General features: G+C 69.0%; 51 protein-coding genes (2 of these 51 only partly in view). 23 read left to right on the top strand and 28 right to left on the bottom strand.

Translation table 11 applies throughout. The features are described 5' to 3' along the window. Window positions 1–411: the 5' portion of a ribulose-phosphate 3-epimerase gene (gene rpe / locus DELCS14_RS28750; protein ID WP_012202654.1), read on the bottom strand. It extends 273 nt beyond the left edge of the window; the window shows 411 of its 684 coding nt (coding positions 1–411); it begins with the start codon at window positions 409–411; its stop codon lies off the left edge, out of view. Window positions 412–527: 116 nt separating this feature from the next. Here rpe and apaG point away from each other — a divergent pair, with 116 nt between their 5' ends. The 4 genes from apaG (at window position 528) to DELCS14_RS28770 (ending at window position 5,530) form a co-directional block, all read left to right on the top strand. Further along, window positions 528–935 carry a Co2+/Mg2+ efflux protein ApaG gene (apaG, locus tag DELCS14_RS28755; protein ID WP_034367895.1) on the top strand — a complete coding sequence of 136 codons (408 nt, stop codon included), beginning with the start codon at window positions 528–530 and terminating at the stop codon, window positions 933–935. Between the two features lie 52 nt (window positions 936–987). Beyond that, entirely contained in the window at window positions 988–2,955 is a 1,968-nt protein-coding gene (locus DELCS14_RS28760; protein ID WP_012202652.1) for a site-specific recombinase, read from the top strand. Window positions 2,956–3,153: 198 nt separating this feature from the next. Next, entirely contained in the window at window positions 3,154–4,416 is a 1,263-nt protein-coding gene (locus tag DELCS14_RS28765; protein ID WP_013804716.1) for a cation:proton antiporter, read from the top strand. Then, window positions 4,406–5,530, top strand: a complete 1,125-nt coding sequence (locus DELCS14_RS28770) for a YbdK family carboxylate-amine ligase (protein ID WP_013804717.1) — start codon at window positions 4,406–4,408, stop codon at window positions 5,528–5,530. The genes DELCS14_RS28765 and DELCS14_RS28770 overlap by 11 nt, the downstream gene beginning before the upstream one ends. 20 nt (window positions 5,531–5,550) lie before the next feature. On the opposite strand, the gene DELCS14_RS28775 is transcribed toward DELCS14_RS28770, so the two are convergent. The 4 genes from DELCS14_RS28775 to DELCS14_RS28790 form a co-directional block, all read right to left on the bottom strand. Then, complete coding sequence (locus DELCS14_RS28775; protein ID WP_013804718.1) at window positions 5,551–7,671, bottom strand: alpha/beta hydrolase domain-containing protein; 2,121 nt, start codon at window positions 7,669–7,671, stop codon at window positions 5,551–5,553. 108 nt (window positions 7,672–7,779) lie between these two features. Next, entirely contained in the window at window positions 7,780–8,763 is a 984-nt protein-coding gene (locus DELCS14_RS28780; RefSeq protein ID WP_013804719.1) for a tripartite tricarboxylate transporter substrate binding protein, read from the bottom strand. Window positions 8,764–8,811: 48 nt separating this feature from the next. Continuing rightward, window positions 8,812–9,183, bottom strand: a complete 372-nt coding sequence (locus DELCS14_RS28785) for a hypothetical protein (RefSeq protein WP_013804720.1) — start codon at window positions 9,181–9,183, stop codon at window positions 8,812–8,814. Further along, window positions 9,180–10,616 carry an acyclic terpene utilization AtuA family protein gene (locus DELCS14_RS28790; protein WP_013804721.1) on the bottom strand — a complete coding sequence of 479 codons (1,437 nt, stop codon included), beginning with the start codon at window positions 10,614–10,616 and terminating at the stop codon, window positions 9,180–9,182. The genes DELCS14_RS28785 and DELCS14_RS28790 overlap by 4 nt, the downstream gene beginning before the upstream one ends. 70 nt (window positions 10,617–10,686) lie before the next feature. Between DELCS14_RS28790 and DELCS14_RS28795 the strand changes: the two genes are divergently transcribed. The 5 genes from DELCS14_RS28795 (at window position 10,687) to DELCS14_RS28815 (ending at window position 15,450) form a co-directional block, all read left to right on the top strand. Beyond that, window positions 10,687–11,586 (top strand): LysR family transcriptional regulator, encoded by a 900-nt coding sequence (locus DELCS14_RS28795; RefSeq protein ID WP_013804722.1) that lies wholly within the window; start codon window positions 10,687–10,689, stop codon window positions 11,584–11,586. Window positions 11,587–11,651: 65 nt separating this feature from the next. Next, entirely contained in the window at window positions 11,652–12,617 is a 966-nt protein-coding gene (gene thiL, locus DELCS14_RS28800; RefSeq protein ID WP_013804723.1) for a thiamine-phosphate kinase, read from the top strand. Window positions 12,618–12,655: 38 nt separating this feature from the next. Further along, window positions 12,656–14,317, top strand: a complete 1,662-nt coding sequence (locus DELCS14_RS28805; RefSeq protein ID WP_013804724.1) for a DUF4139 domain-containing protein — start codon at window positions 12,656–12,658, stop codon at window positions 14,315–14,317. A gap of 130 nt (window positions 14,318–14,447) precedes the next feature. Beyond that, on the top strand, window positions 14,448–14,948 hold the full coding sequence (locus DELCS14_RS28810; RefSeq protein ID WP_172642973.1) for a phosphatidylglycerophosphatase A: 501 nt from the start codon (window positions 14,448–14,450) through the stop codon (window positions 14,946–14,948). Between the two features lie 10 nt (window positions 14,949–14,958). After that, a complete protein-coding gene (locus DELCS14_RS28815; protein ID WP_013804726.1) occupies window positions 14,959–15,450 on the top strand; it encodes a CinA family protein in 492 nt (163 codons plus the stop codon). Here the strand turns inward: DELCS14_RS28815 and DELCS14_RS28820 are convergent. The 4 genes from DELCS14_RS28820 to DELCS14_RS28835 all read right to left on the bottom strand — a co-directional run bounded on the left by DELCS14_RS28820 (window position 15,431) and on the right by DELCS14_RS28835 (window position 19,630). Next, the gene (locus tag DELCS14_RS28820) at window positions 15,431–15,745 is read right to left on the bottom strand and encodes a helix-turn-helix domain-containing protein (RefSeq protein ID WP_012202639.1); all 315 of its coding nucleotides are present in this window, start codon (window positions 15,743–15,745) and stop codon (window positions 15,431–15,433) included. The genes DELCS14_RS28815 and DELCS14_RS28820 overlap by 20 nt on opposite strands. Before the next feature lie 33 nt (window positions 15,746–15,778). Further along, complete coding sequence (locus DELCS14_RS28825; RefSeq protein ID WP_013804727.1) at window positions 15,779–16,603, bottom strand: UPF0149 family protein; 825 nt, start codon at window positions 16,601–16,603, stop codon at window positions 15,779–15,781. 270 nt (window positions 16,604–16,873) lie between these two features. Further along, complete coding sequence (locus DELCS14_RS28830; RefSeq protein WP_013804728.1) at window positions 16,874–18,016, bottom strand: acyl-CoA dehydrogenase family protein; 1,143 nt, start codon at window positions 18,014–18,016, stop codon at window positions 16,874–16,876. 48 nt (window positions 18,017–18,064) lie between these two features. After that, window positions 18,065–19,630 (bottom strand): AMP-binding protein, encoded by a 1,566-nt coding sequence (locus tag DELCS14_RS28835; RefSeq protein ID WP_013804729.1) that lies wholly within the window; start codon window positions 19,628–19,630, stop codon window positions 18,065–18,067. A 163-nt stretch (window positions 19,631–19,793) separates the two neighbouring features. On the opposite strand from DELCS14_RS28835, the gene DELCS14_RS28840 reads away from it, so the two are divergent. Genes DELCS14_RS28840 through DELCS14_RS28855 form a run of 4 tightly spaced genes read left to right on the top strand, consistent with a single transcriptional unit; the run spans window position 19,794 to window position 23,932 of the window. After that, window positions 19,794–20,972, top strand: a complete 1,179-nt coding sequence (locus DELCS14_RS28840; RefSeq protein ID WP_013804730.1) for a thiolase family protein — start codon at window positions 19,794–19,796, stop codon at window positions 20,970–20,972. 22 nt (window positions 20,973–20,994) lie between these two features. Next, complete coding sequence (locus DELCS14_RS28845; protein ID WP_013804731.1) at window positions 20,995–21,774, top strand: SDR family NAD(P)-dependent oxidoreductase; 780 nt, start codon at window positions 20,995–20,997, stop codon at window positions 21,772–21,774. Between the two features lie 40 nt (window positions 21,775–21,814). After that, window positions 21,815–22,777, top strand: coding sequence for a tripartite tricarboxylate transporter substrate binding protein (locus DELCS14_RS28850; protein ID WP_013804732.1), 963 nt, complete (start codon window positions 21,815–21,817; stop codon window positions 22,775–22,777). Between the two features lie 21 nt (window positions 22,778–22,798). Beyond that, window positions 22,799–23,932 carry a CaiB/BaiF CoA-transferase family protein gene (locus DELCS14_RS28855; protein WP_013804733.1) on the top strand — a complete coding sequence of 378 codons (1,134 nt, stop codon included), beginning with the start codon at window positions 22,799–22,801 and terminating at the stop codon, window positions 23,930–23,932. A gap of 1 nt (window position 23,933) precedes the next feature. On the opposite strand, the gene DELCS14_RS28860 is transcribed toward DELCS14_RS28855, so the two are convergent. Continuing rightward, the gene (locus DELCS14_RS28860) at window positions 23,934–24,716 is read right to left on the bottom strand and encodes a helix-turn-helix domain-containing protein (protein WP_012202623.1); all 783 of its coding nucleotides are present in this window, start codon (window positions 24,714–24,716) and stop codon (window positions 23,934–23,936) included. A 194-nt stretch (window positions 24,717–24,910) separates the two neighbouring features. Between DELCS14_RS28860 and DELCS14_RS28865 the strand changes: the two genes are divergently transcribed. Further along, on the top strand, window positions 24,911–25,735 hold the full coding sequence (locus DELCS14_RS28865) for a hypothetical protein (protein ID WP_013804734.1): 825 nt from the start codon (window positions 24,911–24,913) through the stop codon (window positions 25,733–25,735). Window positions 25,736–25,809: 74 nt separating this feature from the next. On the opposite strand, the gene DELCS14_RS28870 is transcribed toward DELCS14_RS28865, so the two are convergent. Next, window positions 25,810–26,634, bottom strand: coding sequence for an IclR family transcriptional regulator (locus DELCS14_RS28870; RefSeq protein WP_013804735.1), 825 nt, complete (start codon window positions 26,632–26,634; stop codon window positions 25,810–25,812). Between the two features lie 160 nt (window positions 26,635–26,794). On the opposite strand from DELCS14_RS28870, the gene DELCS14_RS28875 reads away from it, so the two are divergent. The 6 genes from DELCS14_RS28875 (at window position 26,795) to DELCS14_RS28900 (ending at window position 35,308) form a co-directional block, all read left to right on the top strand. Then, window positions 26,795–27,775 (top strand): tripartite tricarboxylate transporter substrate binding protein, encoded by a 981-nt coding sequence (locus tag DELCS14_RS28875; protein ID WP_013804736.1) that lies wholly within the window; start codon window positions 26,795–26,797, stop codon window positions 27,773–27,775. A gap of 27 nt (window positions 27,776–27,802) precedes the next feature. Further along, a complete protein-coding gene (locus DELCS14_RS28880; RefSeq protein ID WP_013804737.1) occupies window positions 27,803–30,199 on the top strand; it encodes a cytochrome P450/oxidoreductase in 2,397 nt (798 codons plus the stop codon). A gap of 417 nt (window positions 30,200–30,616) precedes the next feature. Beyond that, complete coding sequence (locus DELCS14_RS28885) at window positions 30,617–31,168, top strand: GNAT family N-acetyltransferase (RefSeq protein WP_013804738.1); 552 nt, start codon at window positions 30,617–30,619, stop codon at window positions 31,166–31,168. 87 nt (window positions 31,169–31,255) lie between these two features. Then, the gene (locus tag DELCS14_RS28890; RefSeq protein WP_013804739.1) at window positions 31,256–31,777 is read left to right on the top strand and encodes a sigma-70 family RNA polymerase sigma factor; all 522 of its coding nucleotides are present in this window, start codon (window positions 31,256–31,258) and stop codon (window positions 31,775–31,777) included. Next, a complete protein-coding gene (locus tag DELCS14_RS28895) occupies window positions 31,774–32,745 on the top strand; it encodes a FecR domain-containing protein (RefSeq protein ID WP_013804740.1) in 972 nt (323 codons plus the stop codon). The genes DELCS14_RS28890 and DELCS14_RS28895 overlap by 4 nt, the downstream gene beginning before the upstream one ends. Window positions 32,746–32,851: 106 nt before the next feature. Then, on the top strand, window positions 32,852–35,308 hold the full coding sequence (locus DELCS14_RS28900; RefSeq protein WP_013804741.1) for a TonB-dependent siderophore receptor: 2,457 nt from the start codon (window positions 32,852–32,854) through the stop codon (window positions 35,306–35,308). A 61-nt stretch (window positions 35,309–35,369) separates the two neighbouring features. Here the strand turns inward: DELCS14_RS28900 and sugE are convergent, their stop codons facing one another. The 3 genes from sugE to DELCS14_RS28915 all read right to left on the bottom strand — a co-directional run bounded on the left by sugE (window position 35,370) and on the right by DELCS14_RS28915 (window position 37,643). Further along, entirely contained in the window at window positions 35,370–35,687 is a 318-nt protein-coding gene (gene sugE, locus DELCS14_RS28905) for a quaternary ammonium compound efflux SMR transporter SugE (RefSeq protein WP_013804742.1), read from the bottom strand. A 190-nt stretch (window positions 35,688–35,877) separates the two neighbouring features. Further along, on the bottom strand, window positions 35,878–36,366 hold the full coding sequence (locus tag DELCS14_RS28910) for a putative toxin-antitoxin system toxin component, PIN family (protein ID WP_012202616.1): 489 nt from the start codon (window positions 36,364–36,366) through the stop codon (window positions 35,878–35,880). Further along, window positions 36,363–37,643: a THUMP domain-containing protein gene (locus DELCS14_RS28915; protein WP_013804743.1), complete on the bottom strand. Its 1,281-nt coding sequence runs from the start codon at window positions 37,641–37,643 to the stop codon at window positions 36,363–36,365. The genes DELCS14_RS28910 and DELCS14_RS28915 overlap by 4 nt, the downstream gene beginning before the upstream one ends. A gap of 115 nt (window positions 37,644–37,758) precedes the next feature. Here DELCS14_RS28915 and DELCS14_RS28920 point away from each other — a divergent pair, with 115 nt between their 5' ends. Next, window positions 37,759–38,832: an ornithine cyclodeaminase gene (locus tag DELCS14_RS28920; RefSeq protein ID WP_013804744.1), complete on the top strand. Its 1,074-nt coding sequence runs from the start codon at window positions 37,759–37,761 to the stop codon at window positions 38,830–38,832. Window positions 38,833–38,849: 17 nt separating this feature from the next. Beyond that, window positions 38,850–39,815, top strand: coding sequence for an arginase (gene rocF / locus DELCS14_RS28925; protein WP_013804745.1), 966 nt, complete (start codon window positions 38,850–38,852; stop codon window positions 39,813–39,815). 6 nt (window positions 39,816–39,821) lie between these two features. Here the strand turns inward: rocF and rtcA are convergent, their stop codons facing one another. From rtcA to DELCS14_RS28950, 5 genes are all read right to left on the bottom strand, one after another. Beyond that, window positions 39,822–40,865: an RNA 3'-terminal phosphate cyclase gene (gene rtcA / locus DELCS14_RS28930; RefSeq protein WP_013804746.1), complete on the bottom strand. Its 1,044-nt coding sequence runs from the start codon at window positions 40,863–40,865 to the stop codon at window positions 39,822–39,824. A 9-nt stretch (window positions 40,866–40,874) separates the two neighbouring features. Next, window positions 40,875–41,690 carry a nucleotidyltransferase domain-containing protein gene (locus DELCS14_RS28935; protein ID WP_013804747.1) on the bottom strand — a complete coding sequence of 272 codons (816 nt, stop codon included), beginning with the start codon at window positions 41,688–41,690 and terminating at the stop codon, window positions 40,875–40,877. Between the two features lie 53 nt (window positions 41,691–41,743). Next, window positions 41,744–42,982 carry an RtcB family protein gene (locus tag DELCS14_RS28940; RefSeq protein ID WP_013804748.1) on the bottom strand — a complete coding sequence of 413 codons (1,239 nt, stop codon included), beginning with the start codon at window positions 42,980–42,982 and terminating at the stop codon, window positions 41,744–41,746. A gap of 32 nt (window positions 42,983–43,014) precedes the next feature. Beyond that, window positions 43,015–43,860, bottom strand: coding sequence for a hypothetical protein (locus DELCS14_RS28945; protein ID WP_013804749.1), 846 nt, complete (start codon window positions 43,858–43,860; stop codon window positions 43,015–43,017). A gap of 73 nt (window positions 43,861–43,933) precedes the next feature. Beyond that, window positions 43,934–45,073 carry a slipin family protein gene (locus DELCS14_RS28950; protein WP_013804750.1) on the bottom strand — a complete coding sequence of 380 codons (1,140 nt, stop codon included), beginning with the start codon at window positions 45,071–45,073 and terminating at the stop codon, window positions 43,934–43,936. 698 nt (window positions 45,074–45,771) lie between these two features. On the opposite strand from DELCS14_RS28950, the gene rtcR reads away from it, so the two are divergent. Continuing rightward, window positions 45,772–47,379, top strand: a complete 1,608-nt coding sequence (rtcR, locus tag DELCS14_RS28955; protein WP_013804751.1) for an RNA repair transcriptional activator RtcR — start codon at window positions 45,772–45,774, stop codon at window positions 47,377–47,379. Window positions 47,380–47,417: 38 nt separating this feature from the next. Here rtcR and DELCS14_RS28960 read toward each other — a convergent pair whose 3' ends face one another. From DELCS14_RS28960 to DELCS14_RS29000, 9 genes are all read right to left on the bottom strand, one after another. Next, on the bottom strand, window positions 47,418–49,034 hold the full coding sequence (locus DELCS14_RS28960; RefSeq protein ID WP_013804752.1) for an RNA polymerase factor sigma-54: 1,617 nt from the start codon (window positions 49,032–49,034) through the stop codon (window positions 47,418–47,420). A 54-nt stretch (window positions 49,035–49,088) separates the two neighbouring features. After that, window positions 49,089–49,877 carry an LPS export ABC transporter ATP-binding protein gene (lptB, locus tag DELCS14_RS28965; RefSeq protein ID WP_012202605.1) on the bottom strand — a complete coding sequence of 263 codons (789 nt, stop codon included), beginning with the start codon at window positions 49,875–49,877 and terminating at the stop codon, window positions 49,089–49,091. After that, window positions 49,874–50,536, bottom strand: a complete 663-nt coding sequence (gene lptA, locus DELCS14_RS28970; protein ID WP_013804753.1) for a lipopolysaccharide transport periplasmic protein LptA — start codon at window positions 50,534–50,536, stop codon at window positions 49,874–49,876. Before lptA ends, lptB begins: the two co-directional genes overlap by 4 nt. Before the next feature lie 171 nt (window positions 50,537–50,707). After that, complete coding sequence (locus DELCS14_RS28975) at window positions 50,708–51,358, bottom strand: thiol:disulfide interchange protein DsbA/DsbL (protein ID WP_013804754.1); 651 nt, start codon at window positions 51,356–51,358, stop codon at window positions 50,708–50,710. A gap of 81 nt (window positions 51,359–51,439) precedes the next feature. Continuing rightward, the gene (locus tag DELCS14_RS28980) at window positions 51,440–52,129 is read right to left on the bottom strand and encodes an SPOR domain-containing protein (RefSeq protein ID WP_013804755.1); all 690 of its coding nucleotides are present in this window, start codon (window positions 52,127–52,129) and stop codon (window positions 51,440–51,442) included. A 20-nt stretch (window positions 52,130–52,149) separates the two neighbouring features. Then, window positions 52,150–53,847: an arginine--tRNA ligase gene (gene argS, locus DELCS14_RS28985; protein ID WP_013804756.1), complete on the bottom strand. Its 1,698-nt coding sequence runs from the start codon at window positions 53,845–53,847 to the stop codon at window positions 52,150–52,152. Between the two features lie 54 nt (window positions 53,848–53,901). Further along, window positions 53,902–54,348 carry a DUF2214 family protein gene (locus tag DELCS14_RS28990; RefSeq protein WP_012202600.1) on the bottom strand — a complete coding sequence of 149 codons (447 nt, stop codon included), beginning with the start codon at window positions 54,346–54,348 and terminating at the stop codon, window positions 53,902–53,904. Between the two features lie 107 nt (window positions 54,349–54,455). Next, window positions 54,456–55,061, bottom strand: coding sequence for a DUF3016 domain-containing protein (locus DELCS14_RS28995; protein ID WP_013804757.1), 606 nt, complete (start codon window positions 55,059–55,061; stop codon window positions 54,456–54,458). Window positions 55,062–55,089: 28 nt separating this feature from the next. Then, on the bottom strand, window positions 55,090–55,799 hold the 3' portion of the coding sequence (locus tag DELCS14_RS29000; protein ID WP_013804758.1) for a LysR family transcriptional regulator. 226 nt of this gene lie beyond the right edge of the window; the window shows 710 of its 936 coding nt (coding positions 227–936); its start codon lies off the right edge, out of view — the gene reads right to left on this strand; it ends in the stop codon at window positions 55,090–55,092.

The following is a 55,799-nucleotide window of genomic DNA, read 5'->3' on the forward strand; positions in this document are numbered from 1 at the left end:
GTCGATGACCCAGTCCAGCACGTCCAGCGGGGCGGCGGGGTTGAACACCAGGCCGGGCTTGGCGCCCTGGGCGCGGATGTTCTGGATGCTGCGGTGCACGTGGGCCGTGGCATCGGGGTGGAAGCTGATGTAGTCGGCGCCGGCCTTGGCGAAGGCCGTGGCCAGTTCGTCCACGGGCGAGACCATCAGGTGCACGTCGATGGGCACGGGCTGGCCGTCGGGCGTCTTCGCATGGGGCTTCAGGGCCTCGCAGATCATGGGACCGAACGTGAGGTTGGGCACGTAGTGGTTGTCCATCACGTCGAAGTGGATCCAGTCGGCGCCGGAGGCGATCACATTCTTGACCTCGTCACCCAGACGGGCGAAGTCGGCAGACAGGATGGAGGGGGCGATGCGGTAGGTGGGGCTCATGGCCTGCGATTGTCGCAGCTAGCCCATGCCGGCACCAGCGACGGCACAAAGCCATGGGCGGCGGCGCGTGGGGACGTTCGCAAGCCGGTACATTGCGGGCAGTTACCATTGCCGCCATGCCCATGAACGAGTTCCAGGTCCAGGTCCGCCCCGCCTTTTTGCCAGAGCAATCCGCTCCAGCGGCGGGCGTATACGCCTTCTCCTACACGATCACCGTGACCAATACCGGCCAGGTGCCGGGCCAGTTGATCGCGCGCCACTGGATCATCACCAACGAACTGGGCCATGTCGAAGAGGTCAAGGGCCTGGGGGTGATCGGCCGCCAGCCGCTGCTGCAGCCCGGCGAGACCTTCGAGTACACCAGCGGCTGCCAGCTGCGCACGCCCAACGGCAGCATGCAGGGCAGCTATCTGTGCATCAGCCACGAGGGCGAAGTCTTCGAGTGCCCCATCCCGCGCTTTCATCTGCAGTCGGGCGCTGGCGGCGACAGCTTTCCAGACCCTGACAACCGCGTGCTGCACTGAGCGCGTTCCTCGGGGGAGGCGCTAGTCTTCCGCCCTGCCGCAAGACCCCTACATGAAGCGAATCACCCAAGACCTGCCCGGCCTTCTGGCCGCACTCGACCCCGAGGCCGACCTCGCGCACCGCCATATCTGGCTGATCCACCTGCTGGAGTGGGTGCGCGCGCCCAAGCCGTCGGTGGACGGCGCCGTGCAGCGTGTGCAGTTGCTGGTGGAGGCCGTGGAGGCCGACCCGGCCGTGCGCCAGCGCCTGCATGCCTGGTGGCTGCGCTTCATCGACACCGTGGACATCACGGCGCTGCTGGCCGATTTCGGCTTTGCGCCGCGCACCAACATGTTCAGCGAGCTGTCCGAGCGCGCACGCTACAAGCTGCTGCCCAGCACGCCCGAGACGGTGGATGCTTCCGAGCTGTTCATGCTGGCCATGCCCGACGAATTCGACGCGCGCTGGCTGCACGCGCTGGAGGCGCCGCTGCTCGAACGCATCGCACTGCTGCTGACCGACGGCAGCGAGGGCCAGGGCAGCAGCTTCTGGCAGAACAGCCTGCTGGGCTCCATCACCTATTGCACGGGGCAGATCCTGTCCACGGGCTTTTCGCCCGAACTGCGCCTGCGCATGGACGAGCAGGCGCGCGACGACCAGCCCTTCCACGCCCTGATCCACGACGCCGAAAGCCTGCGCGTGGAGGTGATGCACGCGCTGCGCACCAATGACCGGCGCGATGCGGCCGAGGCCCGGCTGCGCGAGCGCCTGGATGCCTGCCGCGCGGCCGTGACATCGGTCTACACACATTTCGAGTCCGAAGGGATTTCGGTGGGCCTGGTGTTCCGCCTGCGCCAGCTGCGCGCGCGCATTTTGCGCGTGCGCCGCCTGCTGGACTGCCTGGTGGCCGACAACCGCGCCACCGAGACGGCCGACCTGCTGGCCAACCTGGTGTCCGTGGGCATTGAGCGGCGCAGCCTGCGCGCGCTGCTGTCCACCAACACCTCGCTGCTGGCGGCCAAGGTGGCCGAGCGCAGCGCCGAGACGGGCGAGCACTACATCACGCGCACCGGCCGCGAATACCTGTCCATGGCAACCAAGGCCGCCGGCGGCGGCTTTGTGATGGCCTTCACCACGCTGCTGAAATTCGCGCTCTACGCGCTGGGGCTGTCGGCATTCTGGGGCGGGCTGGCGGCGGGCATCAACTACTCCATCAGCTTTGTGCTGATCCAGCTGCTGCACTTCACGGTGGCGACCAAGCAGCCGGCCATGACGGCACCGGCCATGGCCGCCAAACTCAAGGACCTGCGCGCCAGCGAGGCCATCGAGGAGTTCGTGGACGAGGTCGCCCACCTGGTGCGCTCGCAGGTGGCGGCGGTGCTGGGCAACGTGCTGGTGGTGCTGCCCATGGTGCTGCTGCTGTCGCTGGGCTATGCCCAGCTGTTCGGCCACACGCCGATTGACGGGCCGCATGCGATTGCCGTGCTCGACTCGCTGAGCCTGCTTGGCATGTCGCCGCTGTTCGCGGCCTTCACGGGCGTGCTGCTGTTCGCCAGCAGCCTGATCGCGGGCTGGGCCGAGAACTGGTTCGTGCTGCGCCGGCTGGACTCGGTGATCCGCTACAACCCCGGCATCACGCGCTGGCTGGGTGCCAAGCGCGCCGACCGCTGGGCGCATTTCTGGCGCAAGAACATTTCGGGCTTTGCAGCCAACGTCTCGCTGGGCATGATGCTGGGCTTGGTGCCCGCGTTCGCGGCCTTCTTCGGCCTGGGGCTGGAGGTGCGCCACGTCACGCTGTCGGCAGGCCAGATCGGTGCCGCCATGGCGGCCCTGGGCTGGCAGGTGCTGCACTCCGACATGTTCTGGTGGGCGGTTGCCCTACTGCCGGTCAATGGCGCGTTGAATGTCACTGTCAGCTTTTATCTGGCATTCCGCGTTGCGATGAGGGCACACAATGTCAGCGGAGTCGACCGCTCGCGCATCTATTCGGCCATCCGCCGCCGTCTGCGCACAGCGCCGCTGAGTTTCTTCCGCCCCTGAGCCTGCGGGACCTCGGGAACCACGCGGAACCCACGTGCTGGCGTGCCCGCCCGGCCTTGCAGCCCGGCAGTCACGCCAGTGGATCGCCAACGAAGTGTCCCCGTGCCAAGCGCACGGGACGCGGGATTGCCCGCGCCGCAGGGAAGGCTCTGCGGAGCTTCGCTTGCGGGCCACTGGCTCGCGCAAAGGACCTCGCTTATGAATGACATGCTGAGCTTCTGGGAACCGTGGCTGCGGCCATCGGCCGGGTTGGCCACGGTGCAATGGTCCCTGCTGCTGGCCGTGGCCACCATGGTGGGTTACGCCTGCCAGCGCCATGCGGCCCTGCCCAAGGTGGTCGGCTATTCGCTGGTCGGCGGCATTGCCGGGCTGATCGGCTTTGGCGCCAATACCGCCTGGCCGCTGCAGGGCACGGGATTGTTCCTGCTGGAGCTGGGCGTGGCCATCGTGCTGTTCGAATGCGGCGGGCGCATCACGCTGCGCTGGTTCCGCCACAACCCCATGGTGCTGGTGCAAAGCGTGGCCGAATCCGCGTTGACCTATGTGCTGGTCTCCCTGGTGCTGCGCTGGCTGGGCGTGGCCCCCGAAGTGGCCGGGCCGCTGGCACTGGTGGCCATGGCGGCCTCGCCCCTGGTGCTGACGCGCGTGGTGGCCGACATGCGTGCCGCAGGTGCCGTGACCGATCGCGGCCTGGTGCTGGCCACCCTGTCCACGCTGTATGCGCTGGCCCTGGGCAGCGCCAAGGCGGGCATGCTGACGCAGCCCAAGGCGGGCTTCGTGGCCTCGATCATGCCGGTGCTGGTGGTGCTGGGCGTCTCGGTGGCCGTGGCCCTGGTGCTGGCCGTGCTGATGCGCCTGGCGCTGCGCTTCATGAGCCCGGCCAGCGAGAACACCTCCATCCTCTTTCTCACCCTGATCTCGGCCAGCGTGCCCGTGGCCTCGTACCTGGGCGGCTCGGCGCCGCTGGCGGCGCTGCTGGGCGGTATCCTGCTCAAGCAGTTCAACCCGCGCCCCTGGGCCTGGCCGCGCCAGCTGGGCACGGCGGCCTCGCTGCTGACCATGCTGATGTTCGTGCTGGTCTCCACCGTGGCCGCGCAGGCCGACTGGAGCGCGCCGGTGGCCGGCGTGGTGGGCGCCGTGATCCTGGCACGCCTGGTCGCCAAGACCCTGGGCGTGGCCGTGGGCAATGTGGGCACGGGCGCCAACTGGCGCCAGGCCTTCTGGGTGGGCTGCGCCATGGCGCCCATGTCGTCGGTGGCGCTGCTGATTGCATCGCAGTTCGTGGCCGCCGCGCCCGAGCTGGGCGCGCAGATCGCAGGCGTGGCCCTGCCCACCATTTTGGTGATGGAGGTGCTGGGCGCCGCCCTGGCCACCGTGGCCATCTACCGCTCCGGCGAAAGCTCCCGTCCCTGGAAGCCGCTGAGCCGCACGAATACCGCAGGAGATGAACGTGAGTCTTGAAGCCTTCAACTCGTCCGAACCGCTGACCCTGGGCGTGGAGCTGGAACTGCAGCTGGTCAACACCCACGACTACGACCTGGCCCCCTACGCCGAGGACATGCTGCGCCTCATGCTCAAGAACCCGCTGCCCGGCAGCGTGGTGCCCGAGATGACGAACAGCATGATCGAGATCTCCACCAGCGTCTGCCATTCGGCCTCCGAGGTGCTGGGCCAGCTCAGCCAGATCCGCGATGCGCTGGTCAAAAGCGCCGACAAGCTCAACATCGCCGTGGTGGGTGGCGGCACCCACCCCTTCCAGCAGTGGCATGAGCGGCGCATCTACGACAAGCCGCGCTTCCAGGAGCTGTCGCAGCTGTACGGCTACCTGTCCAAGCAGTTCACCATCTTCGGCCAGCACGTGCACATCGGCTGCCCCGACGCCGACGCGGCCCTGCTGATGCTGCACCGCATGTCGCGCTACATCCCGCACTTCATTGCGCTGTCGGCCTCCAGCCCCTATGTGCAGGGCCACGACACGGCCTTCGACTCGGCGCGGCTGAACTCGGTGTTCGCCTTTCCGCTGTCGGGCCGCGCGCCCTGCGTGCTGCACTGGAGCGAGTTCGAGCAGTACTTCGACAAGATGACGCGCACGGGCGTGGTCAAGAGCATGAAGGACTTCTACTGGGACATCCGGCCCAAGCCCGAGTTCGGCACCATCGAGATCCGCGTGTTCGACACGCCGCTGACCATCGAGCGCGCAGCCGCCCTGTCCGGCTACGTGCAGGCGCTGGCTGCCTGGTTCATGGACACCCAGCCCTTCACGCCCGTGGAAGACGACTACCTGGTCTACACCTACAACCGCTTCCAGGCCTGCCGCTTCGGCCTGGAGGCCGTGTACGTGGACCCGGCCACGGGCGAGCACATGCCGCTGGCCGACCACATCCTCAAGACCATGGATGCCGTGGCCGACTACGCGGCCCGCCATGGCGCCGCGCCCGCCCTGCATCTGCTGCGCAGCGACGTGGCCGCCGGCAGCAACGATGCCCGCTGGCTGCGCGAACGCCAGCGCAGCGAGCAGCTGCTGGCCGAGGTCTCGCGCCAGGCGGCCATGCGCTTTCGCGGCCAGGCCGTCTGAGGCCTGCGTTCAGCGCAGGCTCAAGGCAGCACCGCCGCCGCACGCGCGGCGGTGATCTGCGCGTCGGCGTCGCGCTGCAGCAGCAGGCGCTGGCGCACCAGGTCCTGGGCCGCGGCCGTGACGGCGCTCACGTAGCCGGCCTGGTCGACATACAGCTCCTCCAGTGAAGGCCGCCCGTCACCGGCCGCCAGCCGCGCCGCGCGCGTCTTGTTGAAGGGGATGAAGCTGCCCGTGAGGTTGGACAGGTCCACGATGCCCGGCGTGGCCACGTAGTTGAACTCCATGCTGGTGCCCAGCGGTGCCCGCGCCTCCACGCTGCGGATGCCGGCGCGCGTGAGGCCGGTGGCCGCATCGACCTGGGGCACGAGGATGGCGTAGTCCTTGCCCGTGGCGCGCGGCGGCTGCAGCGTGGCGATGCCGCTTTCGTCCTGCGGCACGTACTGCGGGCCGAAGTCGAGCAGCGCAAAGCCGTTGTGGCGCGCCAGGTAGCGGAACTCGGGGATGGCGGTCTGCACGCCGCCCACGCTCCAGCTCAGGCCCTTCATGGCGGGAAAGACCAGCTTGTCGGGCCGCACCAGGGTGCCGTCGGCCAGCTTGGGCACCTGGCTGGCCGGCGGCTCGGTGCCGCGCACCACCCAGTCCTCCAGCGCGATGAACAGCGCGCGGAAGGTGTCGTTGAAGTGCACCACGGTGCCGGCCGGATAGACATTGCGCGTGGGCGCATAGCCGATGCTGGCCGTGCCGCCTGCGCCGCCATGCTGGGTGCTGGCGTAGTAGTAGATGCGCGCATTGGCGGGCTGGGCGATGTCGCGCAGGCCGTTGGCATCGGTCAGCACGGGCGAGCCCTGCAGCTGCCAGAACTCCGTGCCCGACAGGCCGAGGAAGAACTTGGGGCAGGTGTTGCTGGCTTCGCAGCGCTTCATCACACCGCCCTGGCGGCCGCTGACCTCGTCGCTGTAGTCCTTGTCCAGGCCGCGCGGCGCGGTCTGTCCGAAGGCCGTGTGGTCGGTGCGCAGGCCGCCCCCGCCGCCGGGCACGGCAAAGCGCGTGTTGATGTTGGTCTGGCGCGCGGCCACATGGGCATACATGCCGTCGAAGACCTTTCCGCCATCGAGCGCCTGGTTGAAGCCCAGGTGCAGGAAGGTCTTCATGGCATTGCCCGACTGCGAGGTGCCCTGGCCGATGGTGTGCGTGATGCGCCCGGCCAGCGGATTGGCCTTGCCGTCGGCATCGGCCGCCTTGGCGCGGAAGAAGCTCACCGTGTCGCGCAGCGCGGCCAGGCCCACGCCCATGACCTTGGGGTCCTTGGCCACATAGACCAGCTCGTAGAGGTACTGCGGATCGAACCCGCCCTTCAGGCAGACGTTGGTGGCCGCGGGCGTGCCGGGGAAGGGATTGGCGGCGGCATCGCAGCTGGCGAACTTCCAGTCGCCCGCAGGCACGGTCTGGCGCGCATCGGTTTCGTTGATGCGGCGCGTGAGCGAGTAGCCGGCCTGGGTGTTGTCCAGGCTGGCGGGCTCGTAGGGGATCATGGTCCCGTTGAACACGCCGCCGGGCAGGGTCATGGAGGGCACGGCGGCGGCCGGGACCAGCTCGGTGCGGTAGCTGCCCGTGATGCTGCTGCCGTCCTTGTTGCGCGCCACGGGCACGGTGACCGTCAGGCGCGCGGGCGTGGACTTGGGCACATCGCCCTGCCAGGCCGAGTACAGCAGCACATAGCCGCGCTCCAGGTAGACCGCATCGCCGGGCGTGGCCGTGGGGTTGGGCATGGTCAGGATGTTGCCGCGGTTGGGCGCGTCATAGCGCAGCACGCCGCTGGCCTTGGACATGTCCTTGGGCTTGAGCATGACGAAGTCGGTGCTGTACTCGACCATGCCGCGCGCATTGACGGGCGCCAGCGCCAGGTCCTGGATCACGGCGTTCTTCGGGTCGGCCGGGTCCAGCTCGCCGCGCAGCACGCCGGTCACTTTTTCGTAGGCGCCGACACTGCCGTAGCTGCCGGCAAAGTCCTCGGTGGCGCTGATGCTCAACTGCATGCGAGGCGCCTGCGAGCCGGTGGGCGAGTCACTGCCGCCGCAGGCGGTCAGCAGGCCGGATGCGACCAGGGCAAGGGCCAGTGGATGGGTGGATCTGATGTGCATGTTGTCTCCTTGGGGTCATGGCACAGGCAAGGCTCCGCCCTGGCCGCCGTGCATTGCGGCGGCCTAGGACGGTTCGGATAAAAAGGGAACGGGAGAGCGGGGAGCGGCCTACTCGGGCTGGATGCCGGCGGCCTTGATCACCTGGCCCCACTTCTGGGTCTCGCCTGCCTGGAAGGCGGCCAGCTCCTGGGGCGTGGCGGTCCAGCCCTCGGAGCCGGACATCTCGAAGAAGGACTTGGCGCCCGCGCTGTGCACGGCGTCGGACAGCAGGCGGTTCAGACGGGCCACCACGGCCTCGGGCGTGCCAGCGGGCGCGTAGGCCGCGAACCAGTAGCCCATGTCATAGCCCTTGACGCCGGCTTCCTCCAGCGTGGGCACCTCGGGCAGCTGCGGGCTGCGTTTGGTGGTGGAGTAGCCCAGGGCGCGCAGCTTGCCCGACTTGACCTGGGGCACGCCGGTGGAGGTGTCGGTGATCATCAGGTCGATCTGGCCGCCCAGCAGGTCGGTGATGGCCAGCGGATTGCTCTTGTAGGGCACGTGCATCAGGTCCACGCCGGCCAGCTGCTTGAGCATTTCACCGGCCACGCGGCTGGAGGAGCTGCCGCTGCCGAACGACAGCTTGCCCGGCTGCTTCTTCGCCGCCGCCAGCAGATCGCCCACGTTCCTGTACGGCGCATCGGCGCGCACCACCAGCACCTGGCCGCCCTTGCCCAGCCCGGCCACGGGCGCGAAGTCCTTGACCGCGTCATAGGGCAGCTTCTTGTACAGATGCTGGTTGGCCGCATGCGTGGTGTTGGTGGTGATCAGCACCGTGTAGCCATCGGCCGCCGAGCGCGCCACCTGCTGGGCCGCGATCATGCCGCTGGCGCCGCCCTTGTTCTCGACCACCACGGCCTGCTTGGTCGCCGTGGTCACGGCCTGGCCCAGCGCCCGTGCCAGCTGGTCGGTGGCGCTGCCGGCCGCAAACGGCACGACGAAGGTGATGGGCTTGGACGGATAGTCCTGCGCCAGGGCCGGTGCTGCAGCGGCTGCCAGCGCGCAGGCGGCCAGCACGAGCGCATGGCGGCGGGGAAGGTTCTGCGAAAGGTTCATGTCTGTCTCCTTTGTTGTGATGAATGTGTGACGGGCGGGTGCTGCCGGCTACTCCGGCGCCAGGTGGGGCAGCAGCGAAGCCGGTATGTGGACCTGCATCTGCAGCAGCCAGTACGACAGCGCCTTGCCGTGGCTGTCGAGGTTGAGCGCGTCGTTGACGCCGCCGTCCAGCACCGCGTCCAGCACCCAGTTCATGGCCTGCAGGCGCTGCAGCACGAAGCGCTGCACGCGCGCCGGGCGCCGGGCGGCGAAGTGCGCGGCCACGCGCTCTTCGGTGATCTGCTCCACCAGCACGGGCCAGCAGGCGGCATTCCAGGCGATGAGGCTGATGTTGGAGCGGTTGCCCTTGTCCCCCGTGCGCCCGTGCGCTAGGCGGTACAGCGGCACGGTGACGGGCATCGTGGTTGGCAGTGTGTTCATGCGGCGTGCTCCCCGGCTTCTTTCTCGACCCCTTTATCGATCTCTTCCCCGGCCCACTTCCATCCGGTGGCGACGCTCTGCTGCGCCAGCAGGCAGGACACCGTGCCCAGCCGCGCGCGCAGCGCCGTGCGCACGCCACCGCCGCCGGCCGGCCCGCAGGTGTACAGCGCATTGACCTCGCGTGGCAGGCGCCGCGCCTCGGCCTGCGTGGGGCGCAGCCAGGCAGCGCGCAGGCGCACGTCCTGGGGGGCGGCTGCGCCGGCCGGCTGCGCGTCGCGCCAGCGGCCGGCGTCGTCGCCCAGCACGCTGGCCACGCCGATCCAGTCCAGGCGCAGGTCGCCTGCGGCCTCGCCGCCCAGGCGCTCGCGCAGCACCTCGCCGGCCAGCCGGGCGCGCTCCAGGGCGCGCGGGCCGGCATAGGAGATCTCACCCTCGGCCAGCCAGCCCGAGGCATGGCAGACATTGACCTTGTAGTGGCCGTTGTGCGCATGGCCGCGCACGCCGCTCAGGCGCACGGCGTCAGGCCCCACCTGGTGCACCTCGGCCTCGGACAGGTCGGCCACCACGTCGGGCGTCAGGTAGGCGGCCGGGTCGTGCACCTCGTACAGCAGCTGTTCCTTGACCGTGCGTTCGCTGACCAGGCCGCCCGTGTCTTCGGGCTTGGTGATGGTGCAGTCGCCCGAGGGCTCGATGATGGCGATGGGATAGCCCAGCCGCGCCAGGCCCTGCACGTCCTTGAAGCCCGGGTCGGCGAAGTAGCCGCCCGTGACCTGGGCGCCGCATTCCAGCAGGTGGCCGGCCATGGTGGCGCGCGCCAGGCGGTCCCAGTCGTCCCAGGCCCAGCCGAAATGCGCCATGGCCGGCCCCAGGGTCAGCGAGGGGTCGGACACGCGGCCGGCCACCACGATCTCGGCGCCGGCCTGCAGGGCCTCGGCAATCGCGCGCGCGCCGATGTAGGCGTTGGCACTGACCAGCGAATCCTCGGGAAACTCCGCGCCCAGAGCGGCCCGCAGCGCCCCGCGGTACGCCGGGCCGCTGACATCGTCGCCATGCACCACGGCGATGCGCGGCACGCGCAGGCCCAGGCGCTGCGCCAGCCGCTGGATGCAGCGCGCCGCGCCTTCGGGATTCGCCGCACCGAAGTTGCTGACGATGCGTATGCCATGCGCCAGGCAATCGGCCAGCACGGGCTCCAGCAGGTCCTCCAGCAGGGGTTCATAGCCCGCGTCGGGCTGCTCGTGCCGCGCGAGCTGGGCCAGCGCCAGCGTGCGCTCGGCCAGGGTCTCGAAGATCAGGCAGGCGCTCTGGCCGCTGGCCGCCAGGGCGCGCACCACGGGCGCGGCGGCATCGGTGCGGTCGCCCGAGAAGCCGGCTGCGCAGCCCACCCACAGCGGGGGCTTGTCCGGGGCAAAGAAGGTTTCCAGATGGTCCATGCAGGCCAATGTAGGCAAGGGCTGCTAATCTGTGAAATCGATTATTCGGATCAACTCATCCAAAAACCCGATGAATATCTCCTCCCGCCAGCTCGATGCCTTCATCGCCCTGGCCCAGCTCAGCAGCTTCACGCTGGCCGCGCAGCGCTGCCATCTGTCGCAGCCGGCCTTCAGCGCCCTGATCAAGGGGCTGGAAGACGGCGTGGGCGTGCGCCTGTTCGACCGCAGCACGCGCCATGTGGCGCTGACGCAGGAGGGGGCGCAGTTCCTCGATGCCGCGCAGCGCATACGCGCCGACCTGGGCGATGCCGTGCACGGCCTGCGCGAGGCGGCGGCGCTGCAGCGCGGGCGCGTGTCCATCGCCCTGCTGCCTTCGCTGGCGGCGGCCTGGCTGCCGCCCGTGCTGGCGCTGTTCCATGCGCGCCATCCGGGCATACAGCTGCAGGTGTCGGACCTGCTGTCCGAATCGTGCATCGCCCAGGTGGCTTCGGGCCAGGCCGACCTGGCGCTGGCCGCCATCCGCGCCGACACCGAGGAGCTGCAGGCCGAATGGTTCTGCGCCGACCGGCTGCACCTGGTCTGCCGCGCCGACCATGCGCTGGCAGCGCTGCCAGCGCCAACCATGGCCGACCTGCGGGACCAACCCTTCATCCAGCTCGCCCGCCACAGCAGCGTGCGCCAGTACCTGGAATCGCAGGAGCAGGCCCCGCCCCTCAACACCTTGCTGGAGGTGGAGCACCTGGCCACCGTGATGGGCATGGTGCGCGCGGGCCTGGGCATCAGCGTGGTGCCGGCCCTGGCGCTGTTCCACTTCGTGCAGCCCGGCCTGGTGACGCGCCCGCTGGCCGATGCCGACCGCCGGCGCGACCTGTACCTGGTGCGCAGGCGCCAGCGCAGCCTGTCGCCGGCCGCCCAGGCCTTCCACGCGCTGGCGCTGGAGCATCGGCCCGGTGCGGGCGAGACCACCTGATACGGGGCAGCACGAACCTCGCAGCACAATAGCCCGATCGCCAAACGCATCCGAAAGCCGCCACCGTGGGTGAATTCGACCTGATCCGCCGCTTCTTCCAGCGCCCCGTGAGCCGCGCCGCCCTGGGCGTGGGCGATGACTGCGCCCTGCTCGCCCCGGCGCCGGGCATGCAGCTGGCCGTCTCCAGCGACATGCTGGTCGAGGGCCGGCATTTCTTCGCCGACGTGGACCCGCGCCTGCTGGGCCACAAATCCCTGGCCGTGAACCTGTCCGACCTGGCGGCCTGCGGCGCCCGCCCGCTGGCCTTCACCCTGGCCCTGTCCCTGCCGCGTGCCGATGCGGCCTGGACCGAGGCCTTCGCAGGCGGCCTGCTGGCCCTGGCCGACGCCCACGGCTGCGAACTGGTCGGCGGCGACACCACCCAGGGGCCCTTGAACATCTGCATCACCGTCTTCGGCGAGGTGCCGCCCGGCCAGGCCCTGCTGCGCAGCGGCGCGCGCGCGGGCGATGACATCTGGGTCAGCGGCAGCCTGGGCGATGCCCGCCTGGCGCTGGAAGCCCTGCTGGGCCACACCACCCTGCCACCCGGCACGCTGGCCGCCGCGCGCCAGCGCCTGGAAGCGCCCACGCCGCGCGTGGCCCTGGGCCAGGCGCTGCGCGGCATTGCCAGCAGCGCGCTGGATGTGAGCGACGGCCTGCTGGGCGACCTGGGCCACATCCTCGAGCAATCCCGCGTGGGAGCCAGCCTGGACACGCGCCTGATCACGCCGCTGCTCGATGCCGGCCGGCACACGCCCCTGGCCATCGACCTGCTGCACCAGTGCACCCTGTCCGGCGGCGACGACTACGAGCTGTGCTTCACGGCCCCGGCCGACCGGCGCGATGCCGTGCAGGCCGCAGGCCGCGCCAGCGCCACGCGCGTCACGCGCATCGGCTGCATCGAGGCCCCGCCCGGCCTGCGGCTGATCGGCACGGACGGTGCGGCCATGGCGCCCCGGTGGACCTCATTCGACCACTTCGCTGCGGCCTGACGCCGCGCCAAACCACTTTCATCCGAGAAGGACTGCCCATGGTTCAACGCTCCGCCCTGCCCGCCCTGCCCGCCCTCTCTGCCCTGGCCGCCGCCTGCTTCCTGCTGGCAGGCACCCCGGTCCAGGCCCAGGCACAAGCCCAGGAAGCCACCATCGCCCGCGCCCCCATCGCGCGCGTCACCCTGTATGCGGGCGTGGCCTCGGTGGAGCGCACGGCGCGCATCACGGCCGCCACGCGCCAGCTGGTGTTCGAGTGCCTGCCCGGCTCCATCGACCCGCAGAGCCTGCAGGTCAGCGCCGATGCCGGCGTGCGCCTGGGCGACTACAAGCTGCAGTCGCAGCCGCGCGAACTGGCCTCCAAGGCCTGCGCCAGCCCGCTGGAGCAGCAGATCCGCACGCTGGAAGACCAGCTGGCCGCGCTGGAGGCCGACGAGTCCGCTGCCAAGCTCGTGGGCGACTACCTGCAGGGCCTGGCCAAGCCCGGCGATGACGCCAAAGCCCCCGCCCTGCCCGCCGCCAGCCAGCTGGGCGCCGCCACCGAGGCGCTGCGCACCACCAGCCGTGGCAACACGCTGCGCGCCCACCAGATCCTGCGGCAAAAGCAGGCGCTGCAGGAGCAACTCAGGCCGCTGCAGCTCGAACGCGACCGCACGGGCGCAGGCAACGCCCAGGTGATGAAGGTCACCGTGCAACTGGCCAGCCCGGCCGATGCCAATGTGCAGCTCACCTACCAGGTGCGCGGCCCGAGCTGGCAGCCAACCTACCGCGCCCAGCTGGACCCGGCCAAGGGCACGGTGGCCATCGAACGCCTGGCCCTGGTGGCCCAGAACAGCGGCGAGGACTGGAGCCAGGTGCAGCTGCTGCTGTCCACCGGCCAGCCTTCGCGCAGCACGCAGGCGCGCCTACCCAATCCCTGGACGCTGGATGTGGAACGGCCCCGCCCCGTGGCCGCCATGGCCCCTCCGCCAGCGCCGGCCCCGGCGGCCCCTGCGATGATGCTGGAGCGCGCCCGCAAGCCCGGGGCGGCCAGCGAGGCCGCCGAGCTGCCGGTGCTCGATGTCGCCAGCCTCAACACCGCCTACGCCACGCAGTTCTCCGTGCCCTACCGCATCAGCGTGCCCTCCAGCAGCGAGCGCGTGACCCTGGCCCTGGGCTCGCAGAACCTGCCGGCCACCCTGCTCACGCGCACGGCGCCCGCCGTGGAAGAGGCCGCCTACCTGGTGGCCCAGCTGGCCGTGCCGGCCGGTGTCTGGCCCGCAGGCCCCGTGGCCCTGTTCCGCGATGGCGCCTTCGCCGGCCAGGGCCGGCTGGACTTCGGCAACGCCGCCGCGCTGGCCCAGGGCCTGTCCTTCGGCCGTGACGACAAGGTGGTGGTGCGCAACCTGCCCGTGGACTCGGCCACGGGCAGCGGCGGCCTGCTCAGCAGCAGCACCGAACGCCAGGTCACGCGGCGCTTCCAGGTGGACAACCGCCATGACCACGCCATCGAGCTGCAGGTGGTGGACGCCGCACCCGTCTCGCGCAACGAGCAGATCCGCGTGCAGTCCCAATACAGCCCGCAGCCGGCCACCACGCGCTGGAACGACCGCAACGGCATGATCGCCTGGCAGCAGCCGCTGGCCGCTGGCGCCAGCGCCAGCTTCGAGGCCCGCCACCAGATCCGCCATCCGCAGGATCTGGCGGTCGAAGAGCGTCAGTGAAGCACCAGGGCCGCGCTTATGATCTCGCCCCATGAGTGACGCGCCGCTGCGGCCGGAGGTTTCCGGCGATCCTGCTACCCCCACCTTTGCCTCTGCGGCGCGCCCACCGGAAGGCCCGCCGCAGGGCGGCATGGCTCGCCCCACGCTGGAATTCATGATGTCCCACCCGGCCCACTTCATCGCCATGGGGCTGGGCTCGGGGCTGGGGCGCATCGCGCCCGGCACCGTGGGTACGCTGTGGGCCTGGCTGTCCTTCCTGCTGCTGCAGCACTGGTTCACGCCCCAGCAGATCGGCCTGCTGATCGCGGGCAGCATTCCCCTGGGCTGGTGGGCCTGCACGGTCACGGCGCGCCACATGCGCGTGGCCGACCCGGGCAACCTGGTCTGGGACGAGATCGTGGCCTTCTGGCTGGTGCTGTGGCTGGTCATGCCCACGGGCTTCTGGGGCCAGCTCATCGCCTTTGGGCTGTTTCGCTTCTTCGATGCCGCCAAGCCCCAGCCCGTCAAATGGGCCGACCGGGGCTTCAAGGGCTTCGGCTGGCGCGGCGGCTGGGGGATCATGTTCGACGATCTGGTGGCCGCCTTCTGCACGCTGCTGGTCATCGCGCTATGGCGCCATTTCATCGGCTGAAGGAGCTGGCATGAGCGCATCCAACGAACTCGTCGAAACCCTGGCAGGCCTGCTGCTGCAGCGCGGCTGGATGCTGGCCACGGCCGAAAGCTGCACGGGCGGCATGATCGCTGCGGCCTGCACGGACCGCGCCGGCTCCAGCGAATGGTTCGAGCGCGGCCTTGTCAGCTACTCCAACGCGGCCAAGCACGACCTGCTGGGCGTGCCCGAGGCGCTGATCGCCGAGCACGGCGCCGTGAGCGAGCCCGTGGCGCGCGCCATGGCCGAAGGCGCCATCGCCCACTCACGCGCGCAGTGCAGCGTGGCCGTGACAGGCGTGGCCGGGCCGGGCGGCGGCAGCGCCGCCAAGCCCGTGGGCACGGTCTGGTTCGGCTGGAACGTGTACGGCACCACGCACAGCGAATGCGTGCGCTTTGACGGTGACCGCGCCGCCGTGCGCCAGGCCACCGTGGCACACGCCTTGCAGCGCCTCAATGCGCTGATCAGCGCAAGGCTTTTATGAGCCTGTGCGCGATCTCCTGCAGCGGTGCAGGCAGGGCGCGGTAGCTTTCCAGCAGGCGCTGCTCGTCCACGGGCAGCGGCGCGTTGTCGTCTTCCAGGCCGGCCGTCAGCTCCAGCGCCGTGGTCTGCAGCGCCAGGGCCACGCGGGCCAGGGTGTCGTTCTTGAGGGTGCGGATGGCCCCCGATTCGATCTGCGACACGGCCGAGGCCGTGATGCCTGCGGCCTCGGCCAGCCGGCCCTGGGTCATGCCCAGTTCGGCGCGGCGGGCGCGTATGCGTTCACCGATATGTCTCATGGCCCGTGCATCCAAAGCCTGTGGCGCGGGCGCTCAGGCGCCGTGGCACTTCTTGAACTTCTTGCCGCTGCCGCAGGGGCAGGGGTCATTGCGGCCCGGCTGCTCGCCCTTGACGATGGTTTCCTGGCGCGGGCCCATGCTCTTCCAGATCTGGCGCAGGTCGTACAGCGCCCAGATGGCCTCGCCGAACTGCTCCACGCGCTCCTGGCTGGTGCTGGCGGGGCCGTCCTCGTCGTACATGCAGACTTCGGGCTTGCCGGTGTCGTCCTCGGTCAGGGCCACGACGGCGTTGAGCGCCTCGTTGAGCCAGCCGGCGGCTTCCTTGTCGCGCGGGGCGGCCCATTCCTCGGCCCAGTTCTCGACCACGAACATGAAGCCCAGCGCCCAGATCTGGCCGAACGAGGGAATCTCGCCGTCATCGGGACGCTCTTCCTCGGGCAGCGACAGGATGGCGCCGCGCATGTCCATTGCCTCGGGCTGGAAGGTGCGGTCGTCTTCCAGCGTCTTCACGTCTGCGTCCAGCTGGGTGCGGATCTCGTCCATGCGCAGGCCCACCAGCTCCAGAAAGCGCGCCTGCTGCGCCGCGTCCTTGAACACTTCCATCAGAGGCAGCGGCTGGCCCTCGGCCACCTCCAGCGTGCCGCCGTCGCCCAGCAGCATGGGCAGCCACTCGGCGGCCGGCACCTCGCGGCGCGTGCAGATCAGCGCCGTCAGGAAACCGTCGCAGAACTCCCACTGCGGAATCTCCTCGCCGCGCGTGCGCAGCTCGTCGAGCAGATCGTCGAGTTCCTCCAGCGCCTCGGGCGTCAGGGCAGGCTCGTCGGGCAGGGCGGTGGCTTCGTGGGCGTCGTTGGACATGGCGGAATCTCTAGGGAAAACAGGGGGAAGGAACCGGCCACGGCCAGCCCCTCGAATGAATGGCCCGCAGTGTAGCCGCGCCGCCATGTCCGTGGCGTCCGGTCGGAACTTGCCCCCGAAAGCCCAGCCGCCCCGATCGCCCGTGACCCCTGAGACGGGCGCGGCCCCAAGCCAGGGGCGCCGAGCAAGAGCCGCCTCGCGGCGATGGCGCCGTCCCCCTCCCTCGCGAAGCGAGTAGAGAGGGGGAAGCCGCGCAGCGGCTCAGGGGGTTCAAAGAGTCCTGGCGATGATCTCCTTCATGATCTCGTCGCTCCCCCCGTAGATCCGCCCTATGCGCGCATCGGTCCAGGCGCGGCCGATCTGGTATTCGGTCATGTAGCCGTAGCCGCCATGCAGTTGCAGGAATTCGTCGAGCAGGCGATTTTGCAGCGCCGTGGCATTGAGCTTGACCATGGCGGCGCGGTCGGGGGCGAGAGCGCGGCGCAGGTGCAGGGCGATGCAGTCGTCCACGAAGACGCGCAGCATGGTGGCCTGGGCCTTGGCCTCGGCCAGCTTGAAGCGCGTGTTCTGGAAGTCGAACACCGGCTGGCCGAAGGCCTTGCGCTCGCGCGTGTAGGCAATGGTCTTGTGCAAAAAGGCCTCGATGGAGGCGGCCGCGCGCACGGCCACCACCAGGCGCTCCTGGGCCAGTTCGTGCATGAGGTACTTGAAGCCCGCGTTCTCCTCGCCCAGCAGGTGGTCGGCCGGCACGCGCACGTTGTCGAAGAACAGCTCCGAGGTGTCCTGCGCCATGAGGCCGATCTTCTCGAGCTTGCGGCCCTTGGAGAAGCCTGGCATGCCGTCCTCGACCACGATCAGGGACACGCCCTTGGCGCCCATCTCGGGCGCGGTCTTGGCGACGACGATGACCAGCTCCGAATTGATGCCGTTGGTGATGAAGGTCTTCTGGCCGTTGAGCACGTAGTGGTCGCCCTCGCGCCGCGCCGTGGTGCGCACGGACTTGAGGTCGCTGCCCGCGCCGGGCTCGGTCATGGCGATGGCGCCGATCAGCTCGCCTGCGGCCATGCGCGGCAGCCAGCGGTCTTTCTGGGCCTTGCTGCCATAGGCATGGATGTAGGGCGCGACGATGTCCGAATGCAGCGGAAAGCCCAGCCCGCTGGCGCCCGTGCGCGCGATCTCCTCCAGCAGCACGGCCGCATGGCCGAAGTCGCCGCCGCCGCCGTAGGGCTCGGGCAGCATGGGGTTGAGCAGGCCTTCGCGCCCGGCCTTGCGCCAGACCTCCTTGGGCACGATGCCCTGGCGCTCCCATTCGGCATGGTGGGGCACGATTTCGCGCTCGAAGAAGCGGCGGGCCTGCTCGCGGAACTGTTCATGGTCTTCGCGGTAGACGGAGCGCTCGGTCAGGTCTTGCATGGGTCGGTATCCGGTGGTTGTCGGTGAGGAAAGACGGTGAAGGGCCGTTCAGGCGCTGCGCAGGTTGAAGCCCGCGTGGGGCTGCTCGCGCAGCCTGTCCTTGAGCACGCGGCGCAGCAGCTTGCCCGTGGGCAGGCGCGGCAGCTCGTCCACGAACTGCAGGCGCTGTGGGCGCTTGAGGCGCGACAGCGTGGCGCCGGCCTCGGCGACGATGGCGCGCGCCATCTCGGCGCTGGCCGCATGGCCCTGGCGCAGCACGACCACGGCCATGGGCTGCTCGCCGAAGTCGGGCTCGGGCACGCCGACCACGGCCACCTCCTGCACGGCCGGGTGCGTGGCCAGCGCGTTCTCTATCTCCTGCGGATAGAGGTTGACGCCGCCCGACAGGATGAGGTCCGCCCGCCGGTCGCTGAGAAAGAGGTAGCCCTCCTCATCCACATGGCCCAGGTCGCCATAGGTGGCCCAGCCGCGCTCGTCGATGGCCTCGCGGGTCTTGGCGGGATCGTTGAGGTAGGCGAAGGGCGCCACGTCCGAGAAGAACACGCGGCCGATCTGGCCCGCAGGCAGCTCCTGCCCGTCGTCGCCCACGATGCGCAGCCGCCCGTAGCTGGCGCGGCCCACGGAGCCTGGACGCCGGCGCCATTCGGCGGAGTTGATCAGGGTGATGCCGCAGCCTTCGGAGCCTGCGTAGTACTCCAGCAGGATGTCGCCCCACCAGTCCAGCAGCGCCTGCTTGACGGCCACCGGGCAGGGCGCGGCCGCATGGATGGCGCAGCGGTGGCTGGACAAGTCATAGCCGTGCCGCACCTCCTCGGGCAGCTGCAGCAGGCGCCCCAGCATGGTCGGCACCCACTGGCTGTGGGTGATGCGGTAGCGCTCGATCATGGCCAGCGCCTGCTGAGCGTCGAAGCGCGCCGTGATCACCACCGCGCCGCCGCCGTCCAGCGTGCGCAGGCAGTAGCGCAGCGGTGCTGCGTGGTACAGCGGCGCGGGCGAGAGGTAGACCGCGTCGGCATCAAAGCCCATGTTGCGCTGCCAGGCCAGGAATTCGGGATCGGCCTGCGTGCGGTAGAGCGCCGCCGGCAGCGCCTTCTTGATGCCCTTGGGCCGGCCCGTGGTGCCGGAGGAATACAGCAGGTCGCGCCCCAGCGGACGGCTGGACAGGTCGATGGGCGCGGGCGCCTGCGCACGCCAGGCGGCCAGGGCATCGGCCAGCGACGGCAGGCCCGTGGATGCGCAGTCTCCGTCCACCGAATGCACGGTGGCCGCCAGCGCGGCCGGCAGCTGCGCCGCCGTGGCGGCCGAGGCAAAGACATGGCGCGCCCCGCTGTCGCCCAGGATGTAGGCCACCTCGGGCGCCGTCAGGTGGGTGCTGATGACCACCGCGTACAGGCCCGCCAGGCGCGCGGCCAGCACCAGCTCCAGGATCTCCACGCGGTTTTCCATCAGCACGGCCACCGTGTCGCCGGCCGCCAGGCCCTGTCCGGCCATCCACTGCGCCACCTCGCGCGAGCGCTGCGCCAGCGCGCCCGCCGTGTGCTGCTGGCCGCTGTCGCCCATGGTCAGCGCAACGCGGTCGGGCCGGGCATCGGCCCAGCTGTGAAAGTCATGCACGCCTGTCTCCTTTGCTTTTTTTGAATCCGCCGTCTCGAATTCATCGGGTTTTCAGCAAGTATTTTTGTTTACGCTCGGTTTTTCATCCGGGAAAACGCTTTGTTCAACGCAAATTTCGAGACTTATCATTCATTTCATGAACCTCCAGTCTCATTAAATCCGCATGAACACACCCGTCATCGTCGATGCCATCCGCAGTCCCATGGCCCGGGCCAAGCCCGATGGCGCCCTGGCCCAGCTCCACCCCGTCGATCTGCTCAGCCAGGTGCTGGAGCAGCTCGTGCAGCGCAGCCGCATCGATCCCGGCGCGGTGGACGATGTGATCACCGGCTGCGTGAGCCAGGCCGGCGAGCAGGCCGGCACGCCGGGCCGTCTGGCCTGGCTGGCCGCAGGCCTGCCGGCCCATGTGCCGTCCACCACCATCGACCGCAAGTGCGGCTCCAGCCAGCAGGCCGTGCACTTTGCCGTGCAGGCCATCATGTCGGGCACGCAGGACATGGTGATCGCCTGCGGCGTGGAGTCCATGAGCCGCGTGCCCATGGGCAGCTCGCGCATGGGGCAGAACACCACGGGCGCGCGCTTCGATGCGCGCTTTGCGCCGGGGCTGGTGGGCCAGGGCGTGTCGGCCGACCTCGTGGCTGCGCGCTGGGGCCTGGGCCGCGAGGAACTGGATGCCTATGCCGCGCGATCGCACCAGCGCGCCCATGCGGCCCAGTCGGCCGGGCACTTCGAGCGCGAGATCGTGGGCATCGCCACGCCTGCCGGCCTCGTCACGGCCGACGAGACCATCCGCCCGGGCACCACGGCGCAGAAGCTGGGCGCGCTCAAGGCCGTGTTCCAGAACGACGAGCTGTCGGCGCGCTTTCCGCAGATCCGCTGGCACACCACGGCGGGCAATGCCTCGCAGATGACCGACGGCGCCAGCGCCATGCTGCTGATGAGCGAGAAGCGCGCCCAGCAACTGGGCCTGCGCCCGCGTGCGCGCTTCGTGGCGCTGGACGTGGTGGGCGACGATCCGCTGTACATGCTCACGGCCCCCATTCCCGCCACGCGGCGCGTGCTGGCCAAGGCCGGCATGCGGCTGGAGCAGATGGACCACTGCGAGATCAACGAGGCCTTCGCCTCCGTGCCGCTGGCTTGGCAAAAAGAACTGGGCGCCGACCCCGAGCGGCTGAACCCGCGCGGCGGCGCCATCGCCCTGGGGCATCCGCTGGGCGCCTCGGGCATCCGCCTGATGACCACCATGCTGCACGCGCTGGAGGACAGCGGCGCGCGCTATGGCCTGCAATCCATGTGCGAGGCCGGCGGCATGGCCAACGCCACCATCATCGAACGCCTGTAAGCCAGGCACCGGAGACACATCCATGCAACTGCAAGAGAACATGACGGCCCTGGTGACGGGCGGCGTATCGGGCCTGGGCGAGGCATCGGCCCAGGCACTGCTGGAGCGCGGCCTGAACGTGGTGGTGGTGGACCTGAACGAGGACCGCGGCGCGGCCATGGTGGACGCCGCCCGCCAGCGCCACGGCAGCCGCCTGCGCTTCGTGAAGGCCGACGTGGCCGACGCCGACCAGATGGCCGCCGCCATTGCCGCCGCCGAGGACTTCGGCGAGTTCCGCGCCCTGGTGCACTGCGCGGGCGTGGGCGGGCCGCTGCGGCTGGTGGAAAAGGACGGCAGCCCCGGCTCGCTGGACAAGTACACGGGCATCGTGCGCGTGAACCTGATCGGCACCTTCAACACGCTGCGCCTGGCCGCCGCCAGCATGGCGCGCAACGAGCCGGTGCAAGGCGAGCGCGGCGCCTGCGTGCTCACGGCCTCGGTGGCGGGCTATGAGGGGCAGATCGGCCAGATTCCCTATGCGTCGGCCAAGGCCGGCATCATCGGCATGACCATCGTCGCCGCGCGCGACCTGGCCACGCGCATGATCCGCGTGTGCACCATTGCGCCGGGCCTGTTCGACACGCCCATCCTGGCCAAGCTGCCCGACAACATCCGCCAGTCGCTGGCCGCCTCCGTGCCCAACCCCGCACGCCTGGGCCATCCGTCCGAGTACGCGATGACCGCGCTGCACATTCTTGAAAATCCCATGCTCAATGGCGAGACGATTCGCCTGGACGGTGCCATTCGGATGAGTCCTCGCTGAGAAGCGCCCTGGCCCAGCACACGCGCGGAGAAGAAACACCATGTTCAAACGCCTCACGCTGGCCGCTGCCGCCTGGCTGTGCGCCACGGCAGCCATTGCAGCCGATGCCTGGCCCACGCGGCCCATCACCCTGGTCGTGCCGGGCGCGGCCGGGGGCTCCACCGACATTCCCGCGCGGCTGCTGGCGCTCAAGCTGGGCGAGCGGCTGGGCCAGCCCGTCATCGTGGACAACAGGCCCGGCGCGGGCGGCTCCATCGGTGCCAGCCAGGTGGCACGCGCGCAGCCGGACGGCTATACGGTGCTGGTGGGCAACACGGGCTCCAACGCCATCAACTACACGGCCTACAAGAAGCTGCCCTACAGGCCCGAGGACTTCGTGGCGCTGACGGACATGATCTCGTTCTCCAACGTGCTGGTCGTGCCCCAGGCATCGCCGGTGCGCTCGCTGGAGGATCTGCTCAAGGCCGCGCGGCAGGCGCCGGGCAAGCTGTCGTTCTCCTCGGCCGGCGTGGGCCAGACCACGCACCTCATGGGCGAACTGCTGCGCGAGCGCACGGGCGTGGACGTGGTGCATGTGCCCTACCGTGGCTCGGCACCGGCCACGGCGGCCATCGTCTCGGGAGAGACGCAGTTCATGTTCGACAACCTCACGGCCTCGCTGGTGCATATCAAGGCGGGCAAGCTGCATCCCATCGCCGTGACCGGCGCGCAGCGCGAGCCCGAGCTGCCCAACGTGCCCACCACCACCGAGCTGGGCCTGCAGGACTTCGACAAGGTCGGCTGGATGGGTTTCTTCCTGCCCGCGCAGACGCCGCCCGCCGTGGTGCGCAAGCTCACCGACGGCCTTGTCGCCGTGCTCCGGGACCCCGAGGTGGCGCGCCGCTACCGCGAGCTCGGCGGCCGCCCAGGCGGCATGCCGCAGGCGCAGTTCACCCAGCTGGTGGACAACGACCGCAAGAGCTGGGGCGCGCTGATCACCAGCCGCCAGCTGCAACTCGACTGAACCGATTTCGACGGAGACGCCATGAAGGTGCTGGACAGCGTGCGCGTGCTGGAGATTGGCGGCATCGGCCCGGGGCCGTTCTGCGCCATGCATCTGGCGGACCTGGGGGCCGATGTGGTGTCCATCGTGCGGCCCGAGGCGGAACCCGCCGCCACATCAGCAACCTCAGCCGCCTCCGCGCTGTCGCGCGGCAAGCGCTCGGTGTTCGCCGATCTCAAGTCGCCCGAAGGGCGTGACCTGGTGCTGGCCCTGGTGCGCGATGCCGATGCGCTGATCGAAGGCATGCGGCCCGGCACCATGGAGCGCCTGGGCCTGGGACCCGAGGCCTGCCAGGCCCTCAACCCGCGCCTGGTCTATGGCCGCATGACGGGCTGGGGCCAGGACGGCCCGCTGGCTCAGGCAGCTGGCCACGACAACAACTATGCCGCCGTCTCGGGCGCACTGTGGGGATGCGCGCCGGCCGATGCCCGGCCGGTCTCGCCCTTTGCCACGCTGGGCGACATCGGCGGCGGCGCCATGTACCTGATGACGGGGTTGCTGGCCGGCATCGTGCAGGCACGCGCCACGGGGCGCGGAACCGTGGTGGATGCAGCCATCGTCGATGGTGCGGCGCACATGCTCAACCTCATGCTGCATGCGCGCCAGCGCGGGCTGGTGGCCGACGAGCGCGGCCACAGCATCCACGACAGTGCGCCGTTCTACGAAACCTATGCCTGTGCCGATGGCGGCTTCATCACCGTGGGCGCCATCGAGCCGCAGTTCCATGCCCTGCTGCTGGACAGGCTGGGCCTGGCCGGTGCCGCAGCGTTCCAGGGCCCCCAGTGGGACCGCGCCGCCTGGCCGGCGCGGCGCGCGCAGCTGCAGACGCTGTTCGCCTCCCGGCCCCGCGCGCACTGGCAGCAATTGCTGGAGGGCAGCGATGCCTGCTTCGGCGCCGTGCTCAGCCCTGTGGAAGCCGCCTGCCACCCGCACCTGCAGGCGCGTGGCGTCTATCTGCAGCCCGAAGGCGGCGCCCTGCAAGCCAGCCCCGCGCCGCGCTTTGACGGCCAGGCCTATGCGCCGGGTCCTGCGAGCGCCGCAGGCTCCGATACCGCCAGCGTGCGGGAGAAGGTGAGCGCAGGGCGAGCGCAAGAGGTCTGGCGCAGCGCCCGCTGATTCACGAGAGGCTGGAAGCTCCCAGCATGCCCTCGACCAGGCGCACCAGCGTGATCAGGCGCGGCCCGGCATCGCTTTCCAGCGCGCGGCTTTGCGGGCTGTAGATGGGCAGGGAGACCGAGAACACCCAGTACTCGCCGTCCTTGGCCGTGGACATGGGCACGGCAATGGACTGGATCTCGCGGTGCAGGTCGCCGTGGCTGCGGCAAAAGCCGTGCTCGGCCAGGTCGCGCCGCGCATCGTCGAGCCGCTCGCGCAGTTGCTGGGCGCGTGCGGGATCGTCGGCCTGCAGTTCCGCGATGAAGGCCTCGCGCTCGGCCTCGGGCAGGCTCAGCAGGTAGGCGCGGCCCGTGGCGGTGCGCGACAGCGAGATGTGCACGCCGATCTCGGGCAGGAAGACCTTGTTGGTCAGGCCGTTGGCCAGCTCCACCAGGCACAGCTGGCGGCCGTGGCCCACGGCCAGCTGGATCTGGCCTTCCAGATGGTTGGCCAGCTCCTGCATGTGCGGCCGCGCGAACTGGCGCATGTGCATGCGCGCCAGCACGGGCGAGGACAGGTTCAGCAGCCCCACGCCCGGCACGTACTTGGACAGGCGCTCGGAGTAGCGCATCAGGTTCAGTTCGCACAGGGTGTCGATCAGGCGGAACAGCGTGGGCTTGGGCAGGCCCGTCATGTCCATCAGTTCACGGGCGCTGAGTTCCTGGTGCTTGTTGGAAAAGCACTGGAGCACGGAGATGCCGCGCACCAGGGCGGCCACCAGCTTGCCACTGTCTTCTGTGTTCATGAATGGTTTTCGGCACTGCTAAAGATGAAACGATTGTCTCAATTTTCCGGCAGCCAAGCGGCAAATCCACCGGCCTTGCCGCAGTGCAAACCCTGGCGCCCCTGCCGGCCGGCGCAAGCGGCAAGTCCTGGCACGGCACAATTGCCGCATCCGGCTGGCGTTGCGCGCCAGCCACTCACTTTCCAGAGCCTGCCGTGTCCGAACCGTCCTCCGCCGTCCCGCCTCCCGAGCCGCCAGACTACGACGCCTTTTTGCGCGCCCATGTGCTGAGCCAGCCTCTCAGCATCCAGCGCTATGACCGGGAAGACGAAACCATCTGGGTCAAGCGCGCGGGCGCCAGCAACCCGGCATGGCGCTATCGCGCGCTGGCCCTGCTCGCCTTGTGCCTGCGCCTGCCCGTGCTGCGGCCCGTGCCCAATCCCGGCGGCCACGAAGCCATCCGCACCGAGGTACGCCGCCTGCGCCAGCTCGCGCAGCGCGGCCTGCGCGTGCCTGCCGTGCTGGCCGAGTGCGAGGACGGCTTTGCCATGCGCCACCTGGGCAGCCCCGGCGTGGAAGCGCCCTCGCTGGGCAATGCCATGGAAGCCGCCCTGCCCCGGGGGGATGGCAGCACGCTGGCGCTATGGCTGCAGGGCCTGCAGACCCTGCAGCAGGTGCATGGCAGCGGCGACTGCCTGAGCCAGGCCTTTGCGCGCAACATGGTCTGCTGTGCCGATGGCGTGATCGGCTTCATCGACTTCGAGGACGACCCTGCCGCCCACCTGCCCCTGGCGCTGTGCCGCGTGCGCGATGCCCTGTGCTACGCCCACTCCACGGCCTGGATACTGGAGCAGGCCGGCGCCATGCCGGCCGCGCGCACGGCCTGGCAGGATTTCGTGCAGTCCATGGAGCCCGAAACCCGCGCCCTGATGGCGCGCACCGTGAAACAGCTGGCCTGGGTGCGCCGCCTGCCCGAAAGCCGCCGCCTGGGCCGCGACATGCAGCGCGTGCGCATGGCCTACACGCTGGTGACGCCGTAGCGGCAGCGGGCTGCAGGCCTCAACCGGGCCTCAACCGGGCCTCAGTCGGGCCTCAGTCGGGCTTCAGTCGGGCTTCAGCCGGGCAGATGGCCCAGCGAGGCGCTGACGCGCGCCGCTTCGGCGCGCAGGGCCCGGGCCACCGCGCCCTGCGGGTCCGGGTCGAAGCCGCCGCTGGCGCCCAGCGCGCACAGCACGCCCACCACATGGCCCGTGTAGTCGTGCAGCGGCGCCGCCACGGCGCTGATGCCCGGCAGGTTGACGTCGCGCACCGAGGCGCAGCCCGCAGCGCGGATCTCGCGGCGCAGCGTGCCCAGCGGGTCCGCGCCATCGAGCAGCGCGCGCCGCGCGGCCGGCGCCTCGGCCAGCTCCCGGGCCAGCAGCGCATCCACGCGGGCATCGTCGTCCATGAAGGCGAAGAAGGCGCGCCCCGTGGCCGACCACAGCAGCGACATCACCGAGCCCACGCGCACATTGACGGTGACCGGCAGGCCCGGCTCCTCGAAGCGCACGATGGTCGGCCCCAGGTTGCCCATCACGGCCACGAAGCTGGTGACCTGCAAGGCCTCGCGCAGGTGCAATAGGGCCGGCTCGGCCAGGCGGATGGGGTCGGACTGCCGCATGGCGGCCAGGCCCACGCGCATGGCCTCGGCCGCCAGCGCGTACTGCGTGCCGCCACGGTCCTGCTCCACCAGCCCCTCGGCCATCAGGCTGGCCAGGTAGCGGTGGACCTTGGCCGGGCTTTCCTCCACCGCGCCCGCGATGGCCGTGAGGCTGGCGCGTCCGCCCAGCGTGGCCAGGGCCTTGAGCACGGCCAGGCAGGTCTCGGCGGCCTGCACGCGCTGGCGCCTTTCGCGCGGCGGCGCGGGCTCGTCAATCTCGGAGGCAACAGTGGAAGTCATGGCGGCAGGGCGGGTCTGGAAAGGCCTGTTTTAAGGGCTGGCGGGGCATTGTGCCGCAGCTTGCGGGTAATCCCGGGCGGTGTTTTTACGCAATGCGTAGAAAAATTACGCAAAACAAGATTCCATGGATTCCACCCAGGCCTCACCGGAGACAAGTCCCATGCACAAGCGCCTTTTCCTCACCACACTGGCCGCAGGCCTGCTATCGACCACCGCCCTGCCCGGCGCGCTGGCCCAGGACGGATTCCCCAGCAGGAACGTGCGCTGGATCGTTCCCTACGCGGCCGGCGGCGGCTCGGACTTCCTGGCCCGCACCATAGGCCAGGCCTGGGGCGGCCAGGTGCACCAGCCCATCGTGGTGGACAACCGCCCGGGCGGCAACACGGCCATAGGCGCCTCGGAAACCGCGCGTGCCGCCGCCGATGGCTACACCGTGCTGTCGGCCGACAACGGCACCCTGGTCTTCAATCCCGTGCTCTACAAGAGCCTCAGCTACAACCCCGCCAGGGACCTTGCGCCGGTCACGCTGATGGGCCGCTTCCCGATGATCCTGGTGGCCGGCCCCGGCATGGCAGCGGCCACGGCCAAAGACTTCCTGGCCCAGGCGCGCACCAGCAAGGACGGCGTGAACTACGCCTCGGCCGGTGCCGGCAGCCCGCACCACCTGGCCATGGAACTGCTCAGGGTGGAGGCCGGCCTGAAGCTGGTGCACGCACCCTACAAGGGCGCGGCACCGGCCCTGGGCGACGTGGCTGGCGGCCAGGTGCCCGTGATGATGGTGGACCTGGCCGCGGGCGCAGGCTTCATCAAGGGCGGCAAGGTCCGCCCGCTGGCCGTGGCCAACGCCACGCGCCTGCCCCAGTTGCCCGACGTGCCCACCTTCGCCGAGCTGGGCCTGCCCAAGGTGCAGGCCGCCGCCCTGGTGGGACTGGTGGCGCCCGCCAGGACCCCGGCCCCGGTCATCGCGGCCCTGCACCGGCAGGTCGTGGCCGCGATCAACGAGCCCGCCGTGCGCCAGAAGCTCGTGGATTTCGGCGTGGAGCCTGTGGGCAATACGCCCGAGCAGTTCGCCGCGCTGCTGGCCAGCGAAAGCACGCGCTGGCACCAGCTGATCCGCGACCAGAACATCACTTTGGATTGACCCTCCGCGCCTGCCTGCGAACCTGCCATGACTGCCTCCGCCGCCCCCGACACCGCCCCGTCCGCCTTTGCGTCCGCTTTTGCGTCCGGCTCTGCGCCAGCCTCCGCGCGCTGCCCCTTCGACCACCGCCAGCCCAGCGGCCAGACCGGCCCCACGGGCTGCCCCGTCAGCGCGGGTGCCGCGGCCTTCGACCCGTTCAGCGACGGTTACCAGCAGGACCCGCCCGAATATGTGCGCTGGGCGCGCGAGCAGGAGCCGGTGTTCTACAGCCCGCAACTGGGCTACTGGGTGGTCACGCGCTTCGACGACATCAAGGCGGTGTTCCGCGACAACATCGCCTTCAGTCCCTCGATCGCGCTGGAGAAGATCACGCCCACGGGCGAGGAGGCCAATGCCGTGCTGGCCTCCTACGGCTTCGCGCTGAACCGCACCCTGGTCAACGAGGACGAGCCCGCCCACATGCCGCGCCGCCGCGCGCTGATGGACCCGTTCACGCCCGAGGAGCTGCGCCACCACGAGCCCATGGTGCGCGAGCTGGCGCGCGCCTATGTGGACCGCTTCATCGACGACGGCCGCGCCGACCTTGTGGACCAGATGCTGTGGGAGGTGCCGCTGACCGTGGCCCTGCACTTTCTCGGCGTGCCCGAGGAGGACATGGACAGGCTGCGCGAGTACTCGATCGCCCACACCGTCAACACCTGGGGCCGGCCCCGGCCCGAGCAGCAGGTGGCCGTGGCCCATGCGGTGGGCAACTTCTGGCAGCTGGCCGGCAAGGTGCTGGCCAAGATGCGCGAGAACCCCGATGCGCCGGGCTGGATGCAATACGGCATACGCAAGCAAAAGGAGCTTCCCGAGGTCGTCACCGACTCCTACCTGCACTCCATGATGATGGCCGGCATCGTGGCCGCGCACGAGACCACGGCCAATGCCACGGCCAACGCCGTCAAGCTGCTGCTGCAGCATCCCGGCGCCTGGAAGCAGATCTGCGAGAACCCCGCGCTGATCCCCAATGCCGTGGAGGAATGCCTGCGCCACAACGGCTCGGTGGCCGCCTGGCGGCGCCTGGCCACGCGCGACGTGGTGATCGGCGGCGTGGCCGTGCCGGCGGGCTCGAAGCTGCTCATCGTGACCTCGTCGGCCAACCACGACGAGCGGCATTTCGCCGATGCCGACTTCTTCGACATCCACCGCGACAACGCCGGCGACCATCTGACCTTCGGCTATGGCTCGCACCAGTGCATGGGCAAGAACCTGGCGCGCATGGAGATGCAGATCTTCCTGGAGGAGTTCACGCGCCGCCTTCCCCACATGCGGCTGGCCGAGCAGCGGTTCACCTACGTGCCCAACACCTCGTTCCGGGGCCCCGAGCACCTGTGGGTGGAGTGGGACCCGGCCCTCAACCCCGAGCGCGCCCGTCCCGCCCTGCTGCAGGCGCGCCAGCCCGTGCGCATCGGCGAAGCCCTGCAGGGCGGCGCCAGCCGGCCCATGGTCGTGGCCGAGGCCGAGGCCGCCGCCGAAGGCGTGCTGCGCCTGCGCCTGAAGGCCGCCGATGGACACGCCCTGCCGCGCTGGACGCCGGGCTCGCACATCGACCTGCAATGCGGCGACACGGGCCTGTCACGCCAGTACTCGCTGTGCGGCGACCCGCAGGACACCGGCAGCTACGAGATTGCCGTGCTGCGCGAGGCCAACGGCCGTGGCGGCTCGGCCTGGGTGCACAAGCATCTGCACCGCGGCGCCACCGTACAGCTGCGGGGCCCGCGCAACCATTTCCCGCTGGACGAAGGCGCCAGCCACCTGATCCTGGTGGCCGGCGGCATCGGCATCACGCCCATCTCGGCCATGGCACGGCGCGCCAGGGCATTGGGCCTGTCCTATGAGATCCACTACAGCGGCCGGCGCCGCGCGGGCATGGCGCTGCTGGCACCGCTGCTGGCCGAGCATGGCGCCAGGCTGCATCTGTACGTGGCGGAGGAGGGCCGGCGCGCCGACTACGCCGCCTTGCTGGCCACGCCGCGCGCCGGAGCCCGCATCCATGCCTGCGGACCGGCGCGCCTGCTGGACGGCCTGGAGGCCGCCAGCCGCCACTGGCCCGAGGACAGCCTGCGCGTGGAGCATTTCGTCTCCACCGTGGGGGCGCTGGACCCTGCCAGGGAGCAGGGCTTCGAGGTGGAACTGCGCGCCTCGGGCCTTGTGCTGCAGGTGCGCAACGACCAGACGCTGCTGGACGCCCTGCGCAGCGCGAAGATCGAAGTGCAAAGCGACTGCCGGGAAGGGCTGTGCGGGTCCTGCGAAGTGCCCGTGCTCGACGGCGAGGTGGACCACCGCGACATGGTGCTCACGCGCGGCGAGCGCGCGGCCTGCACCAAGATGATGAGCTGCTGCTCGCGCGCCAGGAGCGGCAGGCTGGTGCTGGGCCTGTAGCCAGGGCTACAGGGCAGCCCGGCGCCCGCAAGCCCGGCGCCCAGAAACACAAAAGCCCCAAGGCCATCATCGGCAATGGGGCGATCGCATCGGTGGGCGCGCTTCAGGGCGCACCTGCCTCCAACCGGATTACTGGTTGGCGATTTCGAGCTCGGCGTTGCGGGCTTGCTGGATGAAATCGATCAGGGAATAGATTGCTTGGCGCATGGTGAACTTCCTTACTGAGACGCTCAACAATCACTGGCGGCATGCATCTCAAGTGCCGCGAATGCCGGGAAAACCCTCTAAGCGTTTACCCTAGGTCTAAGTATAAACCACTAGATCTGCCCGTGCAAAGGCACAGTTGTAAGCGCACGTCAAGATTCCGCAGAGGAGCCCAACTGCGTCCCAATGTCAGGCATGGGATGATTCAGGCTTATGACCGCGCCTTCCGCTTCTCTCGCACCCTGGCACATAGAGCCGCTGAACCCGGCCGAGGCGCCGTGGCCGCTGCTGCTGTCGGCGGATCCGTCGCGGGAGAAGGTGCGCGGCTATCTGGCGGGCTCCACCTGTTTTGCCGCGCGCGAGTCCTTCCAGCGCGAAGGCCAGCCGCCGCGTCCCGGCGGGCGCGGCGAGGTATTGGGCATGTGCGTGCTGGTGCCGCTGCGCGCCAGCGGCGATGAGGCATCGGCCCCACCCGCCTGGGAGCTGATGAACATCGCGGTCGCGGAATCGCTGCACCACCGGGGCCTGGGCACCGCCCTGCTGCGGCGTGCCATCGAATGGGCGCGCTCCCAGCGAGCGCCGCGCATCGAGGTCGGCACGGGCAGCTTCGGCGACCAGCTGGTCTTCTACCAGCGCGCGGGTTTTCGCGTGACGGGCATAGACCGGGATTTCTTCCTCAGGCACTACACCACCCAGCTGTGGGAGCGCGGCGTGCAGCACCGCGACATGCTGCGCCTGACATTGGAGCTGGGCACGGGCCGCTGAGGGCCTCGCGGGCGAGGTGAATCACGGGGAGTGAGGGCATGGCGCGATAATTGAGACGCATTCCCATCCCATCACCTGTCCCGCCGCATGCCCGCCCATCCCCTGCCGCCACCTCCCGTCGCCGTGCTCTACGCAGACCACCATGGCTGGCTGCAAGGCTGGCTGCGCCGCAAGCTGGGCGACACCGCACAGGCGCAAGACCTGACGCACGACACCTTCGTGCAACTGCTCACCACCCGCCACCTTCCACCGCTGGACAACCCGCGCGCCTACCTGACCACCATGGCCAAGCGCACGCTGTTCTCCTTCTGGCGCAGGCGCGACCTGGAGCAGGCCTACCTGGAAGCGCTGGCGGCCCAACCCGCCGTCCACCAGCCCTCGGAAGAGGAGCGCTATGCCCTCGTGCAGGCGCTGCAGGCCGTGGACCGCGTGCTGCAGTCGCTGCCACCCACCACGCGCCGCGTGCTGCTGCTCAACCAATTGCACGACATGCCCTACCGGGAGATCGCACTGCGCCTGGACATTGCCGAGATCACCGTGCGGCGCCACATGGGCCGCGCCATAGCCGCCTGCTGCGCACTGGACTGCGCAACGGCGCTGCCGCAATGAGTGCCACCTCGGCCGCCGCCCTGCGCCAGCAGGCCATCGCCTGGCTGGTGGAGTCGCGCTCGGGAGCCATGACCGAGCACCAGCGCAAGGCCCTGGACCGTTGGCGACAGGCCGACCCGGCCCACGAAGCCGCGTGGTCCCAGGTGAGCGGCTCGCTGGAGCGCGTGCTCCAACCGCTGGCGCCACACACCTCCAGCCATGCGTCAGCCGATGCAGCGCTGAACGCACTGCTGCAGCCCGACCGCCGCCGCAGGCGCATTGCGGGCGGCGCACTGGCCTTTGCGGGCGCGGCCCTGGGAGGCCTGGTGGCCCACCGATTCACGCCGCTGCCCGGCCTGCTGGCCGATGCCCATACCGCCACGGCCGAGCGGCGCAGCCTGGAGTTGGCCGACGGCAGCCGGCTGCTGCTGGACGCGCGCAGCGCCATCGATATCGACCTGGGCGCCGACCGCCGCCGCGTGCATCTGCGCCAGGGCGCGCTGATCGCGCAGGTGCCGGCCGGCAGCCCCTTCACCGTGCAGACCCGGCATGGCCAGGCCCAGGTGCCGGCAGCGCACGGCGCGCGCTTCATGGTGCGCCTGCAGGAAGAGCGCACGCAGGTGGCCGCGCTCGCGCAGGACGTGGACCTGCACACACGGCTGGGCGCACAGTCCCCGCTGCGGGCCGGCGCCAGCGCCTGGATGGACGGGGCCGCCATTTCCGAGGCCCTGGCGCGCGCCGAGGCGGCAGCGGCCTGGCAAAGCGGCATGCTGGCCGTGGACGATTGGCCGCTGGACTCGGTGGTCGAAGCCCTGCGGCCTTACCGGACCGGCCTGTTGCGCGTCGCCCCTGCCGCCTCCCGGCTGCGCGTGCTGGGCACCTTCCCGCTGGACGATACCGACCATGCGCTGCAGGCGCTGGCCAGCAGCCTGCCCATCCGCGTGACGCGCTATCGCGGCGGCTGGCTGACGCTGATCGATGCGGCCTGAGGCCCGGTCAACGCGGGGCTCCAAAAAACTGCGCCAGGGGTGATCACATCCGACCCGCTCGCGCGACATGTCCTGTGTCATCCCCCATTCTCCGGAGTCCACAAGCATGTCCCGCTCTCTTTTCGCATGGCGCCCCGTGGCCCATGCCGCAGCCCTGGCCGCCCTCATCGCCACCCTGCCCGTCCAGGCCCAGACCGCCCAGGAGGCCGCGGTAGCCTCCGGCGCCGAAGCCGCCCAGCGCCAACGCTATGACCTGCCAGCCGGGCCACTGGCCCGGACGCTGCTGGCCATTGGCCAGCACAGCGGCCGCACGCTGTCGCTGGACCCCGCCCTGGCCTCGGGCAAGCAGGCGCCGGCGATCCAGGGCAGCTACACGGCGGAGCAGGCGCTGCAGGCCGCGCTGGCCGGCAGCGGCCTGGTGCTCACGCGCGATGCCCAGGGCGTGCTCGGCGTGCGGACTGCGCCCCAGGCCAGCGCCCTGCCTGCGTCGGCAGCGCCTTTGCCGGAGCAAGGCGTCAGCCTGGCCACGGTGACCGTGTCCGGCAAGGCCCCGGGCTCGACCACGGAGGGCACGGACTCCTACACCACGGCATCGTCCAGCAGCTCCACGCGCCTGAACCTGGCTCCCCAGGAGACGCCCCAGGCGCTGACCGTGATGACGCGCCAGCGGCTGGAGGATCTGGGCACCACGCGGCTCAGCGACATGCTGGAGGCAGCGCCCGGCATCATCGTCACGCGCGACGGCCTGGGTGCCGAAAGCGACGGCTACTGGTCGCGGGGTTTCGAGATCCAGAACTACGAGATCGATGGCGTGCCCACGGCTGCGGGCCTGAACCAGTACACCCAGCACATGGCCATGTACGACCGCGTGGAGATCGTGCGCGGCGCCACGGGCCTCATCAGCGGCATGGGCAACCCCTCGGCCACCATCAACCTGATCCGCAAGCGCCCCACGGCCAGACCCCAGACGCAACTCAATGTCGATGCCGGCAGCTGGGGACGCCGAGGCGCGGGCCTGGACATCTCCCGCCCGCTGAACCAGGACGGCTCGGCCCGCGCGCGCCTGGTTGCGGACTACCAATCGGGCGATGCCTGGCTGGAGCGCTACCACCAGAACTCGCGCCTGCTGTACGGCATCGCCGAGGTCGATCTCGACGACCGGACCCTGTGGACCGTGGGCTTCAGCTACCTGCGCAACGATGTGGATGCGCCGATGCGCTCGGGCCTGCCGTCGCGGTTTCCGGACGGCAGTGCCACCCGGCTGCCCCGCGCCCTGAACGGATCGCCGAACTGGTCGTACAACAACCATGAGCAAAGCGGCTTCTTCACCTCCATCGAGCGCGAGCTGAGCGGCGGCTGGACCGGCAAGGTCGAGTACGCCTACGGCCAGGACCGCTACGACTCGGTCTACACCTACCTCAACGGCACGCTGCAGGCCGATGGCAGCGGCACCAGCCTGCTGCCCGTGCGCTTTCAGGGGCAGCCGCGCCAGCACAACCTCGACATGTACCTGACCGGCCCGCTCAAACTGTTCGGCCGCGAGCACGAGTTGATCGCCGGCCTGACGCTGTCGCGCTTCGAGGACAAGGGACCCACCTCCGGCAGCTGGCTCTACGACTACTCCGACTCGGCCGCAGGCCGCATAGACAACCTGTTCACCTATGACGGCAGCAATCCCGTGCCCGACTTCGCGACCAGCGGCCGCTTCTCCACCAGGGAGCACCAGTACGCAGGCTATCTGACCGGACGTTTCCGCATCTCCGAGCCGCTGCGCCTGATCCTGGGCAGCCGCCAGATCTACTGGGGGCGCGATACCGCCAGCACGCCGGACACCGGAGAGGCCACCACCACCCGCGCCCGGGAAAACGGCGCCTTCATCCCCTACGTGGGCGCCGTCTACGACATGACGCCTCAGTGGGCGCTGTACGCCAGCTACACCAAGATCTTCAACCCCCAGGCCTCCTGGGTGCGCGACGAGAACAATGCCACGCTGGCGCCCATGGAAGGCCGGGGACTGGAGGTCGGCATCAAGGGCAGGCACCTGGACGGCAAGCTCAACTCCAGCCTGGCCCTGTTCAACCTCAAGCAGGACAACCTGGCGGTGTGGCAGGCGCAATTCCCGGGCAGCAATGTCTACAAGGCCGAGCAGAACACCACCTCCCAGGGGCTGGAGGTGGAACTGAGCGGCGAGCTGGCGCCGGGCTGGCAGGTCTCTGCCGGCTATGCCAACACCCTGACCACGAATGCAGAGGGCCAGCGCATCAACACCATGCTGCCGCGCAACAGCGTCAAGCTGTTCAGCAGCTACCGCCTGGGCGGCGCACTACAGGGGCTGACACTGGGCGGCGGAGTGAACTGGCAAAGCGAGGTGGGCGACGCCACGGTGCGGCAGGCCAGCTATGCCGTGGTGAACCTGATGGCACGCTATGACATCGACCGGCACTGGAGTGCGTCGGTGCACCTGAACAACGCCCTGGACCGCAAGTACTTCAGCTACGCGGGCTACTACAGCCACTACGGCACGCCGCGCAATCTGATGGTGGGCGTCAAATACCGCTTCTGAACCAGGTTCTGAGCCCGGTCCCCGACCTCCTGCCGGCCTGGCCGGCAGGAAGCGGCCCCGCTCAGTCCGAAGACATCTTCATCAGCACCAGGCCCGAGACGATGAGCACGGCCGCGCCGATGCGCATGGCGCTGACCTGCTCGCCCAGGACCGTGATTCCGACCAGGAAGGCGCCCACGGCGCCGATGCCGGTCCAGATCGTGTAGGCCGTGCCCAGCGGCAGGCTGCGCATGGCCACGGCCAGCAGGCCGAAGCTGGCGATCATGGTGACGATGGTGATGGCGCTGGGCACCAGGCGCGTGAAGCCGTGCGATTGCTTCATCGAGAACGCCCAGACCACTTCGAGCAGCCCCGCCACCAACAGATAGACCCATGCCATGGAAAACTCCTTGTGGAGCCGGGTCGTCCCGGCGCATGCATGTCCCGATGTGGGGGAGGCCGTCCTCCTGGCAGAAGGGCTTGCCCCTGCTGCATGGCCGCCAGTTTAGGAGAAAGCCTTCAAGCTGGCCGCACCCAGCCTGTTGCCCCGTTGCCGCCTGGGTGGTTGCTGCACAACAGTATCCAGGGCGTCAGGCGGCCAGCGCCTCTTCCTGCTCGGCCAGCAGGATGTTGCCCACGGTGGCGCCCAGGCCGGCCACGCGCTTGCGCAGCTTGAGCACGGCCTTGTCCTTGCTGATCAGCAGCGCCTGGTGCTGGCTGGCCAGGTCCAGGAAATGCTGGTCGTCGGGGTCGGTGCAGGCAAAGCGGATGCGCGGCGCATCGGCCACGTACTCGACCGCTCCGTCAAAGGCCGAGAGCACGCCCTCGACCGTCTTGCCGTAGAAAGCCACGCGCGGCGCGATCTGGCTGTAGTGCAGCACGCGCTCGAGTTCGAGGCGCTGGGCCTGGTCGGCGATCCAGCGCATCTGTCCCTGCTCCACCAGTTCGCGGATCGGCGGAACATGCGGATCGTCGAAGATCAGCATGTCAAGGACCACATTGGTATCAAGCACTACGGGCCGGGGCAGGGGACCTTCGTAGCCGTCGTTGCACTGCGGCCAGCGCAGCACGATCTTCATGGCGCGGCGCCCTCTGCCGGGCCTTCGGCGGCCTTTCTGGGCTTGACTGCGCCACGGATCATGTCGAAGCGGAACAGCCGGCATTCGATGGGGCCGTTCCACATGGGCGTGCGACGCGCCTCCTTCAGGCGCATCTTGCCGGGCAGCTTGAGGTCGGGCGTGAGCATCCAGGCGCTCCAGCCGCTGTAGTTCTTCTTCCAGTGGGTGGCCAGCTGGCTGAAGAATTCCACGCCGTCCTCGGTCTGGGCCGTCTCGCGGCCCGCGCGCTCGACCACTTCCATGCGTTCGCCGGCGCTGCGGCCGGCCGAGCCGGCTGCGGCAATGCGCTCGCCATAGGGCGGGTTCAGCAGCATCAGGCCGGACTGCTCGCAGGGCGGCATGCGCTGCAGCGCGTCGCCACCGCGCAGTTGCACGGTCTGGCCCACGCCCGCGCGCTCGGCGTTGCGCTGGGCAAAGTCCACCATGCGGTGGGACACGTCGGAGCCATAGATGGCCACGGGGCTGTCGGGCAGGATGGCGGCCTCGGCCTCGTCCAGCATGGCTTCCCACACATGCCTCTGGAAGGGCACCAGCTTCTCGAACGCGAAGCGCCGCAGGATGCCGGCCGGAATGCGGCGTGCAATCTGCGCAGCCTCGATCAGCACCGTGCCGCTGCCGCAGCAGGGGTCGTACAGCGGCTGGGGATCGTCGCCATGCGGGTCCCAGCCCGTGGCGGCGATCATGGCCGCGGCCAGGGTTTCCTTGAGCGGCGCATCGCCCTTGTCCTCGCGCCAGCCGCGCTTGAACAGCGCCTCGCCCGAGGTGTCGATGTAGATGGTGGCCTCGTCGGTCGTCAGGTGCAGGTGCACGCGCACGTCGGGGTGGCGCGTTTCCACGTCGGGGCGCACGCCCTTCCTGTCGCGGAAGCGGTCGGCAATGGCGTCCTTGACGCGCAGCGCCGCGAAGTTGAGGCTGGTCAGCGGGCTGTGCTGGGCCGTGACCTCGATCTTGAAGCTCTCGCGCGGGGAGAACCAGATCTCCCAGGCCACTTCGCTGGCGGCGCGGTACAGGTCGTTCTCGTTGCGGTACAGGGTCTGCGACAGCTGCACCAGCACGCGCTGGGCCAGTCGGCTGTGCAGGTTCAGCAGCAGGGCGTCGCGCCACAGGCCGCGCACCATCACGCCGCCACGGCCCACCATGAGGTCGTGGCCGCTCAGGCCGGTGATCGCGTGGACCTCGTCGGCCAGAAATCCCTCAACGCCGGCGGCGCAGGGCAAAAACAGATGCAGTTGGTTCATAGCTTGGGTGCCGAGCATACGCGCACCGCGATTCCCCGCGCAGGCGCCAGCCGAAACCCGCTTGCCTGCGCTTCGGCCCGGGCCTACAGTGGAAGCAACCGCGAGGGAGAGCACCATGAAGCCTCGAACCACGCCCGTCCACACGGATTTCCTCGGCGCCACGCAGGCCGCACGCCTGGTGGCGCAGGTCGGCGTTGCCGCCTGCCTGGCCGGCCTGGCCGATGCCATCGAGGAAGACTTCGCACGCTGGCCCGATTTCGAGAAATCGGCCCGCATCGCCCACCATTCGCCCGGCGGCGTGATCGAGCTCATGCCCGTGTCCGATGCGCTCGACTACGCCTTCAAGTACGTCAACGGCCACCCGGACAACGCCGATCGGGACCTGCCCACGGTGATGGCCTTCGGCGCCCTGGCCGACGTGGCCACGGGCCTGCCGGTCTTCCTGTCCGACCTGACGCTGGCCACGGCGCTGCGCACCGCCGCCACCTCGGCGCTGGCCGCGCGCCGGCTGGCACGGCCGGGCTGCCGCAGCATGGCGCTGATCGGCGCAGGATCGCAGTCCGAATTCCAGGCCCTGGCGTTCACCCACCTGCTGGGCGTGGAACGGCTGCGCATCTTCGACATCGATGTCCAGACCATGCGCAAGCTGGTGGACAACCTGGGCCATGCGGGCATCGCGGCCCAGCGCATCACCTGCTGCGCCAGCAGCGCCGAGGCCCTGGAGGGCGCCGACATCGTGACCACGGTGACGGCCGCCAAACACCGCGCCTGCGTGATCGCCGATGCCGACGTGCGCCCGGGCACCCACATCAACGCCGTCGGCGGCGATTGCCCCGGCAAGACCGAGCTGCCTCTGGCACTGCTGCGGCGCGCGCGCATCTTCGTGGAGTTCACGCCCCAGACGCGCGTGGAAGGCGAGCTGCAGCAATTGCCCGCCGACGCGCCCGTGACCGAGCTGTGGCAGGTCATCAACGGCCAGGCGCCGGGCCGCGGGCATGACACGGAGATCACGCTGTTCGACTCCGTGGGCTTTGCGCTGGAGGACTATTCGGCCCTGCGCTGGTTGCGCGCGCTGGCCCACGACACCGGACTGATGCAGTCGATCGACCTGGTGCCTGCGCTGGCCGACCCCCGCGACCTGTACCGGCTGGTGCGCGAGGCCGGGCAGGCAGAACGCGGCTTTGGCTGACACGGGGACTGCATACCATGGGTCCCATGAGCATGAACACCCATACGACCCCGCAGACCGCGCGCGCCCTGAGACTCATAGGCGTGCCCACCGACATCGGCGCCAGCCGCCTGGGCAGCGCCATGGGGCCGGACGCACTGCGCGTGGCCGGCCTGGGCCCGGCGCTGCGCCAGCTGGGCTGCCAGGTGAGCGACATCGGCAATCTGGCAGGCCCGCCCAATCCGCAGACACCGCCCGAGCAGGGGCTGCGCCACCTCGCACCGGCCCGCGCCTGGATGGACGCCGTGCACCAGGCCGTGGGCCGGGCGCTGGACGACGGCGAGCTGCCGCTGATGCTGGGCGGCGACCACAGCCTGGCCATGGGCTCGATCAGCGCCGTGGCCGCCCACTGCCGCCGACGGGGCCGCGCGCTGCGCGTGATCTGGCTGGACGCGCACGCCGACTGCAACACGCCCGATATCTCGCCCAGCGGCAACCTGCACGGCATGCCCGTGGCCAGCCTGTGCGGCCTGGGGCCCGCGGCGCTCACCGCGCTGTCCCAGGGCGGCGATCCGGCGCTGGCAGCCGCCTCGCTGTGCCAGATCGGCCTGCGCAGCGTGGATGACCAGGAAAAGCGCCTGCTGTATTCGCTGGGCGTGGAGGTCTATGACATGCGCGCCATCGACGAGCTGGGCATGCGCGAGGTCATGCGCCGCGCGCTGGAAGACCTGGAAGGCAGCGACACCCACCTGCACCTGAGCTTCGACGTGGACTACCTCGATCCCGACATCGCGCCCGGCACCGGCACCCCCGTGCGCGGCGGCCCCAGCTACCGCGAGGCCCAGCTGTGCATGGAGATGCTGGCCGACACCGGACGCCTGGGCTCGATGGATCTGGTGGAGCTCAATCCCGCGCTGGATGTGCGCAACCAGACGGCCGAACTGGTGGTGGACCTGCTGGAGAGCCTGTTCGGCAAGAGCACGCTGGTGCGGGCCGATCGCTGACCCCGCTCAGGCTGGCGAGAGCGAAACACGCCAGCCGTCGCCCGTTGCGTCCGTGGTAAAGCGCACAGGCACAAAGCGCTCGATCACCTCGAAATTGCTGCGCGCATGTGACGTCAGTTCCGTGCAGGTGTAGCTGGCAGCGCGCCCGCTGCGCCAGACGGCCAGCGCCAGCGGCAGGGCCCATTGGTCGGCCAGGTACGGGCCCAGCGCGGCCCGGCTGCCCTGGTGGCGGCGCACCTCGCGCGCCAGGTCATGCGCCACCTTTTCGGCGCTGACGCCCTTCATGCCGAACTGCGTGAACACTTCGCTCAGGTGCTCATAGGCCAGCGTGGCCAGCAGCGCGTTGCCCGGCCCCTCGTTCTGGCGCACGGCAGCCACCTGCAGCTGCTCGCCAGACCAGCCCAGGGCCTGGCCCAGATGGTCCAGTTCGCGCTGGGCCACCGCGCGTGGCAGCGCGGGCGCAAAGCATTCGGCATGGCTGGCCACGGGGGCGCCGCGTTCGGTGATATCGAAAGGCACCAGCCCATTGGTTGCCGGCGTGATCGTCACGTCCATCTCGCCGCCACCGGCCGGATAAAAGCCCAGCCGGCGCAGCCGCAGTTCGCAGCGCGCGCCCAGCCTGTGCAGCAGCGGCGCATAGCTGCGCTCCAGGAAGTGGAAGGGCGGCGCGGCCGGGTTATGGGTGCCGCCGCCCAGGGTCAGGCGGCTTTCGCCATTGGCCAGCATCAGCGCGGGCCACAGCGTCTGCAGCAGCAGGGTGCAACTGCCCGCCGAGGCGATCACGAAGCGGTACTCGCCCGCACGCACCGGCCCCGGGGTGAATTGCAGCGCCTGCGAATTCATCTCGGCGCCCTGCATCTGCGCGCCGCAGATTTCGGCGGCGGCATTGACGCAGGCCAGGTGCTGGCGCATCAGGCCCGGCTTGGCGCGCCCGGCGCGGATGCGCTGCATGGCAAAGGGCTGGCCCGTGCACATGGACAGCGCCAGCGCGCTGCGCAGCATCTGGCCTCCGCCCTCCCCGGCGGAGCCGTCGATCTCGATCACTTTCATTTTTCTCTTTCATTCATTGCCGCCAAAGCGCGCCACGGCATCCCCCAGATAGCGGTCCAGCGGCGCCGCGTCGGCCTGCTCCCCCGGATCGGGCGCATGGGCCATGGCATGGGCCAGCTCGCGCTCCAGGAAATCATGGACGCGCACCCGGCGCGGCCCCTTGGCGGCCTCGCCCAGGCGCATCTTGAGCTCCAGCAGCTCATTGAGCTCGGCCAGCAGGCCCGCATCCTCCAGCGTGCCCGCCGCCAGTTGCGCAAAGCGCATGGGCGGCGCACCACGCCCCTCGCGTATCCAGCGCGCGGCCAGCAAGGGGCGCAGCACGTAGAAGTACTTCTTGTAGCGCACCACATCACCCTGCAGGTGGGCGCGCAGGTTCTTGCGCGCCATGGCCACGTAGTGGTGGTAGCCGCGCACCGGCGAAAAGCCCTGCTCGGCCAGCAGATGCAGGCGCTCGGCCCAGGGCTGCTCCTGCCGGTAGACCACGGGCGAGCGCAGCCATTCAAGCAGCGTAGGGTTGGAGGCGCGCAGCAGCCCCAGCGCCTTGCGCAGCTCCCAGCCGCTGACATCGAGCTCGCCGCTGAGCGGCTGCTCTATGACATCGCGGCCCGGCGCCACCGTCAGATACCAGGGCAGGCGGTGGACGTAGATGAAGCGCACGTCATAGTCGCTGTCGGGCGAGGCAAAGCCCCAGCCGCGGCTGCCCGACTCGCAGGCAAACAGCACCGTGACCTCGTGCCTGCGCTCCACCTCGGCCAGGTTGGCCAGCACCTTGGCGCGCATGGCGTCGGAGACCGGATGCGCGCTCAATACCTTTTCTTCCCTCATGCTCCCATCCTGCTTTCTGTTCTGGAGGATGAGAGCCCGGGGCCCTCATCCACTCAACCTTTCACGCACACCACTTGCTTCAGGGTGTGCACCACCTCCACCAGATCCTGCTGCGCGGCCATGACCGCATCGATGTCCTTGTAGGCCATGGGAATCTCGTCCACCACATTGGCATCCTTGCGGCATTCCACGCCCTCGGTGGCCTTGATGTGATCCTCCACGCTGAACATCTTCTTGGCCTTGGTCCGGCTCATCACGCGGCCCGCACCGTGGCTGCAGCTCTCGAAGCTCTCCGGATTGCCCAGGCCGCGCACGATATAGCTGCGCGCGCCCATGCTGCCCGGGATGATGCCCAGCTCGCCGCGCCGCGCGCTCACCGCGCCCTTGCGGGTGATGAACACATCCTGGCCGAAATGGCGCTCCTGCTGCACGTAGTTGTGGTGGCAGTTCACCGCCTCCACATGCGACTCGAAGGGCTTGGCGATCACCTTGCGCACCGTGGCGATGAGGTTGGCCATCATCACCTCGCGGTTGCGCATGGCGAACTTCTGCGCCCAGGACACGCCGCGCACATAGTCGCCAAAGTAGCGGGCCCCTTCCTCGAAGTAGGCCAGGTCCTTGTCGGGCAGGTTGCGCTGATGCAGTTCTGCGTCCTTCTTGGCCAGCTCGATGAAATGGGTGCCGATGGCATTGCCCACGCCGCGCGAGCCCGAGTGCAGCATGAACCACACGAAGCCCGCCTCGTCCAGGCAGATCTCGATGAAGTGGTTGCCGCTGCCCAGCGTTCCCAGGTGCTTGCGGTTGTTGGTGTTGGCCAGGCGCGGATGCAGCTCGCACAGCAGGTCGAACTCATCGGCCAGCGTGGCCCAGACCTGGTCCACCGACACGGGCGGGTTCTCCCAGCTGCCGGGATCACGGCCCCGGTGGCGCGGCACCGAGCCATGCGGCACGGCCTGCTCTATCGCCGAGCGCAGCGGGCCCAGGTTGTCGGGCAGGTCCTCGGCGCGCAGCGTGGTCTTGGCGGCCATCATTCCGCAGCCGATGTCCACGCCCACGGCCGCCGGGATGATGGCCTTGATGGTCGGGATCACCGAGCCCACGGTGGCGCCTATGCCCAGGTGCACATCGGGCATGGCCGCGACATGCTTGAACACCACGGGCAGGCGCGCGGCGTTCTCCAGCTGCTTGCGCGCCTCGTCCTCCACGGGCACGCCCTTGGTCCACATCTTGATGGGGACGCCGCCATCGACTTCATGCTGTTGGTAGTTGTTCATGGTGCTGTTCTCTTTCATGTCTTTGTTCTTGGTTGAATCGTGTTTCCGCCTCAAGTGGCCATGGCGTCGAATACCGCGCCTATGCGCTCATCCAGCGGGTAGCACTGGTGGTCGCGCTTGCCTGAAGGCAGCCAGGTGCTGGCCGGGCCACGCTCGGCCAGTTGCAGCAGCTTTTCTGCCCAATGCTTCTTGGTGCCTGTCTGCGAGAGCCACTGCTCCATCGTTGCACGGTAGCCATTGCGATCGGATGCGAAGGCATTGCTGATGCAGTGCCCACCCCAAATGAATTCGTAGAAGCATGCATCGACAAAATGCAGTGTGGCGCTCTCGCTGTCACAGGTCAGCCAGTGGTCCAGCAGGGGCTGGAGCGGCACACCGGCGTAGTCCCACATGAGCAAAAAGGAGAAGGCCTCTTCGCCCTGGAAGACGCTGGTGTCCGGCTCAGCCCACTGCTCCAGGCCCAAGGCAAAGAAGGCACGAGCAAAGGCTTGCAACGCCGCGCTTTCCTGCGATGAAAAGGAGCCGGGCTCGCAACGACCAAGGCGGTCCAGATACAACTCGGTGGAGTGGTGCAGCCTTGCGCCCTGCGCCAGCAGTTCCAACATTCTTGGCGCCAGGTACTTGATCTCATCTGCAGGCTGGACCACGCTTTTGGCAGCGTCGTTGTATTGGTAAAAATGGTGCTCGGTCAGGCTGCGCAGGGGCAGTCGACGCATCTCGCGCTCCAGGTCTGCATCCATGCAGCATGTGACGCAAGCGTCCAGCGCTACCGACGGCGACCTGTATCCCGCAAAGCTCTGGTAGAGCGCCTGTGATGCAGCAACCAGGGCGTCTGTACGCTCCTGTATTTGCGCTGCAGGCGATTGCATCCTTTTCGATGTCATCTTCTTGTCCATGGTGTCTCTCCTTCAAGGGCAGGCATGAAGCAACCGGCACCGCCAGCCACTCCATACCTGCCTCATCGCGTGATCAACGCATCTTCACCAGCCCGTTGAGCACCTGGTCCAGCCCGCCGAACACGGAGATCTTGTCGATGCGCTCGGCCACGCGTTCCAGCGTCTCCAGCTCCTTCATGCGCAGGGCCACGGGGTTGTCCTCCATGACCTTGGCGGTGTTGAGCAGCGAGCGCGTGGCCGCCGTTTCCTCGCGGCGGCGGATCACGTTGGCCTGGGCCTGCTTTTCGGCCTGCACCACCTGGGTCAGGATGGCCTTCATCTCGCCGGGCAGCACGATGTCCTTCACGCCCACGCTCTCCACCACCATGCCGAAGGGCTGCAGCTTGGCCGCCATGTGTGCGGTCACCACGTCGTCGATCACCGTCTTGTTCTCCAGCAGCTCATCGAGGGTGCGGGTGCCCACGGCGGCGCGCAGCGCGAACTGCAGTTCGCGGTACAGGTGCTCGGCGGGCTTTTGCAGCTGGGCAAAGGCGCGCAGAACGTCGGTGTGGCGATAGGTCGCGCTCAGGTTCAGGCGCAGGCTCACCTTGTCGCGGGTCATGATGTCCTGGCCCGAGACCTCGACGGCCTGCAGGCGCAGGTCCACCAGCTCCACGGCAATGCTGCGGCCGAACTTCCAGAACGCATGGCTGCCGGCCTGCAGCAGGCGGTCCACCTTTCCGTCGATGGTCAGCAGCGCGCACTGGCCTGCGGGCACCTGCACCTGCAGCACGCCGTTGAGGCCGGACACGCTGCGCTGGCGCAGCTGCGTCTGGGTCAGGCGCGCTGCCAGGGCGGCGGGCAGCTCGGCGCCGGCCTGCAGGTCGACCACCTGCACGCTCACATCCACCAGTCCCTTCCAGTACAGGCGGCGCGTGCCGGGCGGCAGGATCTCGACCAGCACGCCGTTTTCGCTGCGCAGGCCCGCCTCGGTCTCGGACAGTTCCACACGCAGGAACTCGGCGGCCACCACGGCGGGCTCCTGGGCCATCAGGTAGTCGGCCAGGCCGTGCGTGAAGGCGGGCTGCTCCAGGGCAAAGGTTTCCACGCGCAACTGGTCGGTGCCGGCAAACAGCCAGTGCCGGCCGCTGTGCAGCACGCGCTCGAAATCGCCATTGCGCAGCAGCAGGGCGCGTTCGTTCTTCTTGATGGTGATGCGTTGGATCTTCAGCATTTCTTCTTCTCCTCGTTCGGCGTCTTCGCCGCAATCAATAGGGGTGCCGTTACAGCAGCGGCGGGGTTCCAGGGGGCACGGCCCGGGCCTTGCAGTGCGCCGTGGCGGCAACCCTGGAAACAGGTTGCAGCGTGGCTGTCTGCGGGCGCGGACCGTGCCGGGACCTGGCACAGCCGCCGCCGCTGACGGGTGGGGGCCTTGGGCTGCATCGCAACCCGGTGGCCACCTCCCGCGTTCGGCGGGTGGTCTTTCGACCGTTTCAATAGCCCGGCCTTGCGGCCGGAAGAGTGGACAGGAATCGAACCTGCGACAGTCCTCTTGCGAGGGTGCTCTACCAGACTGAGCTACCAGTGGCTGGCAAGCCTGGAGTCGAACCAGGCGTCCCTTGCGGGACGGTTTCCACAACCTTGCCGTTACCCAGCGCTTGCGGCGTGCGGCATGCGGGAAATCGACAGGCCCCTGTGGGCCCGGACTTCCGGCACCGGCGGGGCGGGCCTTTGCCCCAACCCCGGCCTGTGAGCGGTCACCGCCTGCACTGGATGCCTTGGTTATTGCGAGATGCATGCCAGCCTGGCCTCAGGCGCCAAACAATTCTTCAACCCATTGATTTATTTGAATAAATCTCAAATCACACTTTTCTTGATTTCTTCTTCAATCCAAAGAAACTAGAATTTCAGCTATTCAACTAGACAAAAAAAATGGAAAAGAAAAAGGTCGTCATCGGCTTTCTGGGTACGCAGCTGGACTCCGGCAGGGGCGCGGGGCGCTGGGAAAAATGGCGGCCGACCCTCTCCCTCATGCAGCACGAGGATCTGGTGGTGGAGCGGCTGGAGCTGCTCTACACGCCGCCCCATCTGGCCCTGGCGCAGCTGCTGCAGGGCGACATCGCCACGGCATCGCCCGAGACCCAGGTGAACCTCGTGCCCATGGACATTGCCGATCCCTGGGATTTCGGCGAGGTCTATGCGCGGCTGTTCGACTGGACGCAGGCCTACCGCTTCGACCCCGAGCGCGAGGAGTACTGGACGCACATCACCACGGGCACGCACGTGGCACAGATCTGCCTGTTCCTGCTGGTGGAGTCGCGCCGCATTCCCGGCGTGCTGGCCCAGACCTCGCCACCCCGGCGCCAGCGCATGGGCGACCCGGGCAGCTATGCGCTGATCGACCTGGACCTGTCGCGCTACGACGTGATCGCCCAGCGCTTCGGCGCCGAGCAGAGCGAGGCCGTGCAATTTCTCAAGAGCGGCATCGCCACGCGCAATGCCGGGTTCAACGCGCTGATCGACGAGATCGAGCGCGTGGCCGTGCGCTCGCGCGCGCCCATCCTGCTCACGGGTCCCACGGGTGCGGGCAAGTCGCATCTGGCGCGGCGCATGTACGAGTTGAAGAAGGCCAGGCACCAGGTCCAGGGCGATTTCGTGGAGGTCAATTGCGCCACGCTGCGCGGCGATGGTGCGGCCTCGGTGCTGTTCGGCCACAAGAAGGGCGCGTTCACGGGCGCTGCGGCCGACCGCGCCGGCCTGCTGCGCAGCGCGCACCAGGGCGTGCTGTTCCTGGACGAAATCGGCGAGCTGGGCCTGGACGAACAGGCCATGCTGCTCAAGGCGGTGGAGGAAAAGCGCTTCTATCCCATGGGCAGCGACCGCGAGGTCAGCAGCGACTTCCAACTGGTCGCCGGCACGCACCGCGACCTGCGCATCGACGTGGCGCAGGGGCGCTTTCGCGAGGATTTGTTCGCGCGCATCAATCTGTGGTCCTACGCGCTGCCGGGCCTGGCCGGGCGCCCCGAGGACATCGAACCCAACATGGACCACCTGCTCGCGCGCTCGGCCGACGAGACCGGCCAGATGGTGCGCTTCAACGTGGAGGCCCGCGAGCGCTATCTGCGCTTTGCGCGCTCGCCCGAGGCGCTGTGGAGCGGCAACTTCCGCGACCTGTCGGCCAGCATGACGCGCCTGGCCACGCTGGCCGACGGGGGGCGCATCTCCACGGCCCTGGTCGATGCCGAGATCCAGCGCCTGAAGTGGCTGTGGCAAAGAGGCGATGCCGTGCAACCGGCCGGCGCCCGCCTGCAAAGCCTGCTGTCTGCCGAAGTGCTGGAGCCGCTGGATCTGTTCGACCGCATGCAGCTCGAAGCGGTGCTGCGCGTGTGCCGGGAGTCGCCTTCGCTGTCCGATGCGGGGCGCCGCCTGTTCGACCGGTCACGCACCCAACGCAGCGTGGTCAACGATGCCGACCGCCTGCGCAAGTACCTGCTGAAATTCGGCTTGAAGTGGGATGCCGTGGCCGGCCGAACGCCATAGACACCACGGTGGCGCGATGGCGAGTTTGCGCGCCTGGTCTACAGCGCCTTGCGCAGCGTGGTCGGCGGGATCTTGAGCAGCTCGCGGTACTTGGCCACCGTGCGCCGCGCGCATTCGATGCCCTGCTCCTTGAGCATGTCGGCGAGCTGGTTGTCCGACAGCGGCTTCTTGGGGTCTTCGGCCGCGACGAACTGCTTGATCAGCGCGCGCACGGCCGTGCTGGAAGCATTGCCACCGGCCTCGGTGCCCAGGCCCGAGCCGAAGAAGTACTTGAGCTCGTAGGTGCCCTGCGGCGTGGCCATGTACTTGGCCGTGGTCACGCGGCTGATGGTGGATTCATGCAGGCCCAGCGCATCGGCAATGTCGCGCAGCACCAGCGGGCGCATGGCCAGCTCGCCATGCACGAAGAAGTTCTTCTGGCGCTCCACGATGGCCTGCGACACGCGCAGGATGGTGTCGAAGCGCTGCTGGATGTTCTTGATGAACCAGCGCGCCTCCTGCAGCCGCTGCTGCAGCGCTGCATGGCCTTCGCTGCCCCTGTGGCTGCGCAGCGCGCTGGCATAGATGTCGTGCACGCGCAGCTTGGGCATGACGTCGGGGTTGAGCTGCACGCTGAAGTCCATGCGGCCCGCGCCGCTGCGCACGGGGCGCACGATGACGTCGGGCACGACGATCTGGCGCTGCACGTCGGCAAAGCGCCGGCCCGGGCGTGGCTCCAGCCGGGTGATCAGCACCAGCGCCTCGCGCAGCCGCTCCTCGCGCGCACCGCACAGGCTGGCGAGCTTGCGCAGGTCGCGCCGCGCCAGCAGGTCCATGGGCTGGGCGCAGATGTCCAGCGCGGTGCGCAGCACGGCCGGCCGGTCTTCGTCCTCGGCACTGCCGTTGCCTTCGCGCTCGGCATCGGCCAGTTGGTCGCGCAGTTGCAGCGTCAGGCATTCGGCCAGGTCGCGCGCGCCCACGCCCACGGGCTCCAGGCTTTGCAGCAGGCGCAGCGCCACGGTGAAGCGGTGCACCAGTTCCTCGCACTCCTCCAGATCGTCGCCCGCCAGGCCCTGTGCCAGCTCGTCGAGCGGGTCTTCCAGATAGCCGTCGTCGTTGAGGTTCTCGATCAGAAAGCGCAGTGCGGCGCGGTCCACCTCGCCCAGGCGCAGGCTCAGGGCCTGGCGGTGCAGGTGGTCGGTCAGGCTTTCGGCGCTGCGTGCCAGTTCGGTGGCATCGGCCTCGTCTTCCTCGCCCTGCCCGCGCGTGCGGCTGGAGGGCGCATCGCTGCCCCAGTCGCGGTCATCGTTGCCCGAGGTGGTCTGGCCGTCGCCTTCCCAGCTCAGGGACTCGGCCGTGCCGGAAGTCTCCACGGCATCGCCGGAGGATGCGTCCGACGAGGGCTCCCACTCCACCGCCGCCGAAGGCTGGTCTGCGCGGCTTTCCTGGAAGGACTCCGTGGCCTCGGCGCCGGGCGCGGCAGGCTCGCGGGTGCCGGCAGCCGCATCGTGATCGCCCTCCTCGTTCGCCAGCTCCAGGAAGGGGTTGTCGCCCAGCATCTGCTCCACTTCCTGCGCCAGCTCCAGCGTGGACAGCTGCAGCAGCTGTATCGACTGCTGCAGCTGGGGAGTGAGCGAAAGATGCTGGGAGACGCGCAGCGACAGACCGGGCTTCAAGCGGCAGCTCCTTCGCGCAGACAGTCTCGCAGACGGGCCAGGCAGGGCATGGCGCTACATCCGGAAGTGTTCGCCGAGGTAGACACGCCGCACTTCGGCGTTGTCCACGATCTCCTCGGGTGTGCCCTGGGCGAGCACGTGGCCGTCGCTGATGATGAAGGCATGGTCGCAGATGCCCAGCGTCTCGCGCACGTTGTGGTCGGTGATCAGCACGCCGATGCCGCGCGCCTTGAGAAAACCGATGATGCGCTGGATCTCGATCACGGCGATGGGGTCGATGCCGGCAAAGGGCTCGTCCAGCAGGATGAAGCGCGGCTGCGTGGCCAGAGCACGCGCGATCTCGACGCGGCGGCGCTCGCCGCCCGACAGCGCCAGCGCAGGCGATGCGCGCAGATGGTCCACCCGCAATTCCTGCAGCAGCGCCGTCAGGCGCTCCTCGATGACGCTGCGCGCCAGCGGCCGGCCCTGCTCGTCCCTTTGCAGCTCCAGCACGGCGCGCACGTTGTCCTCGACGCTGAGCTTGCGGAAGATCGATGCCTCTTGCGGCAGGTAGGACAGGCCCAGGCGCGAGCGCTGGTGGATGGGCATGTTGCCCACGGCCTGGCCGTCGATGAAGATGTCGCCGCCGTCGCTGCGCACCAGGCCCACGATCATGTAGAACGAGGTGGTCTTGCCCGCGCCGTTGGGGCCCAGCAGGCCCACGACCTCGCCCTTTTTCACGGACAGCGACACGTCCTTGACCACCTTGCGGCTGCCGTAGGACTTGGCCAGATGGCGTGCCTGCAGGCTGCTGCCCTGGTCGGCGCGTGCAGTGGCAGCCGGGGCTGCGGCTTGCCCGCTCATCGCTTGGTACCGCCGAGGCTGTCCAGGCTGTTGCTGGGCTGCAGGGACGTGCCCGGCGTGCCCGCTGCGGGGGCGCGCGGCTGCGAGCCCGGCGTGCCTTCCTTGGGCGCCAGCACTGCGCGCACGCGACCGCCCTGGCCGGCCGTGGAGCTGGGCTGGCCACCGCTGGTCTTTTGCCCGTCGACGGTGAACACGTCGGTGAGGTTGTTGTAGACGATGATGGAGCCGGTGATCTCGTCGCTGAGCTGGCCGCCGCGATAGCGGCGCAGTTCGCCGCGGCGGATGAACTTCACGAGGTCGGCCTTACCGTCGTATTCGATGACCTCGCCCTCGCCTTCCACGAACTCCTCGGGCTGGCCCGGCACGGTATCGCGCTTTTGTCGGAAGAAGGCACGCTTGCCCGCCTCGGCCGTCACCACGCCGTACTGAAAGCCTTCAGGGTCTTGCCGCACATCGAGCTGGGCGCCGCGCAGCACGATGGTGCCCTTGGTCATCACCACGTTGCCAGTGAAGACGCTGGTCTGCTTGAGTTCGTCATGGCGCAGCGCATCAGCCTCGATGTTCATGGGCTTGGTGCTGTCGGCCTTTTCGGCCTGTGCCATACCGGCGAAAGCCGCCAGGGCGGCGGCGAGCAGGAGGGAGGAAAGTCGTTGTTTCATGGAGGGCACGCTTCTTGCATCCATTGTAGGGGGTGTCGCGCGCAACCGTTCCTGGCGTCTTTCAACGCGCACGGAAAGCGCTGACACAAAGGCACAAAAAGAGGTTTCCAAAAGCGACAGGCCCGCGCAATGGCGGGCCTGTCGCGGCTTGGCTGGGCCGAGGCCCCAGCCTCAACCCTTGCGGCTGGTGGCGATCAGCTGATCGACCACGCGCAGCACATTGGTCATGTTGCCGGCCTTGGTGCCGTCGGTGTAGTAACGGCCTGCCACGCCCATGGCCGGCACGCCTTCCACGTCATAGTCCTGCTGCAGCTGGGTGGCCTTGCGAACCTGGTTGGAGACGCTGAAGGAGTTGTAGACCTCCTTGAACTTGGCAACGTCCACGCCCTGCTTGCCCACCCAGGCGAAGATCTCGTCGTCCTTGGCCAGGCGGTTGCGTTCCACATGGATGGCGTGGAAGGCGCGCGCATGCATGGTGTCCAGCAGGTTCATGCCTTCGAAGGCGTAGTAGAGCTTTTGCTGGGGCACGAAGCTGGCGTTGAAGGCCACGGGCACGCGGTGCACGACCACGTCGGCCGGTGCCTGGTTCTTCCAGGCGGCAAAGGTGGGCTCGAACGCATTGCAGTGCGGGCAGCTGTACCAGAAGAACTCGACCACCTCGACCTTGCCGGCGCCGGCGCTGGTGGGTGCGGGCTTGGCCAGCTTGATGTAGTCCTTGCCCTCCTTGGGCGCTGCGGCCTGGGCCTGGGCGGCGGAAGTGCCCAGCGTCAGTGCGCTGGCAGCGGCTGCCGAGGCAGCCAGGGAAAAGTCGCGGCGATTCATCAAAACAAACTCCTCGTTCAATGCTGCAGGTTAGGAGGCAGGGGCCCGCCAAAAGTTCAGCGCTCTTGTTGCAACGCGCTTTCAGCGTGCGGCGCGCACCAGCGTGGACTCGACCCCGGCGCCATCGAGCTTTTGCTTGAGCTGCTCGGCATCGTCGCGCTTGGTGAACGGACCCACACGCACGCGGAAGATGGTGATGCCGTTTTGCTCGCGCTCGCTCACGCGCGCCTCCCAACCCAGCATGGCCAGCTTGGCGCGCTGCGCATCGGCATCGCCCTGGCTGCGGAAGGCACCGGCCTGCACGAAGTAGTTGAAGGCGGCGTCGGCCTTTTCTGCCTTTTCCGCCTTCTCGGCGGCGGCGGAGCGCGATTTGACCAGGTCACCCAGCGGATCGGCCGAGCTCTTGCCATCGGCCTTGGTTTCGGGCTTGGCAGGCGGCTTGGCCGGGTCCACGGGCGCGGGTGGCGGAGTCACGCCTCCTGCCACGGCGGGCGGGGTGGGGGTGGTTGGTGCGGTGCTGCCAGGGAGGCTGGGCGTGACGGCGGCCGGTGGTGGCGGCGCCGGGTTCTTGCCCTGCAGCGGCGCGTTGGGGTCCCAGTTCTTGTTGCGCTGGGCCTCGGCCGCGTCCTGGTCGGCCGTCTTGCCGCCCTTGGAGAGAAAGGGCACGGGCACCTTGGTCACATAGACGGCGACGGCCAGGGCTGCTGCCAGCCCGACGATCATGCCGATGATGAGACCGATGACGGTGCCCCCACGTTGCTGTGTCTTCATAGATCGCTTGTCGCTCGAAGTTACATGCGTTGCGGGGCCGAGACGCCCAGCACTGCCAGGCCATTGTGCAATACCTGGCGCGTGGCCGAGATCAGTGCCAGGCGGGCGAGCTTGACCTTTTCGTCGTCCACCAGGATGCGTTCCGCGTCGTAGTAGCTGTGGTACAGCGAGGCCAGTTCGCGCAGGTAGAACGTCACGTCGTGCGGCGCATTGCCTTCTGCGGCCGAGGTCAGCATGGCCGGGTACTTGGCCAACTGCAGCATCAGCGCCTGGGCCTGCGGGCCTTCCAGCGCCGACAGGTCCACGTCCTTGAGCGTGGCCGCGCCCCCCCCCCAGGCGGCCAGCACCGAGCAGATGCGCGCATGGGCGTACTGCACGTAGTACACGGGGTTGTCGTTGTTCTGGGCCACGGCCAGGTCCACGTCGAAGGTGTACTCGGTGTCGGGCTTGCGGGACAGCAGGAAGAAACGCACCGCGTCCTTGCTGGTCCATTCGATCAGGTCGCGCAGCGTGACGTAGGAGCCGGCGCGCTTGCTGATCTTGACTTCCTCACCCCCACGCACCACGCGCACCATGGTGTGCAGCACATAGTCGGGATAGCCGGCAGGGATGCCCACGTCGGCGGCCTGCAGGCCGGCGCGCACGCGCGCGATGGTGCCGTGGTGGTCCGTGCCCTGGATGTTGACGACCTTGGAGTAGCCGCGCTTGAATTTCTGGATGTGGTAGGCGACATCGGGCACGAAGTACGTGTAGTTGCCGTCCTGCTTGCGCATCACGCGGTCCTTGTCGTCACCGTAGTCGGTGGACTTGAGCCAGAGCGCGCCGTCGAGTTCGTAGGTATGTCCGCCCGCGATCAGGCGCTGCACCGCGTCCTCGACATAGCCGTTGGTGTAGAGGCTGGATTCGAGGTAGTACTCGTCAAAGTGCAGGTTGAAGGCCTGCAGGTCCTTGTCCTGCTCGTTGCGCAGATAGGCGACGGCGAACTGGCGGATGTTGTCGTAGTCCTCGACATCGCCGTTGGCCGTGAATTCGCGGTCATCGGCCTTGACGGTCTTGCGGGCCAGGAAGTCGTCGGCGATGTCCTGGATGTAGGAGCCGTTGTAGAAGGCCTTGCTTGCCGGATTCTCGGGATCGATGGGCCAGCATTCGTCGCCGGGCTTGAAGCCCTTGGCACGCAGCTGCGTGCTCTTGGTCAGCGTGTCGATCTGCACGCCCGCGTCGTTGTAGTAGAACTCGCGGTGCACGCCCCAGCCCTGGGTGGCATAGAGGTTGCAGATGGCATCGCCCAGCGCGGCCTGGCGGCCATGGCCCACGTGCAGCGGGCCGGTGGGGTTGGCGGAGACGAACTCGACCAGCATCTTTGCGCCACGGTCGGCCAGCCAGCCGAACTTCTCGGCCTGCTCCAGCACTTCGCGGATGATTTGCTGCTTGGCGGCGGGCTTGAGGCGGATGTTCAGAAAGCCGGGGCCGGCGATCTCGATGGCATCGACCCAACGCTGGAAGGACGGCGTGGCCTCCAGCGCGGCCTTGAGCTGCTCGCCCAGCGAACGCGGGTTGAGCTTGAGCGGCTTGGCCAGCTGCATGGCGGCCGTGCAGGCGAAATCGCCATGCGCAGCCACCTTGGGGGATTCAAAAGCGGCACGGGCACCGGCGCCGGGCGACAAAGTTTCAAGCTCGCCGGCCAGAGCCACGAGCAGTTCCTGTTTGACGGAGAGCATCGGCGGATTCTACGTGGCAGGCCCACCCCATGCCGCCGGACAGGAAAACGGAGCCTACATGCCCCGCGCCCAGAACACCGCGACGACGGCGATCACGGGCACCACATGGGCCTGCCACATCACCCAGCGGCGCGTGCTGGCGACCTCGGCCGGCTGGGGCAGGCCCTGGCCGGCATCCAGCGCGCGGCGCCAGCGCCGAAAGGCCAGCGTGGGCTTGATCGACAGCAGTGCGCCGACGACAAACAAAGTCATCTTCAGATGAAACAGTGGCTGCGAGACGTACCAGGACATGCCCTTGACGCCCCACACCAGACGGGCGATGCCGGTAAGCACCAGGAAGACCACGGCAAGGCCATAGATCATGTCCAGCCGCGCCAGGCGCTGCACCACGGCGGCGTTCATCCACTCGCTGCGGCACAGCGCCGCCTGGCTGGACAGGAACACCACGAAGGTGAGGATGGCCAGCAGGTGGAGGCTGGCCAGGATGGCTTCTATCGTCATGGGGAATCCGTATAGAAATTGGGCCTCTTGGGCCAAGCGTCCATTACGCCAGAAACGGGGACTGCCATCGTGATGTCCGAGGCAATCGGTAGACCACTGCGGTCCGGTCAGCGCCCCAGTTCCGCGCGCACCCAGTCATCCAGCAGCGTCTTTTCGTAACGCAGGGGATCGTTGGGATAGAGGTCCGGGCGCATCATGAAGCTGGCGTCGCGCAGCTGGCGGCTGCCTTCTCGCAGCAGCTTTCCATCGGCTCCCAGCAGCTTGAAGCGCAGGTCGATGCGCGGTGGGTAGATGTCGCGCACGATGCGCACATCGGCAGCCTGGGGCCCGCGCCAGGGCTCGAAGCCGCCTGCGCGCTGCACATCGGTGAGGTGAACTTCAAGCCGCTGGCCCTGGGGCAGCCTGGGCGCGGCACGCTCGGCCAGGAACTGGGCCAGCGCATCGACCCAGGCGCGGCGCGCCTTCTCGGACTCCTGGGGTCCGTTGCGCCCGGCGTCGAACCGCGAGGGATCGTCAAAGGTCACGCTCACGATGCCGGCAGGCACCGCGCCCTGCCGCATCCCGTCCGGCCGGCCCTGCCCCGGCCCCTGGACGGCGCAGCCCGCCACCATGCCCAGGCAGGCGGCTCCCAGCGCCATGCGCATCCAGCGCCGCCGTCCTCGGGCCGCGCCCTGCGTTGCGGATACCGCTTTCGTCGCTATCGACACTGCCATGCTTATTCCTCCTTGCTGGGCGGCCCGCTCAGGCCGCGTGGGTACGCCGCCAGAAATCCGGCTGCTCGTAGTGGTGCTTGAGATAGTCGATCCACAGCCGCACACGCAGCGGCATGTGCTTGCGCTGGGGAAAGACGACAAAAATGCCATTGGGCGGTGCCGCGAATGTTTCGAGTACAGCCACCAGGCGGCCCGAGGTGATCTCGGCCTCGACCTCCCAGGTGCTGCGCCAGGCGATGCCCCAGCCGCCCAGGCACCAGTCGTGCAGTACCTGACCGTCGGAGCAGTCCAGCGGGCCGCCCGGCTTGAAGTGCACGACCTCGCTGGTGCCGCTGTCGGGATGGGGGATGCGGAAGGCCCAGCCACGCGTCTGCGAGGCGTCGCTGGACAGCGTCAGGCAGTCGTGCTGGGTCAACTCGCTGGGGTGGCGCGGCGTGCCTCGGCGCTCCAGATAGGCAGGCGTGGCCACGCACTGGCGCCGGTTGTCGGCAATGCGCACGCTGACCAGGGCCGAGTCGGGCAGATCGCCCACGCGCACCGCGCAGTCAAAGCCTTCGCCGGCCAGATCGACCACGCGGTCGCTGAGGTTCAGGGAAATCGTCACATCCGGGTGCAGGTCCCGAAAGAGCGGCACCAGGGGCGCCACGTGCCGCCTGCCAAAGCCCGCCGGCGCCGTGATGCGCAGGTGGCCCGTGGCCTTGACCCCGCCCGCGCTGACACTGGCCTCGGCGTTGGACA

The sequence above is a fragment of the Delftia sp. Cs1-4 genome (assembly GCF_000214395.1).
GTDB lineage: Bacteria > Pseudomonadota > Gammaproteobacteria > Burkholderiales > Burkholderiaceae_C > Comamonas > Comamonas acidovorans.

Excerpts from the sequence above, each read along its gene's own strand:
- rocF (WP_013804745.1), top strand. The coding sequence starts at position 38,850 with ATGGGTCCCATGAGCATGAACACCCATACGACCCCGCAGACCGCGCGC.
- DELCS14_RS28820 (WP_012202639.1), bottom strand. The coding sequence starts at position 15,745 with ATGAGACATATCGGTGAACGCATACGCGCCCGCCGCGCCGAACTGGGC.
- DELCS14_RS28975 (WP_013804754.1), bottom strand. The coding sequence starts at position 51,358 with ATGAATCGCCGCGACTTTTCCCTGGCTGCCTCGGCAGCCGCTGCCAGC.
- DELCS14_RS28910 (WP_012202616.1), bottom strand. The coding sequence starts at position 36,366 with ATGAAGATCGTGCTGCGCTGGCCGCAGTGCAACGACGGCTACGAAGGT.
- DELCS14_RS28935 (WP_013804747.1), bottom strand. The coding sequence starts at position 41,690 with ATGAGGGAAGAAAAGGTATTGAGCGCGCATCCGGTCTCCGACGCCATG.
- DELCS14_RS28845 (WP_013804731.1), top strand. The coding sequence starts at position 20,995 with ATGCAACTGCAAGAGAACATGACGGCCCTGGTGACGGGCGGCGTATCG.
- DELCS14_RS28945 (WP_013804749.1), bottom strand. The coding sequence starts at position 43,860 with ATGGACAAGAAGATGACATCGAAAAGGATGCAATCGCCTGCAGCGCAA.
- DELCS14_RS28825 (WP_013804727.1), bottom strand. The coding sequence starts at position 16,603 with ATGTCCAACGACGCCCACGAAGCCACCGCCCTGCCCGACGAGCCTGCC.
- DELCS14_RS28915 (WP_013804743.1), bottom strand. The coding sequence starts at position 37,643 with ATGAACCAACTGCATCTGTTTTTGCCCTGCGCCGCCGGCGTTGAGGGA.
- DELCS14_RS28855 (WP_013804733.1), top strand. The coding sequence starts at position 22,799 with ATGAAGGTGCTGGACAGCGTGCGCGTGCTGGAGATTGGCGGCATCGGC.
- rtcA (WP_013804746.1), bottom strand. The coding sequence starts at position 40,865 with ATGAAAGTGATCGAGATCGACGGCTCCGCCGGGGAGGGCGGAGGCCAG.
- DELCS14_RS28790 (WP_013804721.1), bottom strand. The coding sequence starts at position 10,616 with ATGGACCATCTGGAAACCTTCTTTGCCCCGGACAAGCCCCCGCTGTGG.
- DELCS14_RS28890 (WP_013804739.1), top strand. The coding sequence starts at position 31,256 with ATGCCCGCCCATCCCCTGCCGCCACCTCCCGTCGCCGTGCTCTACGCA.
- DELCS14_RS28760 (WP_012202652.1), top strand. The coding sequence starts at position 988 with ATGAAGCGAATCACCCAAGACCTGCCCGGCCTTCTGGCCGCACTCGAC.
- DELCS14_RS28815 (WP_013804726.1), top strand. The coding sequence starts at position 14,959 with ATGAGCGCATCCAACGAACTCGTCGAAACCCTGGCAGGCCTGCTGCTG.
- DELCS14_RS28795 (WP_013804722.1), top strand. The coding sequence starts at position 10,687 with ATGAATATCTCCTCCCGCCAGCTCGATGCCTTCATCGCCCTGGCCCAG.
- DELCS14_RS28785 (WP_013804720.1), bottom strand. The coding sequence starts at position 9,183 with ATGAACACACTGCCAACCACGATGCCCGTCACCGTGCCGCTGTACCGC.
- rtcR (WP_013804751.1), top strand. The coding sequence starts at position 45,772 with ATGGAAAAGAAAAAGGTCGTCATCGGCTTTCTGGGTACGCAGCTGGAC.
- DELCS14_RS28900 (WP_013804741.1), top strand. The coding sequence starts at position 32,852 with ATGTCCCGCTCTCTTTTCGCATGGCGCCCCGTGGCCCATGCCGCAGCC.
- DELCS14_RS28870 (WP_013804735.1), bottom strand. The coding sequence starts at position 26,634 with ATGACTTCCACTGTTGCCTCCGAGATTGACGAGCCCGCGCCGCCGCGC.
- DELCS14_RS28860 (WP_012202623.1), bottom strand. The coding sequence starts at position 24,716 with ATGAACACAGAAGACAGTGGCAAGCTGGTGGCCGCCCTGGTGCGCGGC.
- DELCS14_RS28895 (WP_013804740.1), top strand. The coding sequence starts at position 31,774 with ATGAGTGCCACCTCGGCCGCCGCCCTGCGCCAGCAGGCCATCGCCTGG.
- DELCS14_RS28850 (WP_013804732.1), top strand. The coding sequence starts at position 21,815 with ATGTTCAAACGCCTCACGCTGGCCGCTGCCGCCTGGCTGTGCGCCACG.
- DELCS14_RS28885 (WP_013804738.1), top strand. The coding sequence starts at position 30,617 with ATGACCGCGCCTTCCGCTTCTCTCGCACCCTGGCACATAGAGCCGCTG.
- DELCS14_RS28775 (WP_013804718.1), bottom strand. The coding sequence starts at position 7,671 with ATGCACATCAGATCCACCCATCCACTGGCCCTTGCCCTGGTCGCATCC.
- DELCS14_RS28805 (WP_013804724.1), top strand. The coding sequence starts at position 12,656 with ATGGTTCAACGCTCCGCCCTGCCCGCCCTGCCCGCCCTCTCTGCCCTG.
- DELCS14_RS28940 (WP_013804748.1), bottom strand. The coding sequence starts at position 42,982 with ATGAAAGAGAACAGCACCATGAACAACTACCAACAGCATGAAGTCGAT.
- DELCS14_RS28875 (WP_013804736.1), top strand. The coding sequence starts at position 26,795 with ATGCACAAGCGCCTTTTCCTCACCACACTGGCCGCAGGCCTGCTATCG.
- DELCS14_RS28920 (WP_013804744.1), top strand. The coding sequence starts at position 37,759 with ATGAAGCCTCGAACCACGCCCGTCCACACGGATTTCCTCGGCGCCACG.
- DELCS14_RS28765 (WP_013804716.1), top strand. The coding sequence starts at position 3,154 with ATGAATGACATGCTGAGCTTCTGGGAACCGTGGCTGCGGCCATCGGCC.
- DELCS14_RS28950 (WP_013804750.1), bottom strand. The coding sequence starts at position 45,073 with ATGCTGAAGATCCAACGCATCACCATCAAGAAGAACGAACGCGCCCTG.
- lptB (WP_012202605.1), bottom strand. The coding sequence starts at position 49,877 with ATGAGCGGGCAAGCCGCAGCCCCGGCTGCCACTGCACGCGCCGACCAG.
- DELCS14_RS28995 (WP_013804757.1), bottom strand. The coding sequence starts at position 55,061 with ATGGCAGTGTCGATAGCGACGAAAGCGGTATCCGCAACGCAGGGCGCG.
- DELCS14_RS28780 (WP_013804719.1), bottom strand. The coding sequence starts at position 8,763 with ATGAACCTTTCGCAGAACCTTCCCCGCCGCCATGCGCTCGTGCTGGCC.
- DELCS14_RS28830 (WP_013804728.1), bottom strand. The coding sequence starts at position 18,016 with ATGCAAGACCTGACCGAGCGCTCCGTCTACCGCGAAGACCATGAACAG.
- sugE (WP_013804742.1), bottom strand. The coding sequence starts at position 35,687 with ATGGCATGGGTCTATCTGTTGGTGGCGGGGCTGCTCGAAGTGGTCTGG.
- apaG (WP_034367895.1), top strand. The coding sequence starts at position 528 with ATGCCCATGAACGAGTTCCAGGTCCAGGTCCGCCCCGCCTTTTTGCCA.
- DELCS14_RS28990 (WP_012202600.1), bottom strand. The coding sequence starts at position 54,348 with ATGACGATAGAAGCCATCCTGGCCAGCCTCCACCTGCTGGCCATCCTC.
- lptA (WP_013804753.1), bottom strand. The coding sequence starts at position 50,536 with ATGAAACAACGACTTTCCTCCCTCCTGCTCGCCGCCGCCCTGGCGGCT.
- DELCS14_RS28810 (WP_172642973.1), top strand. The coding sequence starts at position 14,448 with ATGGCTCGCCCCACGCTGGAATTCATGATGTCCCACCCGGCCCACTTC.
- argS (WP_013804756.1), bottom strand. The coding sequence starts at position 53,847 with ATGCTCTCCGTCAAACAGGAACTGCTCGTGGCTCTGGCCGGCGAGCTT.
- DELCS14_RS28880 (WP_013804737.1), top strand. The coding sequence starts at position 27,803 with ATGACTGCCTCCGCCGCCCCCGACACCGCCCCGTCCGCCTTTGCGTCC.
- DELCS14_RS28980 (WP_013804755.1), bottom strand. The coding sequence starts at position 52,129 with ATGAAGACACAGCAACGTGGGGGCACCGTCATCGGTCTCATCATCGGC.
- DELCS14_RS28840 (WP_013804730.1), top strand. The coding sequence starts at position 19,794 with ATGAACACACCCGTCATCGTCGATGCCATCCGCAGTCCCATGGCCCGG.